Here is a 57671-nt window from a genome sequence, read left to right as displayed (position 1 = left end):
GGTCGGGAGCGAGGGGGGAAGTATGCCGACGAGGCGGGCGGGAGAGGGCCGGTGCGGCCCGCCCGCATCACCTGTTCGGCGCTTACCAGACAGCCGGGGGTGCCAGGACCGCATTCGGGCAAGACCTGCAGAGCGCTGCCCGCGGCGGCCGTCGTCGGCCTACTGTTGAACGAGCACCTGCCGTGCCCGGCCGCGTGGTGGGATTCGGTTCGTGGTGGCATGGGGGCGGGGCCACCGCGGGACATCGGCACCGCCGGCTGTGAGAGGGACGGAATGAAACCGACCGAGAGCGCCGCACCGGTGTCGCGGCTGCAAGGTTTCGCGGGCCTCACGTCCGGAGTGGGCGCCGTCGTCGTGGCGGTCGCCGCGCTGCAGCTCGCGACCGGGTTCTACCGGACGGTCGACGACGGACACGCGCTCTTCCCGTCCGGCCCCGCGGGCTGGTCGCTCGCCGTTCTCACCGGGATCATCGTGGGTCATCTGGTCGCCCTCGGCCGCGACCGCTGGTGGGGCGGCACCGGTTCCGGCGCGGCCCTCACCCTCGCCGTCCTGCTGCTCTACGGCTGGGTGGCCGCCGGACTGGTCAGCCTCGTCGTCGTGGTGCTCGTCGGTGCGGCCAGACGGCACCGGTGGTGGCAGGGGTTGTTGCACGGCGCCGTGGACATCCTCGGCATCGGGGCGGCCGCGCTCGTCCTGGCCGCCTTCGGTGAGGTGCCGAGCGTCGAGACGCCCCGGCAGCCACTCCACTGGGGCATCGAGGCCGTACCGGAAGTGCTCCTCGCCGCCGGCACGTACCTGCTCGTCACCCGTGTCCTGCTCTGGTACGCCAGGGCCTCGCAGACCGGCGGGCTGCCGGCCGTCGCCCGTACGGCACTGCTGCGCCAGGGACTCGTCGCGGTCGCCCTGATCGGCATCGCTCCGCTGATCTGCGTGGTGGCATCGGCCACGCCGGTGCTGCTACCGCTCTTCGCCGTCCCGCTGATCGCCCTGGACTCCACGCTCTGGATAGCCCGCGCGCGGGCCGAGGAGCAGCTGAGGGACCCGCTCACCGGCCTGCCCAACCGTCAGTGGCTCCTGGAGAGGACGTGGACGGCGCTGGAGGAGGCGGACGGCACCGGCGTGCGGTCCGCCCTCGTCCTCATCGACCTCGACCGGTTCCGGGCCGTGAACGACACCCTCGGCCACCTCGCCGGCGACCGGCTCCTGCTCCAGATCGCGGAGCGCCTGCGGCTCGCGCTGCCGCGCGGAGCGGAGGCCGCGCGGCTCGGTGGCGACGAGTTCGCCGTGCTGCTGCCGACGGCCGACTCGATCACCAGCGCCCAGCGCATCGCGCGCCATCTGGTCGCCGAGCTCTCCTCGCCCCTCGACCTCGACGGACTCACCCTGGTGCTGGAGGCCAGCGCGGGGGTCGCCGTCCATCCCGACCACGCGCTGGACGCCGAAGGCTTGCTCAGGCGGGCGGACGTGGCCATGTACCAGGCCAAGCGGGACCGCACGGGTGTGGAGGTCTACGAGTCCAAGCGCGACAGCAACACCCCGGACCGGCTCGGCCTGCTGGGCGACCTGCGCCGTGCCCTGGACGCCCGCGAGGTGGAACTCCACTACCAGCCCAAGGTCCGCTTCGACGGGCAGGTCGCCGGGCTCGAAGCGCTGGTGCGCTGGGTGCACCCGGAACGCGGACGGGTCCCCCCGGACGAGTTCATCGCGATCGCGGAGTCCTCCGGGCTGATGCCCCACCTCACCGAATACGTGCTGGAGACCGCGCTCGCCCAGGTGGCACGGTGGCGGGCGCAGGGTCTGCTCGTCCCCGTCGCCGTCAACGTCTCGCCGCGCGACGTCCACACCCCGGGCTTCGCGGGCAGCGTCGCCGCGCGGCTCGCCCGGCACGGTGTCCCGGCCGGCGCGCTGCAACTGGAGATCACCGAGCACGTCCTGCTGGAGGACCCCCAGCGGGCCGCCGACACCCTGGCGGGACTCACCGGGCACGGGGTGAAGATGTCCCTCGACGACTTCGGCACCGGCTACTCCTCCCTCGTACACCTGCGCAGACTGCCGGTCAGCGAGCTCAAGATCGACCGGTCGTTCGTGGCGCGGCTGGCCGTGGACAACGAGGACGCCGAGATCGTCCGCTGCACCATCGACCTGGCCCACTCGCTGGGGCTGATCGTCGTCGCCGAGGGTGTCGAGGACGACGAGACCTGGGAGCGGCTGCGGGACCTGCGCTGCGACGCGGTGCAGGGGTGGCTCGTCGCGGCGGCCATGCCGCCGCAGGAGGCGACGGCCTGGCTGCGTGCCCGGGGCGAGCACGGATGGCGGAGGCCGTCGGAGCTGGAGGCCGCGGCCGCGCAGGCGGCGGCACCCGAGCCGGCGCCCAGTTCGACGCACGCGTTCAATCCCGGACCGGCCACGGCCTGAGGCCCTCGGCGGTCCGGACGGCACGGCTCCCAGGTCACGGCCGGTGACAGTCCTGCCCTATTTGTCCTCAATCAGCAGCCGGGCTCGATCCGTCCGCCGCAGAGGTGTCCGGAGACCCCATAGGATTGGGCCAAAACCACACACCAACCCCTGAGGATCGCTGCATGCCTGGCATCACGCGCGAGGAGGTCGCCCACCTCGCCCGGCTGGCGCGTCTGGAGCTGAAGGGCGAAGAGCTCGAGCACTTCGCCGGTCAGCTCGACGACATCATCGGCGCGGTCGCCCGCGTCTCCGAGGTCGCCGACCAAGACGTACCGCCGACCTCCCACCCGCTGCCGCTGACCAACGTCATGCGGGCGGACGAGGTCCGTCCGTCGCTCACCCCCGAGCAGGCGCTCTCCGGCGCCCCGGCCCAGGAGCAGCAGCGTTTCAAGGTGCCGCAGATCCTGGGGGAGGACTAACAGCCATGACGGACATCAGCACCATCATCAAGCTCACCGCGGCTGAGATCGCCGCGAAGATCGCCTCCGGCGAGCTGACGGCCGTCGAGGTCACCGAGGCCCACCTGGCCCGGATCGAGGCCATCGACGAGAAGGTCCACGCCTTCCTGCACATCGACCGCGAGGGCGCGCTCGCGCAGGCCCGTGCCGTCGACGCCAAGCGTGAGGCGGGCGAGAAGCTCGGCCCGCTGGCCGGCGTCCCGCTCGCGCTCAAGGACATCTTCACCACGCAGGACATGCCGACCACCGTCGGCTCGAAGATCCTCGAGGGCTGGGTCCCGCCGTACGACGCGACCCTCACGAAGAAGCTGAAGGCGGCCGACGTCGTCATCCTCGGCAAGACCAACATGGACGAGTTCGCCATGGGGTCCTCCACCGAGAACAGCGCGTACGGCCCGACCGGGAACCCCTGGGACCTCACCCGCATCCCGGGCGGCTCCGGCGGCGGTTCCTCCGCCGCGCTGGCCTCCTTCGAGGCGCCGCTCGCCATCGGCACGGACACCGGCGGCTCCATCCGCCAGCCCGCCGCCGTCACCGGCACCGTCGGCGTCAAGCCCACCTACGGCGGGGTCTCCCGCTACGGCATGGTCGCCTTCTCTTCCTCCCTCGACCAGGGCGGCCCCTGTGCCCGCACGGTCCTGGACGCGGCCCTGCTGCACGAGGTCATCGGCGGCCACGACCCGCTCGACTCGACGTCCATCGACGCACCGGTCCCGCCGGTCGTCGAGGCCGCGCGCAACGGCTCCGTCCAGGGCATGCGCGTCGGTGTGGTCAAGCAGTTCGCGGGCGAGGGCTACCAGGCCGGTGTCGTCCAGCGCTTCAACGAGTCCGTGGAACTGCTGAAGTCCCTCGGCGCCACGGTCGTCGAGCTGGACTGCCCGTCCTTCGACCTCGCTCTTTCGGCGTACTACCTGATCGCGCCGTCCGAGTGCTCCTCGAACCTGGCGCGCTTCGACGCCATGCGCTACGGCCTGCGGGTCGGCGACGACGGCACGCGCTCCGCCGAGGACGTCACGGCGCTCACCCGCGAGGCGGGCTTCGGCGACGAGGTCAAGCGCCGCATCATCCTCGGTACGTACGCGCTGAGCTCCGGCTACTACGACGCGTACTACGGCTCGGCGCAGAAGGTCCGCACCCTCATCACCCAGGACTTCGAGAAGGCGTTCGAGCAGGTGGACGTCATCGTCTCGCCGACCACGCCCACCACCGCCTTCCCGATCGGCGAGCGCGCCGACGACCCGATGGCGATGTACCTCGCGGACCTGTGCACCATTCCGACCAACCTGGCCGGCAACTCCGCCATGTCGCTGCCCTGCGGCCTGGCACCGGAGGACGGCCTGCCGGTCGGACTGCAGATCATCGCCCCCGCCATGAAGGACGACCGGCTGTACAAGGTCGGAGCCGCCGTCGAGGCCGCTTTCGTGGAAAAGTGGGGGCACCCGCTGCTTGAGGAGGCTCCGTCACTGTGAGTGCAATGGCAAAGAAGGCCAAGAACTTCAAGAAGTCCAAGTCCGGCGTGTACGTGTCCCTGGGCAGCACCGCCTTCGGTGCGCTCAGCGTCGTCAAGCAGGCGAGGATGGCCCGCCAGGACAAGGACACGCTGCGGCTCATCGACGCCGCCGTATCCGCCGCCGCGATCGTGACCGGACTCGCGATCCTCTACCGCGAGCTCAAGCGTCTCGGCGACGACGACGTCCTGCTGGGCTGAGAGGGAAAGTTTCATCGTGACTGTCATCGACCTGGAGTCGTACGAGGATGCCCTCGCGACGTACGACCCCGTCATGGGCCTCGAGGTCCATGTGGAGCTCGGCACCAGGACCAAGATGTTCTGCGGCTGCTCCACCGAGCTCAAGCAGGACGCGAACTCGCAGACCTGCCCGGTCTGCCTCGGGCTTCCGGGCGCGCTTCCGGTCGTCAACGAGATCGGCGTCGAGTCCGCCATCAAGATCGGGCTCGCGCTGAACTGCGAGATCGCCGAGTGGTGCCGCTTCGCCCGGAAGAACTACTTCTATCCGGACATGCCGAAGAACTTCCAGACCTCCCAGTACGACGAGCCGATCGCCTTCGACGGTTATCTGGACGTCCAGCTGGAGGACGGTGAGATCTTCCGCGTGCAGATCGAGCGCGCCCACATGGAGGAGGACACCGGCAAGTCGACGCACGTCGGCGGTGCCACCGGCCGTATCCACGGCGCCTCCCACTCGCTGCTCGACTACAACCGCGCGGGTATCCCGCTCATCGAGATCGTCACCAAGCCGATCGAGGGAGCCGGAGCACGCGCCCCCGAGGTCGCCAAGGCGTACGTCGCCGAACTCCGTGAGCTCATCAAGGCCCTCGGCGTCTCGGAGGCCCGGATGGAGATGGGCCAGATGCGCTGCGACGTGAACCTGTCGCTGCGTCCGCACGGCCGCGAGACGTTCGGCACGCGCTCCGAGACGAAGAACGTCAACTCGCTGCGCTCCGTCGAGCGTGCCGCCCGCTTCGAGATCCAGCGCCACGCCGCGGTGCTGAACTCCGGCGGGACGATCGTGCAGGAGACCCGGCACTTCCACGAGGAGGACGGCTCCACCACGGCCGGCCGCATCAAGGACAACGCCGAGGACTACCGCTACTTCCCCGAGCCGGACCTGGTTCCGGTCGCCCCTTCCCGCGACTGGGTCGAGGAGCTCCGCAAGGAACTGCCCGAGCTGCCCCGGCTGCGTCGCAAGCGGCTGAAGGAGGAGTGGGGTGTCAACGAGCACGACATGCAGTCCATCCTCAACGCCGGCGCGGTCGACCTGATCGTCGCCACGACGGACGCGGGCGCGCCCTCCGACCAGGCCCGCAAGTGGTGGATGGGTGAGCTCGCCCGTAACGCCAACGAGACCGGCCGCAGCCTGGACGAGCTGCCGGTCACCCCGGCGCAGGTCGCCCGGGTGGCCCAGCTCGTGGCCTCCGGGGACCTCAACGACAAGCTGGCGCGCCAGGTCCTCGAGGGTGTCCTCGCGGGCGAGGGCGACCCGGACACCGTCGTCGAGAAGCGCGGTCTGAAGGTCGTCTCCGACGAGGGCGCCCTGGGCACCGCCGTCGACGAGGCGATCGCGGCCAACGCGGCGATCGCCGACAAGATCCGCGGCGGCAAGGTCGCGGCGGCCGGCGCGCTCGTGGGCGCGGTCATGAAGGCCACCCGCGGCCAGGCGGACGCGGCGCGTGTGCGTGAGCTGATCCTGGAGAAGCTCGGCGTCGAGGGCTGATTGCCGGCACGCCCTGGGGGCGGTGCACCCGTTGACCGGGGGCACCGCCCCTTCGCGTTGCCCGGTGGGCCCTCCCCGTGCCCGCTCCGGAAGCCGCCGCCGTCGTCGTCGCCGCGAATCCCCGGAGGATCCGCTCGACGGCTCGCGCAGACGTTCACCGCCAGGCCCTGCGGCGGTCTTCCCGTCGCCACCCGGCGTGACTAGCTTCCCAGGCGTAGACACGGAACCGGGAGGCTCACTTGACGACGGACATGTCACGGCGGCGGCTCTTCGCGCTCGGGGGCGGCGCGCTCGGCGCCGCGGCGGCGGGATCGTTCCTGCCACCGTCGCTCCAGGCGGCGATCGCCGCGGGGCCCGCGGCCGGGCGGCCCGGCCGCGCGGGGCTGGACGCCATCGAGCACGTGGTGATCCTGATGCAGGAGAACCGTTCCTTCGACCATTACTTCGGGACGCTGCGCGGGGTGCGCGGCTTCGGAGACCGGAACGCGATCGAACTCCCGTCCGGCAGAACGGTCTTCGAGCAGCCGGGGCCGTCGGGCACCACCGTCCTGCCGTTCCCCGTGCGCGGGGCGGCGCAGGCGCAGAAGGAGGACCTGCAGTACATCGGCGCCCTCGACCACTCGTGGAGCGGCGGCGCCAAGGCGTGGTCCGAAGGCTGGATGGACGGCTGGGTCACCGCGAAGACCGCCGCGACCATGGCGTACTACGACCGCGGCGACATCCCGCTGCACCACGAACTCGCCGACACCTTCACGGTCTGCGACGCCTACCACTCCTCGATCCACAGCTCCACCAGCCCGAACCGCAACCACCTGTGGAGCGGCAGGACGGGTGACGAGGCCGACGGCAGGCGTGCCGTGGGCAACGACGCGTACGACGAGGGCACCCACCCCGGATACGACTGGGGCACGTACGCCGAGCGGCTCGAGAAGGCCGGGCGGAGCTGGAAGACCTACACGGAGTGGGAGAACTTCACCGACAACCAGATCGAGTTCTTCGCCACCTTCAAGGCCGTCGCCCGCAAGGCGCTGGCCAGGACCGGCGGGCACACGTACATGGAGTCCTTCTACGCCACCGTGCGGGACGCGGACGGTGAGGGCGAGCGCGAGCGGCTGCTCGGTCTGCTCGACGAGGGCGTCGCCGCACTGACCCCCGCCGAGCGCAGCTTGTTCGAGCGCGGGCTGCGCCGGGTCCCCACGGGCACGCTCGCCGACGAGTTCGCCCGGGACGTGGCGGCGGGGACGCTGCCCGAGGTCTCCTACCTGGTCCCCTCCGCGGTGGACTCCGAGCACCCGAGCGTCTCCTCGCCGGTGCACAGCGCGACCATCGTCTACAAGGTCCTGGACGCGCTCGGCAGGCACCCCGACGTATGGCGCCGGACCGTCGTCCTCATCAACTACGACGAGAACGACGGCTTCTTCGACCACGTGCCGCCGCCGGTCGCCCCTCCCGAGGTGACCGAGGAGCACTGGGAGGGCCGCCCCACAGGGCTGGGCGTGCGGGTGCCGCTGCTGGTCGTCTCCCCCTGGTCGGTCGGCGGGTACGTCTGCTCCGAGGTCTTCGACCACACCTCCGTGATCCGTCTCCTGGAGCGGTGGACGGGGGTGGAGGAACCCAACATCGGGACCTGGCGGCGCCAGGTCACCGGCGACCTCACCTCGGCCTTCGACTTCACCCGTGCGCGGAGGCAGCCTGAGACCGGACTCCCCGCCGCGATACCCACGTTCGGCGGACGCTGGCAGCCGAAGCCGCCGGCTGTCCAGCACATGCCCGTCCAGGAGCCGGGCACCCGCCCGGCCCGGCCCCTGCCGTACCAGCCCGACGCCAGGGCGACGCACGTGGACGGAGGACTGCGGGTCGACCTCAGCAACACCGGCCGGTCCTCGGCGCACTTCGCCCTCTACCCCTACGCCGATGAGTTCCCCGCTCCGCGGCATCTGGACGTCAGGCGCACGGGACGGTGGACGGTGCCGCTGAGCGGTGAGGGGTACCGCTTCACGGTCACCGGGCCGAACGGCTTCCGGCGGGAGTTCGAAGGTGCGGCCGACGGCGGCGCCGAGGTCTCCTCCCGCATCGACGCCCATGAGCGCGACCTGCACCTCACCCTGCGCAACAACGGCAGGCGGACGCTGACCTTCACCGTGCGGCCCCTCGGATACGTCGACGAGGACGACCTGCGGGACTGGAGCCGGACCGTCAAGGTCAAGCCGGGCCGCAGCCGCACGGTCGCGCACTCGGCGGCCGACGCCCACGGCTGGTACGACCTCGTGGTGACGGCGGACGAGGCGGGCTCCTTCCGGCGCCGGCTGACGGGCCACATCGAGAACGGCAGGACGAGCGTCTCCGGCTGACGCGGGGACGGGGGTGGGGGAGCAGCGAGGCCGGGTGGGCGGTGAGGCCGGATCCGCGGACGGGGCGGAAGTCAAGCCATGTGACCATGCACACGAAAGCGGCAAAAGCTCACGAACGGCTGACAGAGTGAGGCTCTCAGGTCATGCGACTTCGCGGGATGTCCACGCATATCCCCCTACGGTCCACGAACCCCAGGAGCACGTCCGTTGGCCGCCATCGCCCGCTGGTGCCTCACGCACCGCCTCGCCGCCGTCCTCATCTGGCTGGTCGCCCTCGGGGGCGTGGCCACAGCCGCGGGGTTCGCGGGGCCCGCGTACTCCGACGACTACGAGGTGCCGGGCACCGAGTCGGGCCGCGCCGGCGAGCTCCTGCAGGCCGGGTTCAAGGACCTCGGCGGTGACACCGCCACCGTCGTCTGGCACACCGCCGACTCCACCGTCCGCGACGGGGACGTCGAGCGGACGATGACCAGGACCCTGCAGGCGATCGGCACGCTGCCCGGAGTCGGCGACGTCACCGGTCCCTACGGAGAGACGCCGTCAGGGCAGATCAGCGGCGACGGACGCACCGCCTACGCGACGGTCACCTTCGACCACAGAGCGGGAGAGATACCGCCGGGGCAGGCCCAGGCCGTCGCCGACACCGCTCAGGAAGCCGCCGGGGAGGGGCTCCAGGTCGAGCTCGGCGGCACCGCCGTCGCCGCGACCGAGGCGCCCGCCCTGCACCTGAGCGAGGCCGTCGGGGTAGCCGTCGCCGCGGTCGTCCTCTTCCTCGCCTTCGGGTCGCTCGCGGCCAGCCTGCTGCCCATCGCCACCGCCCTCGTCTCCGTCGGCACGGCCTACGCGGGCATCGTGCTGCTCGGCCACGTCATGACCGTCGCCGACTTCGCGCCGATGCTCGGCATGCTCATCGGGCTCGGCGTCGGGATCGACTACGCCCTCTTCATCGTCACCCGGCACCGGCGGGGGCTGCGGCGGGGTCTGCCCGTGCACGAAGCGGCGCGGAACGCCGTCGCGACCACGGGCCGCGCAGTCGTGTTCGCCGGAGCCACCGTCTGCGTCGCGCTGCTGGGCATGCTGGTCCTGCGCCTGGGCTTCCTGAACGGGGTCGCGATCGCCGCCTCCCTCACGGTGGTGCTCACCGTCGCGGCCTCCGTGACGCTGCTGCCCGCACTGCTCTCCCTCATAGGCATGCGCGCCCTGAGCCGGCGTGAGCGAGCGCGGCTCGCCGAACACGGCCCGCTGAGCGAACGGGCCACCGGCTTCGCCGCCCGGTGGTCGGCCTTCGTCGAGCGGCGGCCCCGGCTGCTGGGAGCGGCCGCCGCCGCCGTCATGGCGGTCCTCGCGGTGCCCACCCTCTTCCTGCACCTGGGCACCTCCGACCAGGGCAACAACCCGGCCACGGCCACCACCCGCCAGGCGTACGACCTGCTGGCCGACGGGTTCGGCCCCGGCGTCAACGGGCCGCTGACCGTAGCTGCGCACCTCGACGGAGCGGACGACAGGCTCGCCCTCGACGGCCTGCCGGCGGTGCTGAGGGGCACCGACGGAGTCGCCTCGGTGAGTCCGCTCACGTTCAACGGCAGCGGCGACACCGCGTTCCTCACCGTCGTACCCGAGACCGCGCCTCAGTCCCAGCGGACCAGCGAACTCGTCGACCGGCTGCGTGACGACGTCCTGCCGCCCGTCGGCGACACGACCTCGCTCCGGACGCACGTGGGCGGGGTGACCGCCGGCTACGACGACTTCGCGGAGATCATCATCGGCAAGCTGCCGCTCTTCGTCGGGGTGGTCGTCGGGCTGGGCTGTCTGCTCCTGCTGCTGGCGTTCCGGTCGCTCGCCGTGCCCCTCAAGGCCGCCGTGATGAACGTGGCGGCCGTGGCCGCCTCCTTCGGCGTCGTCGTCGCCGTCTTCCAGTGGGGGTGGGGGAGCGAACTGCTCGGGCTCGGCAGCGCGGGCCCCATCGAGCCCTTCCTCCCCGTGATCATGGTCTCGGTGCTCTTCGGGCTGTCGATGGACTACCAGGTCTTCCTCGTCGGCCGCATGTACGAGGAGTGGCTCGAGACCGGGGACAACCGCAGGTCGGTGCGGGTCGGACTGGCCGAGACCGGGCGCGTCATCAACTCCGCCGCGGTGATCATGATCTCGGTCTTCCTCGCCTTCGTCCTCAGCGGCGACCGCGTCATCGCCATGTTCGGCATCGCGCTGGCCGCCGCCGTCGCACTCGACGCCTTCGTCCTGCGCACCCTGCTGGTACCCGCGCTGATGCACCTGCTCGGAGGCGCGAACTGGTGGCTGCCCGCCCGGCTCGACCGGCTCCTTCCGCGCATCAGCATCGAGCCGCCGGACCGCACGGTGCCGCGTGCGACAATCCCGGCAGGGCGCACCGACGAGGCCGGCCGACCCGTCCAGCGCGTTCACTGAGCCGCGCGAGAACGAGGAGTACCACGGTGTTCACAGTGTCACTGGGGGACGACGGGGCGGAACTCCGTCCGCTCGAGCCCTGGCAGGCGGAGGAGTTCCTGGCCCACATGGACCGGGCGCGGGCGCTGGTCGACCCCTGGATCCCGTTCGCCTCGGCCGCCACGGACCACACCTCCGCGAGGGCGCTGCTCCAGCGGTACGCGGACAAGCAGGCGGCAGACACCGGACGGCTCTACGGCATCTGGCTCGACGGCACCCTGGTCGGCGGCGTCCTCTTCCGCATGTTCGAGGCGGAGAACGGCAACTGTGAGATCGGATGCTGGCTGGAGGCCGCCGCGGAGGGCCGGGGCCTCGTCACCCGTGCGTCCAGGGCGCTGATCGACTGGGCCGTCGACGTGCGGGGCATGCACCGGGTGGAGTGGGTCGCCTCCTCCGCCAACAGGCGCAGCGTCGCGGTGGCCGAGCGGCTCGGTATGACCCGTGAAGGTGTGCTCCGTGAGGCGTATCCGTACCGCGGTAAGCGTCACGACGAGGAGATCTGGGCCGTTCTCGCACCCGAATGGCGTAAGGGACGGGGCTGAGGGGCCCAGTGTTAAGGAGGTTCTCATGGAGGACCCCTAGCGTGCGGCGCATGAACACCTCCCCCTCCACTTCGACCACCGACGACACCGAGGAGAAGAAGGCGGCGAACGGGACCGCCACCGCACCGGACGCGCCCACCGCACCGAGCGTGACGAAGCAGGCCGGCTCCCCGGAGGACGCTGTTCCGGACGGCGTCGCACCGGGCGTGACCGCATCCGACGTGACCGCCATGGACGTGGACGCGACGGACGCGGCCGCGGAGGACGGCCTGGAGGTCGATCTGACGCCCGACCCGCACGCCGACGCCGAAGCCGCCGCGGCCACCGGAGTCGGAACCGGCGCGGCGGCCGTGGTGGCCGCCGGACTCGGCATCGTCTCGCTGTCGGGCGCGTGGACCGGCCGCGTGGCGGCCGAGCGCGAGACCCTGATGGGCCAGATCAAGACCTCCGGCGGTGGCAGCGCCGCCCAACAGATCTCCGAGATCTACGGCGACGCCTGGCACAGCACCGCTCTCGTCAACGGGATCTTCGCGCTGCTCGCGCTGCTCGTCGGCGTCTTCGTCCTGGTCCGGCCCGCCTTCGGCACTCCGTCCCTCCTCCCGCAGGCCGGCTGGGTACGCTCCGTCGCCGTGGCCGGCATCTCGCTCGGGGCGCTCGGACTGCTGATCTCCGTAGGCATGTTCTTCGACCTCTTCGTCGCCCTGCCGTCCGCCGCCGGGGGCTGAGGCCCCCGACGCGACCGGACTAAGGCATCCGTCGCACGGGACTAAGGCACACCGCCCGCGGAGATGCGGCACTCGCCCGATGCGACGGCATCCCTCGGCGTACGAGAGTGGGGGCACGGCACGAAGCCGTGCCCCCACTCTCGTCACGCACCAGGGAGACGACCATGTACGAGTACGAACTGCACCAGCTCAACGTCGCCGAGCTGATCCGCAGGGCCGAGCAGCAGCGCACCGCCCGCCGCGCGGCGCTCGCCCTCCGCGCCGCCCGACGCGCAGAACGCCACGACGGTGAAGGGCGGGTGGGCAAGAACCGGAGTCGGTTCGTCCGTGCCGCGTGACGACGGACGGCGGCGTAAATCGGTAGCCGGGGTGTCGCACGCCTATGCGATGCTCGGCGACGTGGAGACCAACACCGTCAGTCCCGTCTTCGTCGGCCGGGCCGGAGAGTTCGCCGCGCTCACCGATTCGCTCGCCCGCGCCGCCGCCGGAGAGCCACAGGCCCTGCTCCTCGGCGGTGAAGCGGGCGTCGGCAAGACGCGCCTGGTCGAGGAGTTCCTCGCGGCGGCGTGCCGCCGCGAGGCCGTCGTGGCCGTCGGCGGATGCGTGGAGATCGGGGCTGACGGTCTGCCCTACGCCCCGTTCGCCACGGCGCTGCGGTCCCTGCGCCGAGCGCTGCCCGACGAACTGACCGAGGCGCTGGCCGGACAGGAGGGCGAACTCGCCCGGCTGCTGCCCGAACTGGGCGAGGCCGACCGCTCGCCGAACGACGAGCACGGCACCGCCCGGCTCTTCGAACTCGCCGCCCGCCTGCTGGAACGCATCTCCACGGACCGCACGGTCGTTCTCGTGCTCGAGGACCTGCACTGGGCGGACACCTCCACACGCCATCTGCTCGCCTATCTCTTCCGCACCCTGCGCAACGGCCGCCTCGTCGTCGTCGCCACGTACCGTGCCGACGACGTCCACCGCCGCCACCCCCTGCGGCCGCTCATCGCGGAACTCGACCGGCTCCGTACGGTCCGCCGCATCGAACTCGACCGCTTCAGCCGCGCGGAGGTCGGCCGGCAGCTCACCGGCATCCTCGCGATGGTCCCCGACGCGGCACTGGTCGACGACATCTTCGACCGCTCCGACGGCAACGCCTTCTTCGTGGAGGAACTCGCCCGCAGCGTGGAGTGCTGCGGTGACAGCTCCGGGCTCTCCGACTCCCTGCGCGACCTGCTCCTGGTCCGCGTCGAGGCACTGCCCGAGAACGCGCAGCGGATCGCCCGGATCGTCGCCGAGGGCGGCTCCACGGTCGAGCACCCGCTCCTCGCCGCCGTCGCCGGCCTCACCGAGGACGACCTCGACGAAGCACTGCGCGCGGCGGTCGGCGCCAACCTCCTGCTGCCGTCCCCCGACACCGACGGCTACCGCTTCCGGCACTCCCTGGTCCGCGAGGCCGTCAGCGACGACCTGCTGCCCGGCGAACGCACCCGTCTCAACCGCCGTTACGCGGAAGCGCTGGAGGGGGACCCGTCGCTCGTGCGCACCGACGAGCGCGCCGCACGCCTCGCCAGCTACTGGTACGCGGCCCACGACGCGGTCAAGGCGCTGCCCGCCGTGCTCCAGGCAGCGGTGGAGGCCAGGAGCCGCTACGCGTACAGCGAGCAACTCCGCCTGCTGGAGCGCGCCATGGAGCTCTGGGACGACGTCCCCGACGCGGTACGCGCGACCCTGCGACCCCTGGACCACGCCGAGGCGTACCCCGGGTGCGGATGCGAGCCGTCCGAGGACCCGCTCCGCTATCTCGACCTGATGGCGGAGGCGACCGTGGCCGCGCGCTTCGGCGGAGACCGTGAACGGGCCCTGACCCTGGCGAAGAAGGCCCTGCGGCTCCTGGACGGCGGCGGGGACCCGCTGCGCGCCGCGTGGTTCTGGGTGCAGCGTTCCCTGATGATGCAGAGCCTCTCCCGCGGCGACGGCCGGCAGGAACTGGCCACCGCCGAGGACCTGGTACGAGGGCTGCGGCCGTCCGCCGTGCACGCCGACGTCCTGGCGAACGTCGCGAGCTGGGGCGCCCTCCACCGGCCCGGGGCCGAGACCCTGGTCGCGGCCGACCGGGCGGTGGAGTACGCCCGGCTCGTCGGTCAGGAGTCCATCGAGCTGCACGCCCGGCTCACCCGCGGCTGGCTCACGATCGACGCCGGCGACGTCGAGGAGGGCCTGGCCGAGATGTACGCCGTCCGGGAGCGCGCCGAGGAACTGAACCTGGTGAGCGTCACGAGCCGAGCCGCCATCAACCTGCCGTCGTCACTCGAGTCCACCGGCCGCTCCCTGGAGGCGGTGGCGGCCGCCGACCACGGCATCGAGATCTGCCACCGCCACGGACTCCCCGAGTCCGAGGCCTGGGTACGGGCCAACCAGGCGCAGTCGCTCTTCTCCCTGGGGCACTGGGACGAGAGCCTGGCGGCGGCCGAGGCCGCGGCGCCGCTCGCCCGGTCCCGCAAGTCGAACGGGCTCGTAGCGGCCCGGCGTGCCGATCTGGCCCTCGCGCGCGGCGACTTCGACGTGGCCGCGGAGCAACTGGCTCTGAACCGGCGTCACCTCGGTCTCCACGATCCTCAGCCGCAGCACCTGATCTGCCCGGTCCGGCACGCCATGACCCTCGCTGCCCACCAGGGAAGGCTCCTCGAGGCAAGGGCCGCGTTCGAGGCGCAGTCCGACACCCGCCTGCCACCGGGCACCCAGCGGTACGCCCTGCCGCTGCTCCGCGCCGCCGCCGCGATCGAGTCCGACGCACGCGGGCTGCCCGCCACGGACCCCGGACGGCCCGCGATCCTCGAGCGGATCCGGGGCCACCTCGGACGGCTGCCGATGCTGGTGCCCGTCTGGGCCGCCTACGGTGTGCTGATCGAGGCCGAACTGGCCCGCGCTGAAGGGACGGACACACCCGGCCACTGGCACAGGGCCGCCAGGGCCTTCGCCACGCTCCAGCGCCCCTACGAGCTGGCGCAGGTCCGCTACCGCTGGGCGGAGGCGGAACTGGCCGCCACCGGCGACCGGACGCCCGCGGCGGCCCTCCTGCGCGAAGCGCACGCGGTGGCGCTGCGGCTCGGCGCACGACCGCTCGTGGAGAACATCGAGCTGCTGGCCGGCCGGGGCCGCATCGCGCTCGCCGGGCGGGACGGCACCGTCGTGGACGAGGCCGCTCAGCCCGCCGAGCCCGGCCCCGCGGTGGACGTCGTCGAATCCTTCGGGCTGACCTCGCGGGAGCAGGAGGTGCACCGGCTGGTCGCGGCGGGATACACCAACCGCCGGATCGCGGAGGAGCTGTACATCTCACCCAAGACGGCCAGCGTGCACGTCTCCAACATCCTGGCCAAGCTGAGCGTCTCCAGCCGTGGGGAAGCGGCCGCACTGGCGCACCGGTTCCGGCTGTACACGGTGGGGTGAGGCCGGGACAGGGACACTGACCCGTCGGACCCGTCGGACCCGTCGGACCCGTCGGACCCGTCGGACCCGTCGGACCCGTCGGACCCGTCGGACCCGTCGGACCCGTCGGACCCGTCGGACCCGTCGGACCCGTCGGACCCGGCCGCCGACCGCAGGCCGACCCGGACCCGGCCGTGCCCGACAGCGCTCGGACCGCCCCCGCTACGTCACCTTCAGCAGCAGGATCCGGTCGTCGCCCGGCTTCACGGTGCCACGGCCGTCCGTGTTGCTCGTGACCAGCCAGAGCTTGTCGCCGCCCGCGGCGAGCACCGTGCGGAGCCGGCCGTACTTCCCCTCCAGGAAGGCCTGGGGATCGGCGAGGGGTTCGCCGCCGGCCTTCCCCGACAGCGGGATCCGCCAGAGCCGCTCGCCCCGCAGTCCCGCCATCCAGATCGATCCCTCGGCGTACGCGATGCCGCTCGGCGAGGCCTCCGAGGTCTTCCACTGGGCCACCGGATCGACGAACCCGGGCGTGCCTTCCTTCCCCTCGGCGTCGGGCCAGCCGTAGTTCTTGCCCGGCTCGATCAGATTCAGCTCGTCCCAGGTGTTCTGGCCGAATTCGGAGGCCCAGAGCCGCTTCCCGCTGTCCCAGGCCAGCCCCTGAACATTGCGGTGTCCGTAGGAATAGACCACCGAGTCGCCCTCGGGATTGCCGTGCACTGGCTCGCCGTCGGGCGTCATACGCAGGATCTTGCCCGAGGGGGACGACTTGTCCTGGGCGAGACCCGTGTCCCCCGTCTCGCCCGTGCCCGCGTACAGCATGCGGTCGGGTCCGAACGCGATCCGCCCGCCGTTGTGGATGGAGCCCTTCGGGATGCCACGCAGGATGGTGTCCGGGGCACCCAGTTGCTGGCCGGGAGGCTTCTTCTCGTCGTACTGGAGGCGGGCGATCCGGTTGTCCGACTCAGTGGTGAAGTACGCGTAGACGAGATGGTCCGCGCCGAAGGTAGGGGCGACCGCGAGACCGAGCAGTCCGCCCTCGCCCGCCGGTGCGACCCCCGGGACCGAGCCCAGCAGGGTCTTCTCGCCGCTCTCCGCGTCGATGCGGGTGATCGTCGCCTCGTCCCGCGAGCCGACCAGCAGGTCGCCCCCGGGCAGCGCGGCGACGCCCCACGGGGACGCGAGGCCGTCCGTGAGGGTCTTCACCACCTCGACCGAGCCCTTGGCCGGAGGGAGGTCCGCCGACTGGCTCGCGGAGGCCGGGGCGGACGTGGTGCCCGCCCGGGGCGAGGACGCGTCCTCACCGGCCGCCGGCCCGTCGGCGGACGAGCAGGCGGACAGCAGGAGGGAGGCCGAGGCGAGCAGGGCCACCGCCCCCTTGCGCAGCACGGGAGTTTGCACAGCACCGATCCTTTCGACGGTCGCACGACTACTGTTCTTACACCGCGGCTCCGTCACGGGTTCCCGATCTCCGGCGATTCTCCCGGCACTCCCTCACCGCGAGGCCGGTCCCACGGTCCCGGGAGCACCGACCGCCGTCCCGGCAGTCGCCCCGGGCAGCCGCACCACGGGGGTCAGTCCCACGACCCGCGGGCCCGCGGCAGCCCGGCCATCTCGGCCAGGTCCCGGTCCGTGAGCACCAGCCCCGCCGCCCCCGCGTTCTCCACGGCCCACCGCTCCCTCTTCGCGCCGGGCACGGGCACCACGTACCTGCCCTGCCTCAGGACCCAGGCCAGAGCCACCTGCGCCGGAGTGGCGCCGTGCCGCTCCGCGATCCTGCGCAGCCCCGCCACCACGGGCTGGTTGGCCGCCATCATCTCCGCGGTGAAGCGGGGGTGCCTGGCCCGCGGGTCGTCCGGCTCGAAGCCCTGGCCGGGTTTGAGCGTGCCCGTGAGGTAGCCGCTGCCCAGCGGCATCGCCGCCAGTACACCCACCCCCCGGGCCGCGCACCACGGCAGCAGGTCCTCCAGCGCCTGTGGCGACCACACGGAGAGCTCGGCCTGGACCGCGCTGACGGGAAAGACCTGTTGGATCCGCTCCAGCTGCCGGATGGTCCCGTCGTGCATCCGCGCCCCCGGCCGGCGGCCGGCCCTCGCACCCACCGCGCACAGCCCCAGCGCCCGCACCTTGCCGGCGGTCACCAGGTCCGCCATGGCCCCCCAGGTCTCCTCGACCGGTACCTCGGGGTCGGCCCGGTGCAGCTGGTAGAGATCGATCACATCGGTCTGGAGCCGTCGCAGCGAGGCGTCACACGCCCGGCGCACATAGCCGGGACGGCCGTTGGCCACGATGTGCTGATCGCCCACGAGCAGACCGCACTTCGTGGAGAGGAAGGCCTCGGACCGGCGTCCCCTGAGTGCCCGGCCGATGAGCAGCTCGTTGGTGAAGGGCCCGTACATGTCGGCGGTGTCGAGCAGTTGGACACCCGCGTCCAGTGCGGCGTGCACCGTCCGCACCGAGCGGTCGCCACGCTGCTGCGACGTGTCGTAGGCCCAGCTCATCGGCATGCAGCCCAGCCCGACCGCACCCACGGCGAGCGCCGTCGCACCGATAGTCCTGCGCTCCAACTCCCCGAACCCTCCCTCGGTCCCGTGATCACGGGGCCCACCAGCACCCCAAAGTAACCTCTGCGGCTCCGCGGCCTTCGCATAGCCTCGTGACCATGACTGCTGCAACCGCCACCGACGTATGGCTGCCCTTCGCCGCCGAGGAGATCGACGGCCTCCCCGAGGGTCTCAACTACCGTTTCTGGGACGGCGGCCGGGACTACCCTGCGGATCCCGCCGACTGCGCGTTCTACGTCGTCCCGTACATGAAGGGCTCCGAGGTCGCGGTCCGCCCCCTCGGGGAGATGAAGGCGGTCCAGGTCGTACAGACGCTCTCCGCGGGCATGGACCACGTGGAGCCGGGGCTCGGCCTGCTGCCTGCCGGAGTCCGGCTGTGCAACGCCAAGGGTGTGCACGAGGCATCGACGGCCGAGCTCGCACTCGCGCTGGTCCTCGCCTCGCTCCGCGGGTTCCCGGGCTTCGTGCACGGCCAGGACGAGGAGGAGTGGAGGTCCGGTTTCTACCCGGCCCTCGCCGACAAGTCCGTGCTCGTGGTGGGGTACGGATCGATCGGCGCGGCCATCGAGGACCGGCTCGAACCCTTCGAGTGCGCGCGGGTGGTGCGCGTCGCGCGCTCCGCACGGACGACCGCACGCGGCCCCGTACACGCGATCGAAGACCTTCCGGCGCTGCTCCCCGAAGCCGACGTCGTCATCCTGTCCACGCCGCTGAACCCTTCCACACAAGGGCTGGTGGGGCCCCGCTTCCTCGCAGCGATGCGGGACGGCGCACTGCTCGTGAACGTCGCACGCGGCGCCGTCGTCGACACCGACGCCCTGCTGGCCGAACTCGAGTCCGGCCGGCTGCGTGCCGCCCTCGACGTGACCGACCCCGAACCCCTGCCCGCGGGGCACCCTCTCTGGCATGCTCCCCACACACTGATCACCCCTCATGTGGGCGGCAGCACCTCGGCGTTCCTTCCCCGGGCCAAGCGTCTGCTGGCCGGACAGCTGACCCGGTTCGCGGCGGGGGAGCCGGTCGGCAACCTCGTCCTGACGACCGGCTGACCACGCTCCGCAGTGGCCCGACCGCTCCGCGTCCCGTCAACACCCCATGTCGTTACGGAGAGTAGGGCGACTATGTCCCTGAGTGACGACTCTGGTGTATCGTCCGCAAGAGGGCAGCGCCGTGGAAGGGGCGGCGCCGGGGAGGAAGCGGATCGCGAGGGGGCGATGAGCGATGTTCGGCCAGTGGAGATACGAACCGACGCGGCGGGACGAGCGGGAGAAGCCGACGGCGGCGAGGGCGCCGGGGCAGGCCCGAGGGGCTCTCCGGTGAGCGCCCTCGGGGCCCTGCTCTCCAGGCAGCCGGCAGCCGGACGGTCCTCCGGGCTGCGCGCCCAGCTCGTTCTCGCCGTCGTCTGCGGCGGATACGCCCTGGGTGCCGCGTTCGGCTGGGGGTCGCCCGAAGTCGCTCTCCTCATGGGTGACTTCGGTCTCAGCGTCGCCGCCCTGATCGCCGCTGTCTCCTGCTTCCTCTACGCCCGCGTCGGCGGCGGCCGTTTCCGGCCCGCCTGGCTCCTCTTCGCACTGTCCTCGGCCATGGCCGCCGGAGGCAACGCGATCTGGGGGTGGTACGAGGTGGTGCTGGGGCGTGAAGTGCCTTCTCCGTCCCTCGCGGACCTCTTCTTCCTCTGCTTCGCCCCGCCGGCCGTCGTCGGGCTGCTGGTCCTGGCCAAACGGCCCGTCACGCGGGCGGGCTGGGTCTGCCTGGTGCTGGACGCCTGGCTGATCGGCGGATCCCTGCTGACGCTCTCCTGGAGCCTCGCCCTGGCCCACACCGCCCAGGTCGCGAACGCCGAGGGGGAGAGCGTGGCCAGGGCGGCCCTCTCGCTCGCCTACCCCCTGCTCGACATCGTGCTGGTCTCCATGGTCCTCGCACTGCACTTCCGGCGGGTCAACATGAACAGGCCGGCAGTGAACACGGCCATCGCCGGCCTCGCCCTGACCGTGCTGTGCGACGCCCTGTTCACCGCTCCGCTGATGCGCTCGTCCTACCACTCGGGCCAGTTGCTGGACGCGGGCTGGTTCGCCGGTTCCATGCTTCTCGCCTACGCGCCCTGGGGTGCCCATCGCGGCAAGGACAACGCTGTCGAGGCCCCCTCACCCGAGCCGCGTGCCGCGAGCCGCCCGATCGCCGGGTCCCTCGCCGCGCTCACGCCCTATCTGGCCGCGGCGGTCTGCACCCTCGGCATCCTGTACAACGTCGTGGAGGGCCGGAGGGTCGACAGGGTGGTGGTGCTCACCGGCTGCACGGTCGTGCTCGCCCTCGTCCTGCGCCAGGCGATCATGCTCCTCGACAACATCGCGCTCAACCAGGAACTGGCCCAGAAGGAGAACCACTTCCGCTCCCTGGTCCAGGGCTCCAGCGACGTCATCATGATCGCCGAGCCGAGCGGGGTGCTCCGCTACGTGAGTCCCGCGGCTGCCGGGGTCTACCGGCGTGACGCCGAGGACCTCGTCGGTGCGGAGCTGTCGTCGATCATCCACCCCGACGACCTCGGGGGAGTGGTCCACGAGCTGCGGCGCTTCCTCGCCGCGCCGGCCCGCGAGGAGCCCACCACCCGCATCGAGTGCCGCTTCGGATCGGGCACCGGCGACTGGCTCCACGTCGAGTCCACCGTCAACCGCCACCAGGGCGGTCTGCTGCTCAACAGCCGCGACGTGACCGAGCGGGTCCGACTGCAGGCGCAGCTCCAGCACAACGCCGAACACGACCCGCTCACCGACCTGCCCAACCGCTCCCTCTTCACCACCCGGGTCGGCCAGGCGCTCGGGGGCCGCCGGGCCGGGGATCCCGGTACCGCCGTGCTCTTCATCGACCTCGACGGCTTCAAGGCGGTCAACGACTCCATAGGCCACCAGGCGGGCGACGAACTCCTCGTCCAGGCCGCGCGCCGCCTCCAGGAGTCGGTGCGCGCCTCGGACACCGCGGCACGCCTCGGGGGCGACGAGTTCGCCGCGCTGATCGTCGGCGACGGAACCCGTGACCAGGCGGCCAGGGAGTACCAGGTCCACGAGATCGCCGACCGGCTGCGGCTCAGGCTGTCCCAGCCGTACCGGATCGGCACCGGCGAGGTGCGGGTGGCCGCCTCCATCGGGGTCGCCTTCGCGGAGCCCTCCATCACGCCCAAGGACCTCATGCGCAACGCCGACCTCGCCATGTACCGCGCCAAGGCGAACGGCAAGGGCAGGGTCGAGCTGTACGCCCCCCAGATGCAGGCCGACGTCGTGCGCCGGTCCGAGCTGGCCGCGCGGCTGCGCACGGCCCTGCGCGAGGGTGAATTCGCCCTGCTGCACCAGCCCGTCGTCCACCTGGCCAGCGGCACGGTCGCGGCCGTCGCCGCCCAGGCACGCTGGCGCTCCGCGCAGGGCATCCTGTTCACCCCCGCAGAGTTCCTCCGCGTGTCCGAAGGCAGCGAACGCGCGGCCGAGCTCGGCAGCTGGCTGCTGGAGGAGGCGGTCGAGCAGGCCGCCGACCGCTTCCGGGCCGGGCATTCCGTCTCCCTCTCCGTGCGCGTCTCGGCCGCCCGGCTCCTGGACAGTGCCCTGCCGCCGGGCTCCGTCGAGGCGCTCCTGACGCGGCACGGGCTGCCCTCCGGAGCCCTCATGATCGAAGTGGGGGACAACGACCCCCGGATCTCCTTCGACGAGCTGGAACAGCGCCTGGTCGCGCTGCGCCGCCTCGGGGTCCGGATCGCACTCGACGGCTTCGGCAGCGGGTACGCCGCGGTCAACGCCCTGCGCCGGCTCCCCATCGACGTCCTGAAGCTGGACCGGTGCCTGGTGGAGGGCGTCGTCGAATCGGCGAGGCTGCACAAGATCACCAGCGGGCTGCTGCGCATCGCGGGAGACCTCGGCATGCAGTCCGTGGCCGAAGGCGTGGACGTGCCCGAACAGGTGCGCACCCTGCGCGCCATGGGGTGCACCCACGGCCAGGGGATGGCCTTCGCCGGCCCGCTGGACGAGTACCGGCTGCGGCGCACCCTGATCCGGGGGAAGTACCCCGTCCCGGGCGTCGTCGCCGCCGCTCAGCCGGTGCTCGCGGGTGGCGTCATCCCGCTCCAGGGTCGCTCACATGATGAGACGCCCGTCCCACCCACTTGACACCGTGTGCGTGCCGGAGAGAGGGTCAATGCCATGCGCACCCGAATTCTCGTACTTGGAAAGCGCGTCGGCTGAAGCAGGGTCACTCATGGACACCCTGCAGACCGCACCGGCGCGCTCCCCTCGCTTGCCTCACGGCGCGAGGGGTTTTTTGTTGCACCGGGACCTTGCAAAACACCACAAAAACACCGCATAAACCCTCAGCTTCGAGAAGAGAAGGCCGATGACCGAGCAGGCAACCGGGGCCCAGCACCCGCAGCCGCGGGCCCGTAACGGCGGACCGTCCTCCGCCTCCGTCGAGCACCTCACGGGCGCGCAGTCCCTCATCCGTTCTCTCGAGGAAGTCGGCGCCGACACCGTATTCGGGCTCCCCGGCGGTTGCATCCTTCCCGCGTACGACCCGCTGATGGACTCCACCCGGGTCCGTCACGTCCTGGTCCGCCACGAACAGGGTGCCGGTCACGCGGCCACCGGTTACGCGCAGGCCACGGGCAAGGTCGGTGTCTGCATGGTCACCTCGGGGCCCGGTGCCACCAACCTGGTCACGCCGATCGCCGACGCCGCCATGGACTCCGTGCCGCTGGTCGCGATCACCGGCCAGGTCGCCTCCGCCGCCATCGGCACGGACGCCTTCCAGGAAGCCGACATCTGCGGCATCACCATGCCGATCACCAAGCACAACTTTCTGGTCACCCGCGCCGAGGACATCGCGCACACGATCGCCGAGGCCTTCCACATCGCCTCCACCGGCCGCCCGGGGCCGGTGCTCGTCGACATCGCCAAGGACGCGCTGCAGGCGAAGACCAACTTCAGCTGGCCGCCGACGATGGACCTGCCCGGCTACCGTCCGGTCACCAAGCCGCACGCCAAGCAGATCCGCGAGGCCGCCAAGCTCATCGCCCAGTCGAAGCGCCCCGTGTTCTACGTCGGCGGCGGCGTCATGAAGGCCGGCGCCACCGCCGAGCTGAAGGTCCTGGCAGAGCTCACCGGAGCGCCCGTCACCACCACCCTGATGGCGCTCGGCTCCTTCCCCGACAGCCACCCGCTGCACGTGGGAATGCCCGGCATGCACGGTTCGGTCACCGCCGTCACCGCGCTGCAGAAGGCCGACCTGATCGTCGCGCTCGGGGCCAGGTTCGACGACCGCGTCACCGGCAAGCTGGACAGCTTCGCCCCGTACGCCAAGATCGTCCACGCGGACATCGACCCGGCCGAGATCGGCAAGAACCGTGCCGCCGACGTCCCGATCGTCGGTGACGCCCGCGAGGTCATCGCCGACCTCGTCCAGGCGGTCCAGGCCGAGCACACCGAGGGCAACACCGGCGACTACGAAGCCTGGTGGAAGGACCTCAACCGCTGGCGCGAGACCTACCCGGTCGGTTACGACCTGCCGGAGGACGGCAGCCTCTCGCCGCAGCAGGTCATCCAGCGCATCGGCGAACTCGCCCCCGAGGGCACGATCTTCGCGGCGGGTGTCGGCCAGCACCAGATGTGGGCCTCGCACTTCATCCAGTACGAGCGGCCCGCCACCTGGCTCAACTCCGGCGGCGCCGGGACGATGGGCTACGCGGTCCCGGCCGCCATGGGCGCCAAGGCGGGCATGCCCGACCGCGCGGTCTGGGCGATCGACGGCGACGGCTGCTTCCAGATGACCAACCAGGAACTCACCACCTGCGCGCTCAACAACATCCCGATCAAGGTCGCGATCATCAACAACGGCGCCCTCGGGATGGTCCGCCAGTGGCAGACCCTGTTCTACAACCAGCGCTACTCCAACACCGTGCTGCACTCCGGCGCGGACAGCGACGGCGTCCCCGCCAAGGGCACGCGCGTCCCGGACTTCGTCAAGCTGTCCGAGGCCATGGGCTGCTACGCGATCCGCTGCGAGGACCCGGCCGACCTGGACAAGGTCATCGCCGAGGCCAACGCGATCAACGACCGCCCGGTCGTCATCGACTTCATCGTCCACGAGGACGCCATGGTGTGGCCGATGGTCGCCGCCGGCACCTCCAACGACGAGGTCATGGCAGCGCGCGGAGTCCGCCCCGACTTCGGCGACAACGAAGACGACTGAGAGACAGAGAGAGACACGACTCCATGTCCAGCAAGCACACGCTCTCCGTCCTGGTCGAGAACAAGCCCGGTGTCCTCGCCCGGATCACGGCTCTGTTCTCCCGGCGCGGCTTCAACATCGACTCGCTCGCGGTCGGGACCACCGAACATCCCGACATCTCACGCATCACCATTGTCGTGAACGTCGAGGGCCTGCCCCTGGAGCAGGTGACCAAGCAGCTCAACAAGCTGGTCAACGTCCTGAAGATCGTCGAACTCGAGCCCACCGCAGCGATCCAGCGGGAGCTCGTCCTGGTGAAGGTCCGCGCCGACAACGAGACCCGCTCCCAGATCGTCGAGATCGTCCAGCTGTTCCGCGCCAAGACCGTGGACGTCTCCCCGGAGGCCGTCACGATCGAGGCGACCGGGGGCGCCGACAAGCTGGAGGCCATGCTCAAGATGCTCGAGCAGTTCGGCATCAAGGAGCTCGTCCAGTCCGGCACCATCGCCATAGGGCGTGGCGCGCGCTCGATCACCGACCGTTCCCTGCGCGCACTCGACCGTACGGCGTAAGACCTCACGGGCCACCTCGCCGCTCGCATGGCGAGACCCGGCAACGTATCCGACGCACCCCGCCGTACGGTGGGACGCAACACCTGCACACCAAGGAGAAGACCCAGTGGCCGAGCTGTTCTACGACGACGATGCCGACCTGTCCATCATCCAGGGCCGCAAGGTCGCGGTCCTCGGCTACGGCAGCCAGGGCCACGCCCACGCGCTGTCGCTGCGTGACTCGGGTGTCGACGTCCGTGTCGGTCTGCACGAGGGCTCGAAGTCCAAGGCCAAGGCCGAGGAGCAGGGCCTCCGCGTGGTGACGCCCTCCGAGGCCGCGGCCGAGGCCGACGTCATCATGATCCTCGTCCCGGACCCGATCCAGGCCCAGGTCTACGAGGAGTCCGTCAAGGACAACCTCAAGGACGGCGACGCGCTGTTCTTCGGCCACGGCCTGAACATCCGCTTCGACTTCATCAAGCCGCCGGCCAACGTCGACGTCTGCATGGTCGCCCCGAAGGGCCCGGGTCACCTGGTCCGCCGCCAGTACGAGGAGGGCCGCGGCGTCCCGTGCATCGTGGCCGTCGAGCAGGACCCCTCGGGCAAGGGCCTGGAGCTCGCCCTCAGCTACGCGAAGGGCATCGGCGGCACGCGCGCCGGCGTCATCAAGACGACCTTCACCGAGGAGACCGAGACCGACCTGTTCGGTGAGCAGGCCGTCCTCTGCGGTGGCACCGCCGCACTGGTCAAGGCAGGTTTCGAGACCCTGACCGAGGCCGGCTACCAGCCGGAGATCGCGTACTTCGAGTGCCTCCACGAGCTGAAGCTCATCGTGGACCTCATGTACGAGGGCGGCCTGGAGAAGATGCGCTGGTCCATCTCGGAGACCGCCGAGTGGGGCGACTACGTCACCGGCCCGCGCATCATCACGGACGCCACCAAGGCCGAGATGAAGAAGGTCCTCGCCGAGATCCAGGACGGCACCTTCGCCAAGAACTGGATGGCCGAGTACCACAACGGTCTGCCCAAGTACAACGAGTACAAGAAGGCCGACAGCGAGTCCCTGCTGGAGACCACCGGCAAGGAGCTCCGCAAGCTCATGAGCTGGGTCGACGACGAGGAAGCCTGAGTTCTCGCCGGGGGCAGGTCCGACGGGCCTGCCCCCGGCACACGGCCGGCCTCACACCCCGTGTCACTGCGGGGAGAGGCGGGTGGCAGGGAGGCGGTTCCGTACGTCTGTACAGACCGTTCACCCCGTGCGGGTGATCCTTCCACCGGGGCGCGGTCCGCGCCCGGCCGCATGACTACACTGCTCAACACATACACGCGTCAGGGCCCACAGTGTCGTGCGTCTTCCACGCGGCTAGCCCCTCCACCGCCTGCGGCCGTCGGGACGGCCGTCCGCACTGGACTTGTGAGGACTCACGTGAGCTCGAAACCTGTCGTACTCATCGCCGAAGAGCTGTCGCCCGCCACGGTTGACGCCCTGGGTCCGGACTTCGAGATCCGGCACTGCAACGGCGCGGACCGCGCCGCGCTCCTCCCCGCGATCGCCGACGTCGACGCGATCCTGGTGCGCTCCGCCACCAAGGTCGACGCCGAGGCCATCGCCGCCGCGAAGCAGCTCAAGGTCGTCGCCCGTGCCGGCGTCGGTCTGGACAACGTCGACGTCTCCTCGGCCACCAAGGCCGGTGTGATGGTGGTCAACGCGCCGACGTCCAACATCGTCACCGCCGCCGAGCTGGCCTGCGGTCTGCTCGTCGCCACCGCGCGCAACATCCCGCAGGCCAACACCGCCCTGAAGAACGGCGAGTGGAAGCGCTCCAAGTACACGGGTGTCGAGCTCAGCGAGAAGACCCTCGGTGTCGTCGGCCTCGGCCGCATCGGCGTGCTGGTCGCGCAGCGCATGTCCGCCTTCGGCATGAAGATCGTCGCGTACGACCCCTACGTGCAGCCCGCGCGTGCCGCGCAGATGGGCGTCAAGCTCCTCACGCTGGACGAACTGCTCGAGGTCTCCGACTTCATCACGGTGCACCTGCCCAAGACCCCCGAGACGCTCGGCCTGATCGGCGACGAGGCGCTGCACAAGGTCAAGCCCTCGGTGCGCATCGTCAACGCCGCGCGTGGTGGCATCGTCGACGAGGAGGCGCTCGCCTCCGCCCTCAAGGAGGGCCGGGTCGCCGGCGCGGGCCTGGACGTGTACACCAAGGAGCCCTGCACGGACTCCCCGCTGTTCCAGTTCGACCAGGTCGTCTGCACCCCGCACCTCGGTGCCTCGACCGACGAGGCCCAGGAGAAGGCGGGCATCGCCGTCGCCAGGTCCGTCCGGCTCGCCCTCGCCGGTGAGCTCGTGCCCGACGCGGTCAACGTCCAGGGCGGCGTCATCGCCGAGGACGTGCGTCCCGGGCTGCCGCTCGCCGAGAAGCTCGGCCGGATCTTCACCGCGCTCGCGGGTGAGGTCGCGGCCCGCCTCGACGTCGAGGTCTACGGCGAGATCACGCAGCACGACGTGAAGGTGCTCGAACTCTCCGCGCTCAAGGGTGTCTTCGAGGACGTCGTCGACGAGACGGTGTCCTACGTCAACGCCCCGCTCTTCGCGCAGGAGCGCGGTGTCGAGGTCCGCCTCACGACCAGCTCCGAGTCGCCGGACCACCGCAACGTGGTGACCGTCCGCGGCACGCTGTCGAGCGGCGAGGAGGTCGCGGTCTCCGGCACGCTGGCAGGCCCCAAGCACCTCCAGAAGATCGTCGCGATCGGCGAGCACGACGTCGACCTGGCGCTCGCCGACCACATGGTCGTCCTGCGCTACGAGGACCGTCCGGGCGTCGTCGGCGCCGTCGGCAAGATCCTCGGCGAGGCCGGTCTGAACATCGCGGGCATGCAGGTCTCGCGGAAGGACGCGGGTGGCGAGGCGCTGGTCGTCCTCACCGTCGACGACACCATCCCGCAGTCGGTGCTCACCGAGATCGCCGACGAGATCGGTGCCGCCTCGGCCCGTTCGGTGAACCTCACCGACTGATCCACGGCGTACCACGGCCGCGCCCGGCCGACGGATCCTGATCCGTCGGCCGGGCGCGGCCGTTCGCGACCCACGGTGCGCGGCGTCCGTGCGTCAGCCGTCGATGTGTCCCGTGAAGAGCATGACGAGGAACAGGGTCCAGCCCGTGGTGGAGATCAGCACGGGGAACCATGCGGCGATCACACAGCCCGACAGGACGAGACCGTTGCGCCGGCGCCGTCGCGCGGGAGTCCTGGCGAGGAACCAGCTGGGCAGGACCAGCGCGTAGGCGAGCAGTAGACCGCCGGTCAGCAGGAACGTCCTGTCGGCGAAGGTGTTCTCCACCGAAGACACGGCGACGGCCAGCACCGGCGCCAGCACGGTGCCGGTCAACGGGGCCGCCCACCAACGCGGTTCGGGCTCGGTGGGGGCGGTGAGGGGGGTGGACGTCCTGACGTCGTTGCTCATGGACCCAGTTCACCGCGCGTGACGTTCCGCTCACTCCGTCGGTGTACTCAGTCCGCGGCCGTGCCGTACTCATCCCGGGCGTGGTTCACAGCCGTGCCGCCTTCAGCGCCATGTGCAGGAGCAGCCGGTCCTCGCCGTCGTTCAGGTCGAGGCCGGTCAGCTGCTGGACCCGGGCGAGGCGGTAGTAGAGCGTCTGGCGGTGGATGCCCAGCGCGGAGGCCGTGCGGCTCGCCTGGCCCGCGCGGTCGAGGAACACCTCTGCGGTACGGGCGAGTTCCGCGTGGGCGGGGGTCAGCAGCGTGCGGACCGTCCGGTCCGGTGCGGTGCCCGGTGTGCGGGGCAGGGCGGCGAGGAGGCGGTACGGGCCGATGGCCGACCAGTCGGCGACCGGGCCGAAGCGGGGTTCCGCCGAGGCCGCGCGGGCGGCGGACAGCGCCTCCTGCCAGGCGTCGGTCAGCTCCGCCAGGCCCCGGCGGGCCGCAGCGAGGCCGGCGGTCGCGGCGGGCCCGGCCGCCGAACGCAGCCGTTCCGCGGCCGTCGTCGCCGGGTCGAGCGTCTCGGGGGAGCGCAGCCGGACCAGGGCGGCCAGGACCCGGGCACCCGGGCCGGCCACTGCGGCGAGGGCTGCCGCAGAGGGGACCGTACGAGCGGAAGGCGCCTCCCCGTCCCACGGGATGACGCACACCACCGCGTGCAGGCCGTCCGCGTCGGCGCCGAGGGCCTCGCGCAGCGCGGACACCGCCATCTCGCGCTGCCAGCCGCTCACCGCGACGAGCACCGCGCCGAACTCCCGCGAGAGGTCGGTGCCGGCCCGCTCCTCGTCGGCGAGCAGGGCACCGATCCGGGCCGCGACGTCCATCGCCGCCGCCAGCTGCCCGTCGGTCGGCCCCGGGTCGGCGTCCAGCAGCCACACGTAACCGAGGACGACACCCCGATGGCGTACCGGGAGGCAGACGCGGTCCCGGAAGACCCCGGCCTCCGGGGCGGCGGGGATGCGGACCGGGCCCGTCGCCCGGGTGATGCCGAAGCCCTCGAACCAGGCACGGACCGCGGGGGTGGAGCTCCGGGTGAGGATCGAGCGCGTACGGACGGGGTCCATCGCCGTGTCGTCGTCACTGTCGTGGGCCCCGAAGGCGACCAGGCCGAAATCTCGGTTCTCCAGGGTCGCGGGGGCGTTGAGCAGCGCGGAGATCTCGTCGACCAGCTCCTGGTAATCGCCCTTCACCCGGCCATTCTCGCACCCCTTCAGACATATGTCTGAGATCCAGTGCACGGATGCGTGACAGCTGTCGATGGCACGCGATGGCGGGGGTACCTAGATTTCACAGTGGTTCTCCGTGCCGTCCCGGTCCGTTCACTTCCGTACCGGTACGGCCTCGTTCGTACTCCGTGGAGGTGCCCCGTGCTGGGTCCCGTGATTCTCGCCGCGTCACGCAGCGACACAATGCGTCGTTTCATCTCGGCAGCGCCGGGCACCAAGCAGGTCGTCGACCGGTTCATCGCCGGTGAGAGCGTCGACCAGGTCGTCCCTGTCGTCCGGGACGCGGCCGACAAGGGCCTCGAGGTCACCCTGGACGTCGTCGGTGAGGACATCACCACCCCGGAGCAGGCCGCCGCCGCGCGGGACGCCTACCTCGAGCTGATCGGCCGTCTGGAGGAGCTCGGGCTCGGCACCCGTGCCGAGATGTCCGTCAAGCTGTCGATGTTCGGCCAGGCCCTCGAGAACGGCCACGACCTGGCCCTCGCCAACGTCCGCCCGGTCGTCGAGGCCGCCGCCGCGATCGGCACCACGGTCACGCTGGACGCCGAGGACCACACCACCCTCGACTCGATGTTCGCCATCCACGAGGAGCTGCGGAAGGACTTCCCGCAGACCGGCTGCGTGATCCAGTCCTACCTGTTCCGCACCGAGGCCGACGCCCGCCGTCTCGCCGCCGCGGGCAGCCGGGTCCGCCTGGTCAAGGGCGCCTACAAGGAGCCCGCCTCCGTGGCGTACCAGAGCAAGCCGGAGATCGACAAGGCGTACGTCCGCATCCTGAAGACACTGATGCAGGGCGAGGGCTACCCGATGATCGGCTCGCACGATCCCCGTCTCATCGCCATCGGCCAGGAGCTCGCACGCCAGGCCGGGCGCAAACTGGACGAGTACGAGTTCCAGATGCTGTACGGCATCCGCAGCGAGGAGCACGTCCGGCTCGCGGCCGAGGGCCACCGGATGCGCGTCTACACGGCGTACGGCACCGACTGGTACGGCTATTTCATGCGCCGCCTCGCGGAGAAGCCGGCCAACCTGCTGTTCTTCGGCCGCTCCGTCCTCACCAAGGGCTGAACAGGCAGCGAACCGAGGGTTCGGACCACAGGGCCGTACCCAGACTGAACCAGGGCAGACCCGCCCGGCCGACCACCCACCTCAACCAAGGAGACAAGGCACTCATGGACGCCGTCACCCAGGTCCCCGCGCCGGTCAACGAGCCGGTCCACTCCTACGCCCCCGGCACCGCGGAGCGCGCCCGCCTGGAGGCGAAGCTCAAGGAGCTCAGCCAGAACCCGATCGACCTGCCGATGACCATCGGCGGCGAGAAGCGCATGGGCGGCGGCGAGCGTGTCGACGTCGTGCAGCCGCACAACCACAAGGCCGTCATCGGCACCTTCGCCGGTGCCACCGAGCAGGACGCCCAGGACGCCGTCGACGCGGCCCTCGCCGCCGCTCCGGCCTGGCGCGCCATGTCCTTCGACGACCGCGCGGCCATCATCCTGCGCGCCGCCGAGCTGCTGGCCGGTCCCTGGCGTGAGACGCTGGCCGCCTCCACGATGCTCGGCCAGGGCAAGACCGCGCAGCAGGCCGAGATCGACTGCCCCTGCGAGCTCGTCGACTTCTGGCGCTTCAACGTGCACTACGCGCGCCAGATCCTCGCCGAGCAGCCCCCGGCGAACTCCCCGGGCGTCTGGAACCGCATGGACCACCGCCCGCTCGAGGGCTTCGTCTACGCGATCACGCCGTTCAACTTCTCCGCCATCGCTGCCAACCTGCCCACCGCGCCCGCCCTCATGGGCAACGTCGTGGTGTGGAAGCCGTCCCCGACGCAGACCCACGCAGCCGTGCTGCTGATGCAGCTGCTGGAGGAGGCCGGGCTGCCCAAGGGCGTCATCAACCTGGTCACCGGTGACGGCATCGCCGTCTCCGAGGTCGCGCTGAACCACCGCGACCTGGCCGGTGTCCACTTCACCGGCTCGACCCCCACCTTCCAGCACCTGTGGAAGACGGTCGGCAACAACATCGCCAACTACCGCACCTACCCGCGGCTCGTCGGTGAGACCGGTGGCAAGGACTTCGTCGTCGCGCACCCGAGCGCCGACCGCGCCGTGCTGAAGACCGCGCTGACCCGCGGCTCCTTCGAGTACCAGGGCCAGAAGTGCTCCGCGTCCTCCCGCGCCTACGTCCCGGCCTCCATCTGGAACTCCGGTTTCAAGGAGGAGTTCGCGGCCGAGGTCGACGGCATCACCATGGGTGACGTCACCGACCTGTCGCACTTCATGGGCGCCGTCATCGACGCGCGTTCCTTCGCGAAGAACAAGGCCGCGATCGACCGCGCCGCCGCCGACCCGACCTGCACGATCGTCGCCGGCGGTACGTACGACGACTCCGTCGGCTACTTCGTCCGCCCGACCGTCATCGTGTGCGACGACCCGGCCAACGAGGTCTTCACCACCGAGTACTTCGGCCCGATCCTCGCCGTGCACGTCTACGAGGACGAGAAGTACGACGCCATGCTGGAGCAGATGGAGTCGGTCTCCGACTACGCGCTCACCGGCGCCGTCATCTCCAACGACCGTGCGGCGGCCGCGTACACGATGGACAAGCTCCGCTACGCCGCGGGCAACTTCTACATCAACGACAAGTCGACCGGTGCCGTCGTCGGCCAGCAGCCCTTCGGCGGCGGCCGTGGCTCCGGCACCAACGACAAGGCGGGCGCCCCGCAGAACCTGCAGCGCTGGACGCTGACCCGCGCCATCAAGGAGACGCTGGTCCCGCCGACCGAGTACACCTACCCGCACCAGGGCTGACGCCCCCGGGGCGCCCGCACCGGGCGCCCCGCCCCGCACTCCGCCCCCCGACCGGCTCCCCCGCCGGCCGGGGGGCGGTTTCCATGGTCCGGCCGGCGGTCTCAGCCCTTGACGGTGAAACCCGCCCGCAGGAGGGTGTGGTCGTCCGAGGACGGGCCGACCAGCAGCTCGAAGGCGCCGGGCTCGACGATCCGCCGGCCCGCCGCGTCCACGAGGGTGCACTCCGAGACGGGCAGCTCCAGCAGCACCTCGCGCGCCTCGCCCGGGGCGAGCGTCACCTGGCGGTAGGCCTTGAGTTCCTTCTCGGCCCAGGTCACGGACGTCACGGTGTCGCTGACGTACACCTGCACGGTCTCCAGGGCCGGCCGGTCGCCCGTGTTGCGGACGGTGACGCGCGCCCGCAGCGTGTCGCTCTCACCGACGTCCGCCGTGAGCACCTCGAGACCGGAGTACGCGACGGTCGTGTAGCTCAGGCCCTCGCCGAACACGAAGGCCGGACGCTGGGTGAGGTCGGCGTACCGGGAGCCGTGCTGACCGCGGATCTGGTTGTAGTACGTCGGCTGCTGACCCGCGTGCCGGGCGAAGGAGACGGGCAGCCGGCCCGACGGCTCCACGAGACCCAGCAGGACCTCGGCCACCGCCCGGCCGCCCTGCATGCCCGGGTTGAAGGCGTGCACGACCGCGGCCGCGCCGAGGGCGGACGGCGGGAGCACCAGGGGCTTCGAGCTGATGACCACGACGACCAGCGGCTTGCCGGTCGCGGCGAGCGCGTCGAGCAGCGCGATCTGGTCGCCGACGAGCTCCAGGGTGGCGGTGGACTTCCCCTCGCCGATCAGTTCGATGCGGTCGCCGACCACGGCGACGACGTGATCGGCGGCCTCGGCCGCTGCGACGGCCTCGGCGATCAGGGTCTCGGAGGGCTCCGCGGGGACGACGACGTCCGGACGGGGCTGTCCGTCCGGGAAGAACGCCCCCTCGGGGTCGGGCCCCACGGAGAGGATCTCGGCCCCACGGGCGTAGGTGACGTCCCACCCGTCCGGGACGTGCTCGCGGAAGCCGTCGAGCACGGTACGGATCATGGCGCGGGGGTGACCGTCCGGCAGCCAGTCGGCCTGGCCGGAGGAACCCGCCCAGTCGCCCAGCTGGGTCTGCGCGTCGTCGGCGTTGGGTCCGACGACGGCGACCGTGCGCGGGGCCGTCCCCGGACCGGCGACGGCGCGTCCGTCCTGGCCGGCCACGAATCCGCCGGCCAGCGGAAGCGTGCCGTCGTTGGTCAGCAGGACCAGGGAGCGGCGGGCGGCCTCCAGGTTCAGCACGGTGTGTTCCGCGCTGCCGATGACCGCCGCCTGCCGGTCGGTGTCGGGGTGGCGGGGGTCCTCGAACAGTCCGAGCTCGAACTTGAGGGTCAGGACGCGCCGTACGGCCGCGTCGATCTCCGTCTCGTCCAGCGTGCCCTCGGCGACGGCGTTCTGCGCGCCCTCGAAGAACTGGGGGGTCGTCATCACCATGTCGTTGCCCGCCCGGACCGCCGCCGCGGCGGCCTGGGTGTGGTCGGCGTGGATCCGCTGTTCCCACACCATGCGGCCGACGTTGTCCCAGTCGGTGACCAGCGTGCCGGTGTAGCCCCACTCGCCGCGCAGCACCTCGTTGAGCAGCCAGTCGTTGACGGTGATCGGCACCCCATCCATCGACTGGTAGCCGAGCATGAACGTGCGGCAGCCCTCGCGGGCGACCCGTTCGAACGGGGGCAGGAACCAGGACCGCAGCTTGCGCCGGGAGATGTCGGCCTCGCTCGCGTCACGGCCGCCCTGCGTCTCGGAGTAGCCCGCGAAGTGCTTGGCGCACGCCAGCACCGCCGTCGGGTCGCCCAGACCGTCGCCCTGGTAGCCGCGGACCATCGCCGAGGCCAGTTCGCCGATCAGGAAGGGGTCCTCGCCGAACGTCTCGCTGACCCGGCCCCAGCGCAGGTCCCGGGTGATGCAGAGCACCGGCGAGAACGTCCAGTGGACGCCCGTCGCGGCGACCTCGACGGCGGTGGCCCTGGCGACGCGCTCCACGAGCTCCGGGTCCCAGGTCGCGGCCAGGCCGAGCTGCGTGGGGTAGATCGTGGCCCCCTCCCAGAAGGAGTGGCCGTGGATGCAGTCCTCCGCGACGAGCAGAGGGATGCGCAGCCGGGTCCGCTCCGTCAGCGCCGCCGCCTCCAGGACCCGCTCGGGGGAGGCGTGGAGGATCGAACCCGCGTGCAGGTCCTCGATGGCGTGGCGTACCCCGTCCTTCGCGTTCAGCTGGAGCATCTGACCGGTCTTCTCGGCCAGGGTCATGCGGCCGAGGAGGTCGCCGACCCGCTCGGGAACGGGGAGCGTGGGGTCGAGATAGGGCAGGGAGGGGGACACGGGAGGTCCTTTCGCGACACGGTTCGCCTTCACCATAGAGTCAATACCGACCACCTGGTAAGTATCTTCGGGAATTCGGAACGCCCGTGGAAAGGATCCCGGGGCGGAGCGGTCCGGTCCCCGTGGAACCGGTCCTCCGGCGGGCGGAGCCGCCGAGGGCGCCGTCCGTGGGGTCGCATGGGAACCTGACGCACCGAAGTGCCGGCCGGACCACGCCGGCGGACCGGGAGAGTGGCGAGTGACGGCCGAAGTGCCCCGTGGCTACGCGAAGGGCCGCGCCAAGCGGCGGGAGATCCTCGACCAGGCCATGGCCCTGTTCGGTGAGGCGGGCTACCGGGGCGCCTCGCTCAGGGTGATCGCGACCCGGTGCGGCATCTCCCACACCGGCCTGCTGCACCACTTCCCGACCAAGGAGGCGCTCCTGCTCGCGGTGCTCGAACACCGCGACGACGTGGACGACGAGTGGCTCTCCCTCGGCGGCACCACGGGCGTCGGACGGCTGAGACGGTTCGCCGAGCTGGCCGCGCTGAACTCCGCGCGGCGGGGGATCGTCGAACTTTTCTCGGTGGTCTCCGCCGAGGCGACGGCCGCCGACCACCCCGCCCACAAATACTTCGTGCGCCGCTACGAGAACTCGGTGGCGGGCGCCCGGCTCGCCTACGAACAGGCGCGCCTGGAGGGCGCGCTGCGGGCCGGCGTCGTTCCCGACGCCGCCGGCCCGCAGCTGATCGCCCTCATGGACGGGCTCCAGGTGCAGTGGCTGCTCAGCGACTGCACCACGGACATGGCCGGAGTCCTGCGCGCGCACATCGAGGCCCAGCTCACGGTCGGTCTCTGAGGCCCGATACCGGTTCCGCGGCACGGACCGTCCGCTCCGGCCGTCTCAGATAGTAGGAAGTCCGAGTATCTGTAGAGACAGACGGGCCGAGCTGTCCTAGCTTTGTAGGAGCCGAACGAATCGCTGATCCAGCGACCGGCGTGCGTGAGTGTGCCCGATGCAGGCAACCCCTGCGGCATTCGCTCCCCGCCCCTTCGGGCGCTTCGAAATCCCGATCCCGACGTCCACCGTGCGACGTCCTGATCCCGGAATCCACGCGATCTCAAGGAGTTGACCCCCCATGGCCCAGACCACTGTCCGCCGCGTCCGCCACACCCCCCGCTCCGCCGAGTCGGAGCGCAAGAACGCCGCCGCTGCCCTGCAGCGGGCTCTCGACCGCAGGGACAACGGCGGTTCCACGGGCCACTGAGGGTGCGGTCCCGCCTCATGGCGCCCGCCTCGTGCGGGGAGGCGTCCCGTCCGCATCGTGGACGCGGAATGTCATGGGGTGGGACGGAAGGCTAGGGTCCTGGTCATGTCTCGCAGCATCGATCTCGCAGTGATCCCCGGCGACGGTATCGGCCAGGAGGTCGTCACCCAGGGCCTCAAGGTTCTCAACGCTGTTCTCCCGCAGGATGTGAAGCTGGAGACCAAGGAGTACGACCTCGGAGCCCAGCGATGGCACCGCACCGGTGAAACCCTTCCCGACGCGGAGCTCGAGGCCCTCAAGGGGCACGACGCCATCCTGCTCGGCGCCATCGGCGACCCGTCCGTGCCGTCGGGCGTGCTGGAGCGGGGACTCCTGCTGAAGCTGCGTTTCGCCTTCGACCACTTCATCAACCTGCGGCCGTCGAAGCTCTTCCCGAACACCGCGACCCCGCTGGCCGGCCGCCCCGAGATCGACTTCGTCGTCGTCCGGGAGGGTACCGAGGGCCCGTACACGGGCAACGGCGGTTCCCTGCGCACGGGCACCGAGCACGAGGTCGCCACCGAGGTCAGCGTCAACACCGCCTACGGCGTCGAGCGTGTCGTGCGCGACGCCTTCGCGCGTGCCGCCGCCCGCCCGCGCAAGAAGCTGACGCTGGTCCACAAGAACAACGTCCTCGTGTACGCGGGCCACCTGTGGAAGAACACCTTCGACAAGGTCGCGGCCGAGTACCCCGAGGTCACCACCGACTACCTGCACGTCGACGCCGCGACGATCTTCTTCGTCACGCAGCCGGAGCGATTCGACGTCATCGTCACCGACAACCTCTTCGGCGACATCCTCACCGACCTCGCCGCGGCCGTGACCGGCGGCATCGGCCTGGCCGCGTCCGGCAACATCAACCCGACGGGTGCCTTCCCCTCCATGTTCGAGCCGGTGCACGGCACCGCGCCCGACATCGCGGGCCAGGGCAAGGCGGACCCGACCGCCACGATCCTGTCCGTCGCCCTCCTGCTGCGCCACCTCGGCTACGAGGCCGAGGCCGTGCGCATCGAGGAGGCGGTCTCCGCCGACCTCGCGGAGCGTGACGGCAAGCAGGCGCGCACCACCGACGAGATCGGCGACGCGCTCGCGGTACGCGTAGCGAGCTGACCCGACGTCTCCACTTCGAAGCCGCCGGGTCGCAACCGCACCCGGCGGCTTCTTCCTGCGGTCCCCGGGTGCCACCATCGACCTCTGGACCGCGTTCTCGCATCGCGCGAACGTCATCGTGTACGTCGCCGCAAACACGTCATTTCGTGCAGGGCCGCCCCCGGGAGATAATCGAACGCGGGACCGCGGCTCGCGGCGGAGCTCGGACGTCCTACTACCTGCCCGGTGAAGGCCGGGCGGGAGCGGGCGTGAGCGCGGTCCATCACACACAAGACCGGTGAAGGACACGCACTCATGACGACGCCCACGATCGAGCTCAAGCCCTCCTCCAGCCCGCTGTCCGACGCGGAGCGCGAGGCGATCCTGACCAGCCCCGGCTTCGGCCGCCACTTCACCGACCACATGGTGACCATCCGCTGGACCGAGGGCCGCGGCTGGCACGACGCCCAGCTCGTGCCCTACGGGCCGCTGTCGATGGACCCCGCGAACATGACGCTGCACTACGCGCAGGAGATCTTCGAGGGGCTCAAGGCGTACCGGCAGCCCGACGGCACGGTGGCCACCTTCCGTCCCGAGGTCAACGCCGTCCGCTTCCAGCGGTCCGCCGCCCGGCTCGCGATGCCGGCGCTGCCCGTCGAGACCTTCATCGAGGCGTGCGACGTCCTGGTCCAGCAGGACCAGGCCTGGGTCCCGGCCCACGGCGGCGAGGAGTCCCTCTACCTGCGTCCGTTCATGATCGCCGCCGAGGTGGGTCTCGGCGTCCGCCCGGCCAACGAGTACCTGTTCCTCGTCATCGCCTCCCCGGCCGGCGCCTACTTCCCCGGTGGGGTGAAGCCCGTCTCGATCTGGCTCTCCCAGGACCGGGTCCGCGCCGTCCCCGGCGGCATGGGCGACGCCAAGACCGGCGGCAACTACGCGGCCTCCCTCCTGGCCCAGGCCGAGGCCGCCTCACAGGGCTGCGACCAGGTCGCCTACCTCGACGCCGTCGAGCACAAGTGGGTCGAGGAGCTGGGCGGCATGAACCTGTACTTCGTGTACGGGCAGGAGGACGGCGGCAAGCGCATCGTCACGCCCTCCCTCACCGGCTCGCTGCTCGCCGGCGTCACCCGTGACTCCCTCCTCACCGTCGCACGCGACCTCGGTTACACCTCCGAGGAGGGCCGCGTCTCCATCGACCAGTGGCGCGCCGACACCGAGAACGGCACCCTCACCGAGGTCTTCGCCTGCGGCACCGCCGCCGTCATCACGCCCGTCGGCACCGTGAAGTCCGCGGACGGCGAGTGGACCCAGGGCGACGGCACGCCCGGCGAGGTCACGCTCAAGCTGCGTGAGCGCCTGCTGGACATCCAGCGCGGCATCGCCGAGGACACCCACGGCTGGATGCACCGGCTCGGCTAGTCCCGGCCCCCGGCAGTGAAGGCCGCGCCCCTGGACACCGTCGCCGGGGCGCGGTCCTCGTCGTCCCCGGCTCCGGTCCGAGTCCTGAGCACCTCTGCGGCGGTGGGGTGATCCTCTGCGCCTTCGACGACCCGAGGGCCGCGGGGAGCCGGCAGTCGTGTTCGACGACCTGTTCCCGGCCGCACGGTGACACCCGTCGACGCCCGTACGATCTTGCCGGCGGTGGAGGCATCCACTGCATCACGCAGCGACAGCCCAGGATCCGAGACCGTGCCCCGTACACCGCGCCGCCGCAACATCGCCCCGCCGCGGGAGGACGTCCTCGCCGCCGTCATGGCCACCGTCGCCGAGCGCGGACTCGACGGGCTCACGATGGCGGGGCTCGGCCGCGAGGTCGGGATGAGCAGCGGGCACCTCCTCTACTACTTCCGTACCAAGGACGAGCTGCTGCTGCAGACCTGGGAGTGGAGCGAGGCGCGGCTCGGCACCGAGCGCCGGGCCCTGCTCGCCGGGCCCGGCACCGCACGCGAGCGGCTCGACGCCTACATCGCGCTGTACGTCCCCGACGGTCACCACGACCCGCACTGGACGCTCTGGCTCGAGGTCTGGAACCGCTCGCAAGGGGCCGACGACGACGCCCGTGCCCGGCAGGCCGCCATCGAGGACGCCTGGCACCGCGATCTCACGGAGCTGCTGGCCGACGGCATCGCCCGCGGGGAGTTCCGGGCCGTCGAGGCGGGCCGGACCGCGACCCGGCTGCGGGCCCTGATGGACGGGTTCAGCGTGCACGTCACCGTCGGCATCCCCGGCACCGGGCGGGAGCAGGTGCTGGAGCAGCTGCGTACGTACGCGGACGAGACGCTCACGCCTCCCGGGGCCGGCACCCGTGCGACGCACGTCATGCCCGGATTCTGAGACGGGCCGGGACCCGGTGGCGCCGTTGTGCCAGACTGCTCGCGTGTCCTCGTCCGCCATGATTATCGGCAGCAGGCGCGCCGGTCCGCAGTGACCGTCCCGTATCACCACGTACGGAACGGACATCGTGCCCCAGACCCGCGCGCAGACCTCTCGCACCCGCGAGGGGTTTTTTCGTTTTCCGGCCCACACCACGGCCGGAGCGAGGCACGCGAGAGGATGGGGGCAAGTGGAGCCGATTCGTCCGGATCCGCTCACCCGACAGGAGTCAGATCAGCATGACCACCAAGGCCACGGCCCCCGACGACACCTTCCATGTGTTCGACACCACCCTGCGCGACGGTGCGCAGCGTGAAGGCATCAACCTGACGGTCGCGGACAAGCTGACCATTGCCCGGCATCTGGACGACTTCGGCGTGGGCTTCATCGAGGGCGGCTGGCCCGGCGCCAACCCCCGTGACACCGAGTTCTTCGCCCGTGCCCAGCAGGAGATCGACTTCGAGCACGCCCAGCTCGTCGCCTTCGGCGCCACCCGCAGGGCCGGCGGCAAGGCTTCCGAGGACCCGCAGGTCCAGGCGCTCCTGGACTCCGGGGCCCCGGTGATCACCCTGGTCGCCAAGTCGCACGACCGCCACGTCGAACTGGCCCTGCGCACCACCCTGGACGAGAACCTCGAGATGGTCCGCGACACCGTCGCCCACCTCCGGGAGCAGGGCCGCCGGGTCTTCGTCGACTGCGAGCACTTCTTCGACGGCTACCGCGCGAATCCGGAGTACGCCAAGGCGGTCGTGCGCACCGCCCACGAGGCCGGCGCCGACGTGGTCATCCTCTGCGACACCAACGGCGGGATGCTCCCCGCACAGGTGCAGGCCGTCGTCTCCACCGTCCTCGCCGACACCGGCGCCCGGATCGGCATCCACGCCCAGGACGACACGGGCTGCGCCGTCGCCAACACGCTTGCCGCCGTGGACGCGGGCGCCACCCATGTGCAGTGCACCGCCAACGGCTACGGCGAACGGGTCGGGAACGCGAACCTCTTCCCCGTCGTCGCCGCGCTGGAACTCAAGTACGGCAAGACGGTCCTGCACGAGGGCGCGCTCGCCGAGATGACCCGTGTCTCCCACGCCATCGCCGAGGTCGTCAACCTGACGCCGTCCACCCACCAGCCGTACGTCGGCGTCTCCGCCTTCGCCCACAAGGCCGGACTGCACGCCTCCGCGATCAAGGTCGACCCGGACCTCTACCAGCACATCGACCCGGAACGCGTGGGCAACACCATGCGGATGCTGGTGTCCGACATGGCCGGCCGCGCCTCCATCGAGCTCAAGGGCAAGGAGCTCGGCATCGACCTGGGTGACGACCGCGCGCTCGTCGGCCGGGTCGTCGCGCGGGTCAAGGAGCGCGAACTGAAGGGCTACACCTACGAGGCGGCCGACGCCTCCTTCGAACTGCTGCTGCGCGCCGAGGTCGAGGGCAGGCCCCGCCGCTACTTCCGCGTCGAGTCCTGGCGGGCCATCGTCGAGAACCGCCCCGACGGCACCCACGCCAACGAGGCGACCGTGAAGCTCTGGGCCAAGGGCGAGCGGATCGTCGCCACCGCCGAGGGCAACGGACCGGTCAACGCCCTGGACCGGGCCCTGCGCGTCGGTCTGGAGCGGATCTACCCGCAGCTCGCGAAGCTGGAGCTGGTCGACTACAAGGTCCGCATCCTGGAAGGCCGCACCGGTACCGAATCCACCACCCGGGTGCTGATCACCACGGGCGACGGATCCGGTGACTGGGCGACGGTCGGTGTGGCCGAGAACGTCATCGCCGCGTCCTGGCAGGCACTGGAGGACGCGTACACCTACGGCCTGCTGCGGGCCGGAGTCGAGCCCACCGACTGACGCGTGTCCGGCCGCCCACGCGTCCCGGGCCCTGCCGGACGCTTGGGCGGTGGTCCCCTCCCCGGCCGTCCCGAACGAGCCGGACAGGGAACCGTGCCGGCGGCCCGCGTCGAGCGCGGCCGGAGTTCACTCCGAAGCGATCGGTTATCGGTTACCGCAGCTGCCACTTCTGGTTGGCGGCACCGGTGCAGGTCCAGATCTGGACGCGGGCCCCGTCGGCCGTCGACCGGTCGGTCACGTCCAGGCACTTGTCCGCGGCCGTGTTCACGACGTCCCCCGTCGAAGAGTCGTACGTCCAGCGTTGTGCGCCCGAGCCGTTGCAGGTGTACAGCTGGACCTTTGCTCCGTCCGCCGTCGAACCCGATGTCACGTCCAGGCAGGCACCGAGCACCTTGACGGAGCCGTCGCCGGAGACCGTCCACCTCTGGTTGGCCGCGCCGGTGCAGTCCCAGATCTGTACCGGGGTGCCGTCGGAGCCGCTGCCGCCCGTGGCGTCGAGGCACTTGCCGCCGGATCCCACGAGGGCGCCGGTACTGCCCGAGGAGCCGGACTGGGTGCCCGACCAGGTGAACGTCGCCGAGGTGCGGCCCGGCAGCGAGTAGGTGAACCTCTGCCCGCCCCAGTTGACGGTGACCTGCTGGGACGAGGCCGCCCCGTTGTAGGCGATGAGGGCCTTCGAACCGTCGGGGTTGCGCCAGGCCACGTTGGGCACGGTGGAGCTCGCGGTGGAGGCGACGCGGGTGGCGCCCGGCCTGACGTACTTCGTCAGGTGACCCATCGTGTAGTACTCGATCGTGTAGTCGACCTGGCCGTGCCTGCTGTCCCCGTCGTGCACGGTGACCAGCCCGTCGCAGGTGCCGCAACCGCCGTTGTGGGGACCGCGGTTCTGGTCGACGGCGAGCGACCACTTGGTCACCGACTTCGCCCAGTTGCGGGTGTAGTCGATGATGTTCAGCATGTCCTCGCGCTGCTGGTCGGCGATCCACGTGCCGCCCGAGTGCTCGGTCTGGAAGGCGTCCAGCTGCGGGTACCGGTCGTGGACCGCCGTCTGCTTCGCGACGTCGCCGCCGTAGCCGTGCCAGGCGACCCCGCCGAAGTTCGGGTGGTCGCGTACGGCCGCGTCGTCGACGGTGGGGGCGGCGTAGGCGTCGTAGCTGTCCCAGTTCCAGTCGTGCGCCAGCACCTTGGTGGCCAGGCCCGCCGACCGGAGCTTCGGCAGCAGTTCGCTCTTGGTGAAGTAGGCGAGGCCGGAGCCGTTCCAGCTCATCGACGGGTAGCCGGAGCAGCAGGTGGGTTCGTTCTGCGCGGTGACGTAGTCGACCGGGACGCCCTGGTCCTTCCACGCCTGGAGGTACTTCACGAAGTAGTTCGCGTAGGCGCCGTAGTTCTCGGCCTTCAGCCAGCCGCCGTTCAGCTGCCCGCTGTCCTTCATCCAGGCCGGCGCCGTCCACGGGGAGGCGACCGTCGTCAGGGCCGGATTGAGCTGTCGGGCCTGCTTCGTGAGCGGCAGGACGTCCTGCAGATCGTGTGCGATCGAGAAGTTGGCGAGATCCGGATCCGTCTGCCCGGCCGGCATGTCGTCGTAGGTGTAACCGAAGCGCGCGAGGTCCGACCCGCCCATCGGATTGCGTACGAAGGACAGCCCGATGCCCTCCGTCGGCGAGAAGAGCTTCTTCATCGTCGCGTCGCGGGTCGCCTGGCTCAGCGCTCCGCTGCCCTTCATCAGCCAGGCCGCGGTGTCCGTGAACGAGGCGCCGCCGCCGGTGAAGGTCTGGTAGCGGGTGTTCTCGTCGACGGTGATGTTCGTGCCGGAACCGCCGTTGCCGGCCCCGAAGGCGATCGGTGTCTGGGCCTGGAGGCCACGGGTGACATGACGGCCGCCGGAGTCGTCCGTGGTGGTCAGCACGATGTTCACGGGCTCACCGGCGGCTTGCGCGGTGCCGGAGGAGAGCCCGGCCAGTCCCGCGGTCGCGAGCGCCGTCGCGACGAGGACTCTCGCCGTTCTGCTTGTCCGAATCATGGGCTGCTGCCTTTCTCGGCAGGGGCGTGGGGGAAGTGCCGTCGAACGACCCGTGAGTGAACTGCTCTTACGTGCCCACGTCAAGACTTCTGTTCGTTCAAGAGATGTACGAAAGGGCTTCCAGTCGTGCTTCGGTGATGGGTACGGACCAATCTCCGTGTGAAGTATTGACGCCTCTGTTCGGGCGCGGTTAACTCCAGCCGCAACGCCGGTACCGGTTCCGGTACCGGTTGCGGAACCGGTACCGAAGGCCGCCCCCGTCACCCTGTCCCGCCTTGTCCCTGGAGGCCCCGTTGCGTGTCACCATCGCCGATGTCGCCCGTGAGGCCGGCGTCAGCAAGACGACCGTGTCGCGGGTCATCAACTTCAAGGGCGAAGTGGACGGTCTCACGGCCGCCCGCGTTCGTGAAGTGATCGCACACCTCGGTTATGTGCCCAGCTCGGGCGCCGTCGGGCTGGCCCGCGGCAGCAGCCGCACGGTCGGGATGCTGGTGCCCTCGCTGACCTGGCCGTGGATGGGGGAGGTGCTCCAGGGGGTCGTCGACACCGTCGAGGCCGCGGACCACGGCCTGCTGCTCTTCACCTGCAACCGGGGTGCGGAGTCCGTCGAGCGCTTCACCACCCAGGTGTCGGCGCGCGCCTTCGACGGGCTCGTCGTCGTCGAACCGGAGAACACGCTCGACCACCTCACCGCGCTGCACCGGTCCGGTCTGCCGATCGTCCTGATCGACGACCGGGGCCACCACCCGGAGTTCCCCTCCGTCGTGACCACCAACCACGAGGGAGGCGCGTCCGCCGCCCGCCATCTGCGGGCCGCCGGGCGCACCAGACCCCTGGTCGTCACCGGCCCCGAGCACTTCGGCTGCGTGCGCGACCGGCTCGCGGGCTTCCGTTCGGTCCTGCCCACCGAACTGGTCGTGGACGGGGACTTCACCGAACGCGGGGGCCGTCTCGCCGTCGAGCGACTCCTCGCACAGGGGGTGGAGTTCGACTCCGTGTTCGCCCACAACGACATCAGCGCGGCCGGAGTGCTGCGCGCCCTGAGGGCCGCCGGCCGCCGCGTGCCCGACGACGTCGCCGTGGTCGGCTTCGACGACATCCCGATGGCCGAACACACCGAGCCGCCGCTGACCACCGTGCACCAGCCCACGCGCCAGATGGGCGAGGCGGCCGCCCGCCTGCTGCTCTCCCGTCTCGGCGGAACCGCCGTGCCGGACGGACCCCTCGTGCTGCCCACCGAACTGGTCGTGCGCCACTCGGCGCCCTAAGGGACCCGGCCCCGCCGGTCACCCGTCCGCATCCCCGAACCGCCGCACCCGCACCACCCGTACCGCCCGCACCCGGCGCGTCGAGCGCTGCCACCACCGGATCCCCAGACCCGCAGTCCTCCTGGAGTCGCCATGTCCGTACGTCGCCGTCACACTCTGAGAGCGCTCTCAGTCGCCACTGCCGTGGTCGCGCTCGCCGCCGGCTGCTCGTCCGCCAACTCGGGCGCCAACAAGGGGGGAGGCGCGGGCGCCGCAGGCGTGCTGACCCTCGGCAAGCCGGACGGGCCGCAGACGAACAACAGCAACCCGTTCCTCGCGACCTCGGCGGGCGCCACGCTCGGCTACCGCTTCATGATCTACGAGCCGCTGGCGATGACGAACCAGATCCGCCCCACCGACAAGGCGGACCCGTGGCTGGCCACCGCCTGGGACTGGGAGTCCAACTTCACCAAGCTCACCTTCACGCTCGACAAGCGGGCCAAGTGGGCCGACGGCAAGCCGCTGACCGCGGCGGACGTCGCCTTCACCTTCGAACTGCTCAAGAAGCACCCGGCGCTCAACGGCAACGGCATCCCGTACGACGGCATCACGGTCGAGGGCGAGAAGGTCGTCCTGACCTTCAAGGAGTCGCAGTTCGTCAACCAGAACAAGATCATCACGACCTACGTCGTGCCCAAGCACATCTGGGAGAAGGTCGAGAACCCGGAGACCTGGCCCAACCGCACCCCGGTCGGCTCCGGTCCGTACAAGCTGAAGACCTTCACCCCGCAGACGACCACCCTGACCGCCACGCCCACCTACTGGAAGGGCGAGACCAAGGTCAAGGAGCTGCGCTACACCGCGTACAACGACAACAGCGCGGCGACCACGGCCCTGGCGAGCGGGAAGCTCGAGTGGTCGTTCGTCTTCATGCCGAACTACAAGCAGCTGTACATCGCCAAGGACGCCAAGAACCACAAGCTGTGGTTCCCCTCCGGCCTCGGCATCCACGGCCTCTGGTTCAACACCGCCCGCAAGCCGTTCGACAACCCGGCCCTGCGCAAGGCGATGGCCATGGTCGTCGACCGCAAGGCGATCCACGTGCAGGCCCAGGCCACGCTCTACCCGGAGATCAGCAACCCGACCGGCATCCCGCTGCCCGCCGGTGCGCCCTTCCTCGCGCCGGAGTACAAGAACGCCACCACGAAGCCCGATGTGGACGGCGCCAAGGCCCTCCTCATGGACGCCGGGTTCAAGCTCAGCGGCGGCGTCCTCAAGGACCCCAGCGGCAAGCCGGTCGAGCTGACCTTCACCGACCCGGCCGGCTGGAACGACTACATCACCGGACTGTCCATCATCAAGGACAACATCAAGCAGATCGGCATCGCGGCCAAGGTCAAGACGCAGACCGCCGAGGCCTGGGGCACCGACGTGGCCACCGGCAACTTCGACGCCACCCTGCACTGGACCAACAGCGGCGCCACGCCCTACGACATGTACCAGAACATCATGGACGGGGCGATCCTCCAGCCGGTCGGCAAGACCTCCCAGCTCGGCAACTTCGGCCGCTTCAAGAGCCCCGAGGCCACCGCCGCGCTCAAGGAGTACGCCAACGCCACCGACGACGCCGCACGCACCAAGGCGATGAACACGCTTCAGAAGATCATGGTCGAGCAGGCGCCGGTCATCCCGACGGCCGCGGCCCCGATCGGTGCCGAGTACTCCACGAAGAACTGGGTGGGCTGGCCCACCGAGCAGGACCCGTACGCAGCCCCGCAGCACACCCAGCCCGACGCGCTGGAAGTCGTGCTGAACCTCGAGCCCGCCAAGTAAGTACGGGGAAGAACCGGCCATGACCACCGAACCGTCCGCAGACGAGCGCACCGGAACCGATGTGGTGCTCGAAGCACGCGGAGTCACCAAGCACTTCCCCGTGCGGCGCACCGCCGGCGACCTCGTCGCCCGCAGACACCGCACCGTCCACGCCGTCGACGACGTCTCGCTGGAGCTCCGGCGCGGCACCGTCACGGCCCTGGTGGGGGAGTCGGGCTCCGGGAAGTCCACCGTCGCACGGCTGCTCGCCCAGCTGTACCCGCTCACCGCGGGCGAGGTCCGCCTGGGCGGCACGGCGGTGAAGGCCGGACGTGGCCGGTCCTTCCGTACCTACGTCAAGCAGGTCCAGCTGATCTTCCAGGACCCGTTCGCCTCGCTCAACCCGGTGCACACCGTGCGCTACCACCTGACCCGCGCCCTCAAGATCCACGGCCGGGCGGGGAGCGGGGACGCGGAACTGGAGACGAACCTGGCCGCCCTGCTGGAACGCGTCCAGCTGACTCCTCCTCATCAGTTCCTGGACAAGTTCCCGCACGAGCTGTCGGGAGGGCAGCGCCAGCGCGTCGCGATAGCGCGCGCGCTCGGCGCCGACCCCCAGGTCCTGCTGGCCGACGAGCCGGTCTCGATGCTCGACGTGTCGATCCGGCTCGGCGTCCTCAACCTGCTCCGCGACCTCAAGGAGCGGCTGCGCCTCGCGATCCTCTACATCACCCACGACATCGCGTCCGCACGCTACTTCGCCGACACCACCCTGGTGATGTACGCCGGCCGCATCGTCGAGGGCGGGGACAGCGAGACGGTCACGCAGAGCCCCGCGCACCCCTACACCCAGCTGCTCATCGCCTCCGCACCCGACCCGGACCGGGTCGCGGACGAGGCCGACCAGGAGGAGACCGGGAGCGGCGAGCCGCCTTCCCTGATCAGCCCGCCGGCCGGGTGCCGCTTCCACCCCCGCTGTCCCAAGGCCATGGAGCGCTGCCGTACCGAACTCCCGCCGCGCTTCGACCTGGCCGACGGCCAGTGGGCGGCCTGCTGGCTGTACGACGGTGCGACCGCCCCGGCCGCCGCGCCGGCGAAGGAGGCGGCGAAGTGAAGTACGTCCTCCAGCGCCTCGCCTTCTACGCGGTCACCGCGTGGGCCGCGATCACCATCAACTTCCTGATCCCCCGCCTGATGCCGGGCGATCCCGTCGAGGCCCTGATGAGCCGTTACCAGGGCCAGCTCGACACCTCCGCGATCGCCTCCCTGAAGGCGCTGTTCGGGCTCGACGAGAAGCAGTCGCTCTGGTCGCAGTACACCGACTACTGGGGGCACCTGCTCGACGGCGACCTCGGGCTCTCGTTCACCTTCTTCCCGACCCCGGTCGGCGAGGTCATCTCCCAGGCACTGCCCTGGACGCTGGCCCTCGTCGGCATCACCACGCTCATCAGCTTCCTGCTCGGCACCGGCATCGGCGTCTACAGCGGCTGGCGGCGCGGCTCCTGGCTGGACGGGCTGCTGCCCGTCACCACCTTCATCTCGTCCGTCCCCTACTTCTGGCTCGGCCTCATCGCCATCGCCGTGTTCGCGGTGAAGTGGCCGCTGTTCCCCTTCGAGGGCGGCTACGACAACTCCCTCGTCCCGGCCTTCGACTGGCCGTTCATCTCCAGCGCCCTCTACCACGGGGTGCTGCCCGGGGTGACGATCGTGCTCAGCGCCGTCGCCGGCTGGATCCTCGGCATGCGCAACATGATGGTGACCGTCTCCTCCGAGGACTACGTCATGGTGGCGCAGGCCAAGGGGCTCTCCGAGCGGAGGGTGATGTTCGCGTACGCCGCCCGCAACGCGGTCCTGCCCAACATCTCGGCCTTCGCGCTCTCCCTGGGCTTCATCGTGAGCGGCACCCTGCTCGTCGAGATGGTCTTCAACTACCCCGGGATCGGCTTCCAGCTCCTGCAGGCCGTCGGGGCGAAGGACTACCCCCTGATGCAGGGCGTCTTCCTGATCATCACGCTCTCGGTGCTCGCCGCGAACCTGCTGGCCGACATGGCCTACGCCCTCCTCGACCCCCGCACCCGTAAGGAGGCATGACGAGCATGGCCGTCACTGCCACCGACGTAGCCGTACTGGACGACGTCCCCGCCCCCGCCGCGGCCGGCCGGGCCAGGTTCCGCTTCCTGCGCGGCGGGAAGACCCGCGCCGGGCTGCTGATCCTCGCGTTCTTCGCCCTCATCGCCGTCATCGGGCCCTGGATCGCCCCGTACGACCCCGACGCGATGAGCGACCAGCTGCTCCAGCCGCCCTCCGCCGCCCACTGGTTCGGCACCACCCACACCGGGCAGGACGTGCTCTCCCAGATCCTGGTCGGCACCCGGGGCGTGCTCCTGGTCGGCTTCATCGCCGGGTTCCTGGCGACGGTGCTGTCCGTGCTCATCGGGGTCAGCGCCGGATTCCTCGGCGGAGCAGCCGACGAGATCCTGTCGATGTTCTCGAACGTCTTCCTGGTCATCCCCGGGCTGCCGCTGATCATCATCATCGCCAGCTTCGTCGAGAACACCACGGACCTGGTGATCGCCTCCGTCATCGCCCTCACCTCCTGGGCCTGGGGCTCACGCGTCCTGCGCGCCCAGACCCTGTCGCTCAGGCGCCGCGACTACGTGGAGGCCGCCCGTGCCACCGGTGAGTCGACCTGGCGGATCATCCTCTTCGAGGTGATGCCCAACCTCACCGCCGTCATCGCGTCCGGCTTCGTCGGCACCGTCATCTTCGCGATCCTCTCGGAGATCACCCTCGCCTTCATCGGCGTCGCCGACATCTCGCACTGGAACTGGGGCACCGTCCTCTTCTGGGCCCAGTCCAACCAGGCACTGGCCCAGGGCGCCTGGTGGTGGTTCGTCCCCGCCGGCCTGTGCATCGCGCTCCTGGGAACCGCCCTGGCGCTCATCAACTTCGGCATCGACGAGTTCGTCAACCCGAGGCTGCGCACCGCGACCGGCTCCTCGCGGAAGGTCCGGATGCGGGTCGGCTTCACCCCCGTGGCCCGTACGGGCACGCCCACGTCGCCCGCAGACCCCGGCACGCGCAGCAAGGAGCAGTCCGCATGACCGCCGAGCCGATCCTCACCATCAGCGGCCTGAACGTCGACTACGGCACCGGCACGAGCGGCGTCCGCGCGCTGCGGGACGTCGACCTCACCCTGCACCGGGGTGAGGTCCTCGGCCTGGCGGGCGAGTCGGGATCGGGTAAATCCACGCTGGCCTACGCCGTCACCCGGCTGCTCTCCCCGCCCGGGGTGATCACCGGCGGTGACGTCCACTACCACCGGCCGGGTGCCGGGCCCGTCGACATCCTCTCCCTCACCCCGGACGAACTGCGCGCCTTCCGCTGGCAGGAGCTTTCCATCGTGTTCCAGGGGGCCATGAACTCCCTCAACCCGGTGCACACCGTCCACAGCCAGCTCACCGACGTGCTCAGGGCGCACCGCCCCGACATGCGCAAGGCCGCGCGGACGGCCCGTGCCGAGGAACTGCTCGGCCTGGTCGGCATCTCCGCCGACCGGCTCGCCTCCTACCCGCACCAGCTCTCCGGCGGGATGCGCCAGCGGGTGATGATCGCCATGGCGCTCGCGCTGGAGCCCGAGATCGTCATCATGGACGAACCCACCACAGCGCTCGACGTGGTGATGCAACGTCAGATTCTGCGCAAGCTCGTCGAGCTCAGGGAACGGCTCTCCTTCTCGGTCGTGTTCATCACCCACGACATCTCCCTGCTGATCGAGTTCTCCGACCGCATCGCGATCATGTACGGCGGCCGGATCGTGGAGCAGGCGGGCGCGGCCGAGATCTACGACGACCCGCGGCACCCCTACAGCGCCGGGCTGCTGCACTCGTTCCCCGCGCTGCACGGCCCCCGGCGCGAACTCACCGGCATCCCCGGATCACCCCCGCACCTGTCCGCGATGCCCGCCGGCTGCGCCTTCCATCCCCGCTGCGGCAAGGCCTTCGAGCCCTGCTCCGAGCGGATCCCGGTCCTCGCCGCACCGGACGCGGGCCAGGGCCGCGAGGTCGCCTGCTGGCTGCACCACTGACCGGCCGCCGGCCGCCCGTCACACCCCACAGCACACAGGAGTTACGGAGACCCATGAACCTCGTCACGCCCCGCAGCAGCCTGCAGCCCGCCGCCGTCCAGGGACTCCCTGCCGACTTCCGCTGGGGCGTCGCGACCTCCTCCTACCAGATCGAGGGCGCCGCCTCGGAGGACGGCCGTACCCCGTCGATCTGGGACACCTTCTGCCGTGTGCCCGGCGCCGTGCACCACGCCGAGCACGGCGACGTCGCGTGCGACCACTACCACCGGATGCCCGAGGACGTGGAGCTGATCGCGGGCCTCGGAGTGGACACCTACCGCTTCTCGCTCGCCTGGCCGCGCATCCAGCCGGGCGGCCGGGGCCCCGCCAACGCCAAGGGCCTCGACTTCTACAAGCGGCTGGTCGACGAGCTCCAGGGGCGGGGCGTCACTCCCTGGATCACCCTCTACCACTGGGACCTGCCGCAGGAGCTGGAGGACGCGGGCGGCTGGCCGGCCCGGGACACCGCCCTGCGGTTCGCGGAGTACGCCATGCTCGCCTACGAGGCGCTCGGCGACCGCGTCGAGCACTGGACGACCCTCAACGAGCCGTGGTGCTCGGCGATGCTCGGCTACGCCTACGGCGCGCACGCCCCCGGCCGCACCGACATGGGCGACGCGATGGGCGCCGTCCACCACCTGCTCCTGGGCCACGGACTGGCCGCCAGGCGGATGCGCGGGGCGGCGGGGAGCAACCCGCTGGAACTCGGCATCACCCTCAACCTCGGCACCGCCACCCCGGAGACCGGCAGCGAGGCCGACCGGGAGGCCTGCCGACGCGCCGACGGCATGGGCACCCGCCTCTACCTCGACCCGCTCGTCCACGGCCGCTACCCCGAGGACGTCGTCGAGGACCTCGCGGCCCAGGGCATCGAACTGCCCGTCCGGGACGGCGATCTGGAGGCCGTCTCGGCGCCCCTCGACGTCCTCGGCGTCAACTTCTACCGCGGCGCCCTGTTCTCGGGAGTCACCGAGGACGGATCGCCGACCGACGCCGACGGCCTCCCCGTCGTACGCGGCGTGGAGCGCGATCTTCCCCGGACCGCCATGGACTGGGAGATCACCCCCACCGAGCTCACCGACCTGCTGCTTCGGCTCCAGCGCGACTACGCGCTGCCGACCGTGATCACGGAGAACGGGGCCGCCTTCGACGACACCGTCGCCGCCGACGGGTCCGTCCCCGACACCGACCGGACCGCCTATCTCGCCGACCACATCGAGGCCGTGGCCGAGGCCCGCCGGCAGGGAGCCGACGTCCGGGGCTACTTCGCCTGGTCGCTCATGGACAACTTCGAGTGGGCCTACGGCTACGACAAGAGGTTCGGCATCGTCCGCGTCGACTACGACACCCAGCTGCGGACGCTCAAGGACAGCGCCAAGTGGTTCCGCGACACGATCCAGCTCACCCGGAACGCCCGTACCGACTGACGCCCCGCGTCGATCCGTCACCGGAGCAGAGAAGAGCCGCAGATGACCCGTACACCGCACCACCGCTCACGTCACCGCGCGAGACCGGCCACGGCCGCGCTCGCCGCCGCCACCGTCCTCGCGTCGCTGCTCGCCGGGGCCGTCCCCAGCGCTGCGGCCGGCGCGGAGGACCCCGCACCGGTCCTCGTCGACCGCTTCGAGGGCGAGGTCCCCTTCGGCAACCCGCCCGCCGACTCCCTGTTCACCTGGGGCGGTGACGCGGACGACCACCCCGCCCTGACGTTCGAGGAGCGCGCCGACGCCCCCGAGGGCGACAAGGTGCTCCAGGGCACCTACGACATCAGCGCCTGGGGCGGGCTCAGCCATGAGTTCGCCGTCGACCAGCCCCCGAAGGACTGGACCGCCCACAAGGGCATCCGCTTCTGGTGGTACGGGCAGAACACCGCTCCCCTGCCGCCCGGTTCGGGCAAGCGGATCAACTTCGAGATCAAGGACGGCGGAGCCAACGGCGGCGCCTCCGAGCTGTGGACCACCTCCTTCACCGACGACTGGGAGGGCTGGCACCAGATCGAGATCCCCTTCGCGGACTTCGTCTACCGGGCCGACTACCAGCCCGTCGGCGGCATCGACCAGGTCCTCGGCCTGAACGAGATGTGGGGCTACGCCCTCACCCTCCCGACCGGCGCCCCCGGCTCCTTCGCCATGGACGCGGTCGAGCTGTACGGGAAGGCCGACCCGGCCCTGAAGTCGAGCGTCGTCGTCGACTCCGCCGTGCACCCGGTCGAGGAGGGCGGCACGGCGGACATCAGGATCTCCGTCGCCACCACCGGCTCCGTCCCCACCGAGGAGTCCGTCACGGTCGCCTACACGACCAAGGGCGGCACCGCCGCGGCCGGCGAGGACTACACCCCGGTCACCGGCACCCACACCTTCCCCGCGGGCACCGCCTCCGGCACCACGCACACCGTCACCGTGGCCACCACGAAGGACAAGGGCGCCGAGAGCGCGGAGACGATCCCGCTGGAGCTCACCGTCACCGGCGCCAAGGCGCCCAAGGAGAACCCGCAGGTCGTCATCGACGCCCACGGGCTGCCCTACCAGAACGCGAAGCTCCCGGTGAAGAAGCGCGTCGCCGACCTGTTGTCGCGGATGTCCCCGGCCGAGAAGGCCGGCCAGATGACCCAGGCCGAGCGCAACGCGCTGAAGGCACAGGGCGACATCGCCGCCTACGACCTCGGCTCGCTGCTCTCGGGCGGCGGCTCCGTGCCCACCCCGAACACGGCGGCGGCCTGGGCGAAGATGGTCGACGCCTACCAGCTGCGCGCGCAGGCCACCCGCTTCCAGATCCCGCTGATCTACGGCGTGGACGCGGTGCACGGCCACAACAACGTCATCGGCTCGACGATCATGCCGCACAACATCGGCATCGGCGCGGGCCGCGACCCGAAGCTCGCGGAGAGGACCGGCGCCGTCACCGCGAACGAGGTGCGCGCCACCGGCATCCCGTGGGACTTCGCCCCCTGCGTGTGCGTCACCCGCGACGAGCGCTGGGGCCGGTCCTACGAGGCCTACGGCGAGGACCCCGCCCTGGTCGAGGCCATGGAGACGGTCATCACCGGCATGCAGGGCAGCCCGTCGGGCAAGGACCTCGCCCGCAACGACAAGGTGCTGGCCAGCGCCAAGCACTTCGTCGGTGACGGCGGCACGGAGTTCGGCTCCTCCACCACCGGCTCGTACACCATCGACCAGGGCGTCACGAAGGTCACCCGGCAGGAGCTGGAAGCCGTCCACCTCTCGCCGTTCGCCGAGTCGGTGAAGCGGGGCGTCGGCACGGTCATGCCGTCCTACTCCTCGCTGGACATCATCGGCGACGACGCCGGGCCGGTGAAGATGCACGCCAACGCCGAGATGATCAACGGCGTGCTCAAGGACCGGATGGGCTTCGAGGGCTTCGTCATCAGCGACTGGCAGGCCATCGACCAGATCCCCGGTGACTACGCGAGCGACGTCCGCACCTCGGTCAACGCCGGACTGGACATGATCATGGTCCCGACCGCGTACCAGGACTTCACGAGGACGCTCCAGGACGAGGTCGCCGCCGGCCGGATCAGCCAGGCCCGCATCGACGACGCCGTCGCGCGGATCCTCACCCAGAAGTTCCGCCTCGGGCTCTTCGAGAAGCCGTACGCCGACACCTCGAACCTGGACGAGGTCGGCTCGGCGCAGCACCGCGCGGTCGCCCGTGAGGCGGCCGCCAAGTCCCAGGTCCTCCTGAAGAACGACGGCTCGGTGCTCCCGCTGAAGCCGTCGCAGAAGGTCTACGTCGCCGGTTCCAACGCCGACGACCTCGGCAACCAGGCCGGTGGCTGGACCATCAGCTGGCAGGGCGCCTCCGGTGCCACCACCACCGGCACGACGATCCTGAAGGGCATCGAGAAGAACACCTCGTCCGCCACCTTCTCCAAGGACGCCTCCGCCCCGACCGCGGGCTACGACGTCGGAGTCGTGGTCGTCGGTGAGAAGCCGTACGCCGAGGGCATCGGAGACGTCGGCAACGGGCACGACCTGGAGCTCACCGATGCCGACAAGGCGGCCGTCGACACGGTCTGCGCCGCGATGAGGTGCGCGGTCCTCGTCGTCTCCGGCCGTCCCCAGCTCGTCGGGGACCGCCTCGGCGACATCGACGCCCTGGTCGCCTCCTGGCTGCCGGGCACCGAGGGCGACGGCGTCGCCGACGTCCTCTACGGCAAGCGGGCCTTCACCGGGCAGCTCCCGGTGACCTGGCCGAAGTCCGAGTCGCAGCTGCCGGTCAACGTCGGCGACGCGACGTACGACCCGCAGTTCCCCTACGGCTGGGGACTGACCACCCTGCGCAAGGCCCCCACGGGCGGCGAGGCCACGCTCACCGCTCTCGCCGTCGCCGCGCAGCTCGCCGAGCGGGCGGGCCTCGGGAGGACCGCGGCGGGCAAGGAGATCGTGGACCGGGCCAGGCTCCTGGTCCAGCAGCGGACCGGTGGAAAGCTGACCGCGGCGGTGTCCAAGCCGTTCGCCGAGGCCGACCATCTGCTGCTCACCGGTGATCTGACCGGTGCGGTGGCGAAGCTGCGCACGGCGTACCGCGCCGTGTAAATGCGGAAACCGAACCCGGGCGGGCGACGCACTTGTCGCCCGCCCGGGTTACTTTCGGAGTATGCGCAAGAGGCTGTTCGCACCCCTGTGGGCCTGCCTGCTGCTGATACTTTCGGCGGCCGTGCTGGCGATGACCCCCGCTGCCCAGGCCGCCCCCTCGACGATCGGCGACGCGGCGAGCGCCCTGCGACAGGGCCCCGTGTACGTCGACCCGGCGGCGGCCGGCCAGCTCTCGGCGTCCCAGGAGGCCGCCCTGGAGAAGAAGATCAAGGACGCCGACAAACCGGTCTTCGTGGCCGTGCTCCCCGCGACGTCCCAGTACCCGCCGGAGAACCTCCTGCAGAACCTCCGCACCGACACCGGTGTCACCGGCGTCTACGCGGTGCGGCTCGGCGACGGCTTCGACGCGGGCGCCGACCCGCAGGTGATGCCGGTACGGGCCGTCGACAACCTCGTCACCGCCGTGAAGGCGCCCGGCACGGACACGAACGCCGCGACCCAGCTCAACGCCTTCGTCGACCGGGCCGTCGAGCAGGCCAAGGGAAGCGCTCCGGCCTCCTGGTCCGGCGACAGCGGCGGTGCCGGCTCCGCGGGCGGAGCCCCGGTCACCGGTCTGGTCGTCCTCGGAGGCCTGGTCCTGCTGGGCGGAGGCACCGCGTTCGCGGTCGCCCGCCGCAACAGGAGGCGCACGGAGGAGGAGGAACAGGCCGCCCTGGAGAAGCTCCGGGTCGTCGTGGACGAGGACATCACCGCCTACGGCGAGACCCTGGACCGACTGGACTTCCATCCGGGCGAGAAGGGCGCCGACGACGCGATGCGCATCGACTACGAGCGCGCGCTCGACTCCTACGAGGACGCCAAATCGCGCATGGGGAACGCCCATCACCCCTCCGACGTACGCGGGGTCACCCAGGCCCTGGAGGACGGCCGGTTCTCCCTCGCCGTCCTGGAGGCCCGCCGCAGGGGCCGCGCGCTCCCGGCGCGCCGCCCGCCCTGCTTCTTCGACCCTCGCCACGGCCCCTCGGTGGCGGACGTCCGGTGGACGCCGTCCGGCGGGGCGGCCCGTGAGGTCCCCGTCTGCGGCGCCGACGAGGTCCGGCTGCGCGAGGGCGAGGACCCCATGAGCCGCACGGTCGACGTCGGCGACGGGCGACGGCGGCCCTACTGGGAGGCGGGCCCGGCGTACGGCCCCTGGGCCGGCGGTTACTTCGGCGGCGGCCTGCTCCCGGGCCTGCTGGTCGGCACCATGCTCGGCTCGATGCTCTCCACCCCGGCGTACGCCGCGGAGTACGGCGGCGGTGACTTCGGCGGGGGCGGAGGCGGCGACTGGGGCGGCGGTGACGTCTCGGGCTCCGACTTCGACTCCTCCGGCTTCGGCGGAGGCGGGTTCGGCGACGGCGGAGGGTTCGGCGGCGGTGGCTTCGGGGGCGGCGGAGACTTCGGCGGAGGCGGGTTCTAGCCGGTCAGGCCGTCCCCTCCGCGCCCTCCCACCTCTCCGGCGCCCACATCCCCGAGCGCTTGAGCGACGCCGGGCAGTGCAGGTAGATCTCGTCGATGTCCACGACCAGCGCGAGGTCGGGGCGCCGGCCCTTCACCGTCATCTCGTCGAAGACGGGGGCGTCCGTGAGGACACGGGCCCGCCCGTTGATCCGCAGGACGGTCATCGCGCCGGGTATCAGGTACAGCAGGCCGACGTGCGGGTTGGCCAGGATGTTGTGGAAGCTGTCGCCGCGCCGGTTGCCCGGCAGGTCGGGCATCACGAGGGTCCGGGAGTCCAGTACCCGGGTGAAGCCCGGCTCGCCGCCGCGCGGGGAGGTGTCGCAGTTGCCGTCGGCGTCGGACGTGGAGACGGCGCAGAACGGCGCCCGGGCCAGCAGGTCCAGGTCGTCCTCGGTGAGTTCGTCGTGGACCTTGTCGATGACGAGAGGCCACGGCGTTCCGAGGATCTCGCGCAGCTGCTCCGCGTCCCGCAGGGGCACGGCCCCGGCCAGGGGGTCGCCGGCGGGGGAGGGCGCGGCGGCGGGGACTGCCACGGGCGCGGCGTTCGACAAGGGGTTCTCCGTACCTCACGGGGCACTGCAGCGGATCGCTGACCTGGCACTGTTAGGCCAACCTTACTTATCCTCGCCGGTGCGCCCCGTCCCCGGGGGCGACAAGCAGGGGTGGGGAACGGTGCACGGCTCTTCGCGGAGAAGACGGAGAAGGCGGAGTAGGCCGCGCCGCCACCTCATCGAACCCGTGCTCCCGGTTTGCACGGGCCCGATGAGGTGACAGGCTTTGTATGGTGAACCGTGACCGGGTGGAGAAGGAACTCCTGCACGGCCTGACCGTCGACACCAGCAGGCCGGAGCAGCCGATCCTGCTGGACGAAGAAGGCAGGCCGATCAAGACCTGGCGTGAGAACTACCCGTACGACCGCAAGATCCGCCGCA

Annotated in this window: 42 protein-coding genes (1 of these 42 only partly in view); 35 read left to right on the top strand and 7 right to left on the bottom strand. The window is 71.0% G+C overall.

What is annotated here, in order from left to right:
• The first annotated feature begins 273 nt into the window (after positions 1-273).
• The 11 genes from LWJ43_RS09315 (at position 274) to LWJ43_RS09265 (ending at position 15664) form a co-directional block, all read left to right on the top strand.
• Positions 274-2415, top strand: coding sequence for a putative bifunctional diguanylate cyclase/phosphodiesterase (locus LWJ43_RS09315; RefSeq protein ID WP_277331817.1), 2142 nt, complete (start codon positions 274-276; stop codon positions 2413-2415).
• A gap of 164 nt (positions 2416-2579) precedes the next feature.
• Positions 2580-2876, top strand: coding sequence for an Asp-tRNA(Asn)/Glu-tRNA(Gln) amidotransferase subunit GatC (gene gatC / locus LWJ43_RS09310; RefSeq protein WP_014153935.1), 297 nt, complete (start codon positions 2580-2582; stop codon positions 2874-2876).
• A gap of 5 nt (positions 2877-2881) precedes the next feature.
• The gene (gene gatA, locus LWJ43_RS09305; protein ID WP_277331816.1) at positions 2882-4384 is read left to right on the top strand and encodes an Asp-tRNA(Asn)/Glu-tRNA(Gln) amidotransferase subunit GatA; all 1503 of its coding nucleotides are present in this window, start codon (positions 2882-2884) and stop codon (positions 4382-4384) included.
• Positions 4385-4389: 5 nt separating this feature from the next.
• A complete protein-coding gene (locus LWJ43_RS09300) occupies positions 4390-4623 on the top strand; it encodes a hypothetical protein (RefSeq protein WP_053929772.1) in 234 nt (77 codons plus the stop codon).
• A gap of 16 nt (positions 4624-4639) precedes the next feature.
• A complete protein-coding gene (gene gatB, locus LWJ43_RS09295) occupies positions 4640-6148 on the top strand; it encodes an Asp-tRNA(Asn)/Glu-tRNA(Gln) amidotransferase subunit GatB (protein WP_277331815.1) in 1509 nt (502 codons plus the stop codon).
• A 239-nt stretch (positions 6149-6387) separates the two neighbouring features.
• Positions 6388-8499, top strand: coding sequence for a phosphocholine-specific phospholipase C (locus LWJ43_RS09290; protein WP_277331814.1), 2112 nt, complete (start codon positions 6388-6390; stop codon positions 8497-8499).
• A gap of 207 nt (positions 8500-8706) precedes the next feature.
• Entirely contained in the window at positions 8707-10923 is a 2217-nt protein-coding gene (locus LWJ43_RS09285; RefSeq protein WP_277331813.1) for an MMPL family transporter, read from the top strand.
• A 26-nt stretch (positions 10924-10949) separates the two neighbouring features.
• Positions 10950-11504, top strand: a complete 555-nt coding sequence (locus LWJ43_RS09280; RefSeq protein ID WP_277331812.1) for a GNAT family N-acetyltransferase — start codon at positions 10950-10952, stop codon at positions 11502-11504.
• Between the two features lie 50 nt (positions 11505-11554).
• On the top strand, positions 11555-12229 hold the full coding sequence (locus tag LWJ43_RS09275; protein ID WP_385450332.1) for a hypothetical protein: 675 nt from the start codon (positions 11555-11557) through the stop codon (positions 12227-12229).
• Between the two features lie 164 nt (positions 12230-12393).
• Complete coding sequence (locus tag LWJ43_RS09270; protein WP_277331810.1) at positions 12394-12567, top strand: hypothetical protein; 174 nt, start codon at positions 12394-12396, stop codon at positions 12565-12567.
• A 49-nt stretch (positions 12568-12616) separates the two neighbouring features.
• On the top strand, positions 12617-15664 hold the full coding sequence (locus LWJ43_RS09265; RefSeq protein ID WP_277335846.1) for a helix-turn-helix transcriptional regulator: 3048 nt from the start codon (positions 12617-12619) through the stop codon (positions 15662-15664).
• Between the two features lie 201 nt (positions 15665-15865).
• Here the strand turns inward: LWJ43_RS09265 and LWJ43_RS09260 are convergent, their stop codons facing one another.
• Both LWJ43_RS09260 and LWJ43_RS09255 read right to left on the bottom strand, forming a co-directional pair.
• A complete protein-coding gene (locus tag LWJ43_RS09260) occupies positions 15866-17044 on the bottom strand; it encodes a PQQ-dependent sugar dehydrogenase (RefSeq protein ID WP_277331809.1) in 1179 nt (392 codons plus the stop codon).
• Between the two features lie 173 nt (positions 17045-17217).
• Complete coding sequence (locus LWJ43_RS09255) at positions 17218-18174, bottom strand: aldo/keto reductase (protein ID WP_277335845.1); 957 nt, start codon at positions 18172-18174, stop codon at positions 17218-17220.
• Positions 18175-18305: 131 nt separating this feature from the next.
• Here LWJ43_RS09255 and LWJ43_RS09250 point away from each other — a divergent pair, with 131 nt between their 5' ends.
• From LWJ43_RS09250 to serA, 6 genes are all read left to right on the top strand, one after another.
• A complete protein-coding gene (locus LWJ43_RS09250) occupies positions 18306-19256 on the top strand; it encodes a 2-hydroxyacid dehydrogenase (protein ID WP_277331808.1) in 951 nt (316 codons plus the stop codon).
• A 267-nt stretch (positions 19257-19523) separates the two neighbouring features.
• Positions 19524-22355, top strand: coding sequence for a putative bifunctional diguanylate cyclase/phosphodiesterase (locus LWJ43_RS09245; RefSeq protein ID WP_277331807.1), 2832 nt, complete (start codon positions 19524-19526; stop codon positions 22353-22355).
• Positions 22356-22578: 223 nt separating this feature from the next.
• On the top strand, positions 22579-24429 hold the full coding sequence (locus tag LWJ43_RS09240) for an acetolactate synthase large subunit (RefSeq protein ID WP_277331806.1): 1851 nt from the start codon (positions 22579-22581) through the stop codon (positions 24427-24429).
• 23 nt (positions 24430-24452) lie between these two features.
• Complete coding sequence (gene ilvN, locus LWJ43_RS09235; protein ID WP_103760243.1) at positions 24453-24980, top strand: acetolactate synthase small subunit; 528 nt, start codon at positions 24453-24455, stop codon at positions 24978-24980.
• A gap of 106 nt (positions 24981-25086) precedes the next feature.
• Positions 25087-26088 (top strand): ketol-acid reductoisomerase, encoded by a 1002-nt coding sequence (gene ilvC, locus LWJ43_RS09230; protein WP_277331805.1) that lies wholly within the window; start codon positions 25087-25089, stop codon positions 26086-26088.
• A 297-nt stretch (positions 26089-26385) separates the two neighbouring features.
• Positions 26386-27978 carry a phosphoglycerate dehydrogenase gene (serA, locus tag LWJ43_RS09225; protein WP_277331804.1) on the top strand — a complete coding sequence of 531 codons (1593 nt, stop codon included), beginning with the start codon at positions 26386-26388 and terminating at the stop codon, positions 27976-27978.
• A 93-nt stretch (positions 27979-28071) separates the two neighbouring features.
• Here the strand turns inward: serA and LWJ43_RS09220 are convergent, their stop codons facing one another.
• Positions 28072-28425 carry a hypothetical protein gene (locus tag LWJ43_RS09220; protein ID WP_277331803.1) on the bottom strand — a complete coding sequence of 118 codons (354 nt, stop codon included), beginning with the start codon at positions 28423-28425 and terminating at the stop codon, positions 28072-28074.
• An 85-nt stretch (positions 28426-28510) separates the two neighbouring features.
• Positions 28511-29650 carry a PucR family transcriptional regulator gene (locus LWJ43_RS09215; RefSeq protein ID WP_277331802.1) on the bottom strand — a complete coding sequence of 380 codons (1140 nt, stop codon included), beginning with the start codon at positions 29648-29650 and terminating at the stop codon, positions 28511-28513.
• Positions 29651-29827: 177 nt separating this feature from the next.
• On the opposite strand from LWJ43_RS09215, the gene LWJ43_RS09210 reads away from it, so the two are divergent.
• Both LWJ43_RS09210 and pruA read left to right on the top strand, forming a co-directional pair.
• The gene (locus LWJ43_RS09210) at positions 29828-30754 is read left to right on the top strand and encodes a proline dehydrogenase family protein (RefSeq protein WP_277331801.1); all 927 of its coding nucleotides are present in this window, start codon (positions 29828-29830) and stop codon (positions 30752-30754) included.
• 104 nt (positions 30755-30858) lie between these two features.
• Entirely contained in the window at positions 30859-32490 is a 1632-nt protein-coding gene (gene pruA / locus LWJ43_RS09205; RefSeq protein ID WP_277331800.1) for an L-glutamate gamma-semialdehyde dehydrogenase, read from the top strand.
• A gap of 101 nt (positions 32491-32591) precedes the next feature.
• Here pruA and LWJ43_RS09200 read toward each other — a convergent pair whose 3' ends face one another.
• The gene (locus LWJ43_RS09200; RefSeq protein ID WP_277331799.1) at positions 32592-34883 is read right to left on the bottom strand and encodes an exo-beta-d-1,3/1,6-glucosidase; all 2292 of its coding nucleotides are present in this window, start codon (positions 34881-34883) and stop codon (positions 32592-32594) included.
• A 238-nt stretch (positions 34884-35121) separates the two neighbouring features.
• On the opposite strand from LWJ43_RS09200, the gene LWJ43_RS09195 reads away from it, so the two are divergent.
• The 6 genes from LWJ43_RS09195 to cimA all read left to right on the top strand — a co-directional run bounded on the left by LWJ43_RS09195 (position 35122) and on the right by cimA (position 41478).
• Positions 35122-35721, top strand: coding sequence for a TetR/AcrR family transcriptional regulator (locus LWJ43_RS09195; RefSeq protein WP_277331798.1), 600 nt, complete (start codon positions 35122-35124; stop codon positions 35719-35721).
• Positions 35722-36001: 280 nt separating this feature from the next.
• Complete coding sequence (locus LWJ43_RS09190; protein WP_277331797.1) at positions 36002-36130, top strand: hypothetical protein; 129 nt, start codon at positions 36002-36004, stop codon at positions 36128-36130.
• Positions 36131-36235: 105 nt separating this feature from the next.
• Positions 36236-37279, top strand: a complete 1044-nt coding sequence (locus LWJ43_RS09185) for a 3-isopropylmalate dehydrogenase (RefSeq protein WP_277331796.1) — start codon at positions 36236-36238, stop codon at positions 37277-37279.
• Between the two features lie 294 nt (positions 37280-37573).
• The gene (locus tag LWJ43_RS09180) at positions 37574-38677 is read left to right on the top strand and encodes a branched-chain amino acid aminotransferase (RefSeq protein ID WP_277331795.1); all 1104 of its coding nucleotides are present in this window, start codon (positions 37574-37576) and stop codon (positions 38675-38677) included.
• A gap of 270 nt (positions 38678-38947) precedes the next feature.
• The gene (locus LWJ43_RS09175; RefSeq protein WP_277331794.1) at positions 38948-39592 is read left to right on the top strand and encodes a TetR/AcrR family transcriptional regulator; all 645 of its coding nucleotides are present in this window, start codon (positions 38948-38950) and stop codon (positions 39590-39592) included.
• Between the two features lie 278 nt (positions 39593-39870).
• Complete coding sequence (gene cimA, locus LWJ43_RS09170; RefSeq protein WP_277331793.1) at positions 39871-41478, top strand: citramalate synthase; 1608 nt, start codon at positions 39871-39873, stop codon at positions 41476-41478.
• A gap of 151 nt (positions 41479-41629) precedes the next feature.
• On the opposite strand, the gene LWJ43_RS09165 is transcribed toward cimA, so the two are convergent.
• Complete coding sequence (locus LWJ43_RS09165) at positions 41630-43498, bottom strand: lectin (RefSeq protein WP_277331792.1); 1869 nt, start codon at positions 43496-43498, stop codon at positions 41630-41632.
• A gap of 293 nt (positions 43499-43791) precedes the next feature.
• On the opposite strand from LWJ43_RS09165, the gene LWJ43_RS09160 reads away from it, so the two are divergent.
• The 9 genes from LWJ43_RS09160 to LWJ43_RS09120 all read left to right on the top strand — a co-directional run bounded on the left by LWJ43_RS09160 (position 43792) and on the right by LWJ43_RS09120 (position 56698).
• Positions 43792-44766 (top strand): LacI family DNA-binding transcriptional regulator, encoded by a 975-nt coding sequence (locus LWJ43_RS09160; protein WP_277335844.1) that lies wholly within the window; start codon positions 43792-43794, stop codon positions 44764-44766.
• 132 nt (positions 44767-44898) lie between these two features.
• The gene (locus LWJ43_RS09155) at positions 44899-46578 is read left to right on the top strand and encodes an ABC transporter substrate-binding protein (protein ID WP_277331791.1); all 1680 of its coding nucleotides are present in this window, start codon (positions 44899-44901) and stop codon (positions 46576-46578) included.
• Between the two features lie 19 nt (positions 46579-46597).
• Complete coding sequence (locus LWJ43_RS09150) at positions 46598-47671, top strand: ABC transporter ATP-binding protein (protein ID WP_277331790.1); 1074 nt, start codon at positions 46598-46600, stop codon at positions 47669-47671.
• On the top strand, positions 47668-48648 hold the full coding sequence (locus LWJ43_RS09145; protein WP_277331789.1) for an ABC transporter permease: 981 nt from the start codon (positions 47668-47670) through the stop codon (positions 48646-48648). The genes LWJ43_RS09150 and LWJ43_RS09145 overlap by 4 nt, the downstream gene beginning before the upstream one ends.
• Positions 48649-48653: 5 nt before the next feature.
• A complete protein-coding gene (locus tag LWJ43_RS09140) occupies positions 48654-49661 on the top strand; it encodes an ABC transporter permease (RefSeq protein ID WP_277331788.1) in 1008 nt (335 codons plus the stop codon).
• Complete coding sequence (locus LWJ43_RS09135; RefSeq protein WP_277331787.1) at positions 49658-50644, top strand: ABC transporter ATP-binding protein; 987 nt, start codon at positions 49658-49660, stop codon at positions 50642-50644. Before LWJ43_RS09140 ends, LWJ43_RS09135 begins: the two co-directional genes overlap by 4 nt.
• Positions 50645-50697: 53 nt before the next feature.
• Positions 50698-52110, top strand: a complete 1413-nt coding sequence (locus LWJ43_RS09130) for a GH1 family beta-glucosidase (RefSeq protein WP_277331786.1) — start codon at positions 50698-50700, stop codon at positions 52108-52110.
• Positions 52111-52152: 42 nt separating this feature from the next.
• Positions 52153-55239 (top strand): glycoside hydrolase family 3 N-terminal domain-containing protein, encoded by a 3087-nt coding sequence (locus LWJ43_RS09125; protein ID WP_277331785.1) that lies wholly within the window; start codon positions 52153-52155, stop codon positions 55237-55239.
• Between the two features lie 61 nt (positions 55240-55300).
• Positions 55301-56698 carry a hypothetical protein gene (locus tag LWJ43_RS09120; RefSeq protein ID WP_277331784.1) on the top strand — a complete coding sequence of 466 codons (1398 nt, stop codon included), beginning with the start codon at positions 55301-55303 and terminating at the stop codon, positions 56696-56698.
• A 4-nt stretch (positions 56699-56702) separates the two neighbouring features.
• Here the strand turns inward: LWJ43_RS09120 and LWJ43_RS09115 are convergent, their stop codons facing one another.
• On the bottom strand, positions 56703-57290 hold the full coding sequence (locus LWJ43_RS09115) for an MSMEG_1061 family FMN-dependent PPOX-type flavoprotein (protein ID WP_277331783.1): 588 nt from the start codon (positions 57288-57290) through the stop codon (positions 56703-56705).
• 230 nt (positions 57291-57520) lie between these two features.
• Here LWJ43_RS09115 and ppk2 point away from each other — a divergent pair, with 230 nt between their 5' ends.
• Positions 57521-57671, top strand: the beginning of a protein-coding gene (ppk2, locus tag LWJ43_RS09110; RefSeq protein WP_277331782.1) for a polyphosphate kinase 2. Its footprint extends 803 nt past the window's final position; only the first 151 of its 954 coding nucleotides appear in the window; the start codon lies at positions 57521-57523; the stop codon falls past the right edge of the window.

The organism is Streptomyces sp. JH34 (genome assembly GCF_029428875.1).
Lineage (GTDB): Bacteria > Actinomycetota > Actinomycetes > Streptomycetales > Streptomycetaceae > Streptomyces.
The sequence above is the reverse complement of the archived record's forward strand: the minus strand, read 5'-3'. Positions and strand labels throughout refer to the sequence as shown.

What these genes read in the sequence shown, in the direction of transcription:
- gatC (WP_014153935.1), top strand. Translation starts at nt 2,580, where the DNA reads ATGCCTGGCATCACGCGCGAGGAGGTCGCCCACCTCGCCCGGCTGGCG.
- LWJ43_RS09140 (WP_277331788.1), top strand. Translation starts at nt 48,654, where the DNA reads ATGGCCGTCACTGCCACCGACGTAGCCGTACTGGACGACGTCCCCGCC.
- cimA (WP_277331793.1), top strand. Translation starts at nt 39,871, where the DNA reads ATGACCACCAAGGCCACGGCCCCCGACGACACCTTCCATGTGTTCGAC.
- LWJ43_RS09185 (WP_277331796.1), top strand. Translation starts at nt 36,236, where the DNA reads ATGTCTCGCAGCATCGATCTCGCAGTGATCCCCGGCGACGGTATCGGC.
- LWJ43_RS09220 (WP_277331803.1), bottom strand. Translation starts at nt 28,425, where the DNA reads ATGAGCAACGACGTCAGGACGTCCACCCCCCTCACCGCCCCCACCGAG.
- LWJ43_RS09150 (WP_277331790.1), top strand. Translation starts at nt 46,598, where the DNA reads ATGACCACCGAACCGTCCGCAGACGAGCGCACCGGAACCGATGTGGTG.
- LWJ43_RS09125 (WP_277331785.1), top strand. Translation starts at nt 52,153, where the DNA reads ATGACCCGTACACCGCACCACCGCTCACGTCACCGCGCGAGACCGGCC.
- LWJ43_RS09165 (WP_277331792.1), bottom strand. Translation starts at nt 43,498, where the DNA reads ATGATTCGGACAAGCAGAACGGCGAGAGTCCTCGTCGCGACGGCGCTC.
- LWJ43_RS09190 (WP_277331797.1), top strand. Translation starts at nt 36,002, where the DNA reads ATGGCCCAGACCACTGTCCGCCGCGTCCGCCACACCCCCCGCTCCGCC.
- ilvN (WP_103760243.1), top strand. Translation starts at nt 24,453, where the DNA reads ATGTCCAGCAAGCACACGCTCTCCGTCCTGGTCGAGAACAAGCCCGGT.
- LWJ43_RS09300 (WP_053929772.1), top strand. Translation starts at nt 4,390, where the DNA reads ATGGCAAAGAAGGCCAAGAACTTCAAGAAGTCCAAGTCCGGCGTGTAC.
- LWJ43_RS09250 (WP_277331808.1), top strand. Translation starts at nt 18,306, where the DNA reads ATGACTGCTGCAACCGCCACCGACGTATGGCTGCCCTTCGCCGCCGAG.
- gatA (WP_277331816.1), top strand. Translation starts at nt 2,882, where the DNA reads ATGACGGACATCAGCACCATCATCAAGCTCACCGCGGCTGAGATCGCC.
- LWJ43_RS09135 (WP_277331787.1), top strand. Translation starts at nt 49,658, where the DNA reads ATGACCGCCGAGCCGATCCTCACCATCAGCGGCCTGAACGTCGACTAC.
- LWJ43_RS09240 (WP_277331806.1), top strand. Translation starts at nt 22,579, where the DNA reads ATGACCGAGCAGGCAACCGGGGCCCAGCACCCGCAGCCGCGGGCCCGT.
- LWJ43_RS09275 (WP_385450332.1), top strand. Translation starts at nt 11,555, where the DNA reads ATGAACACCTCCCCCTCCACTTCGACCACCGACGACACCGAGGAGAAG.
- LWJ43_RS09180 (WP_277331795.1), top strand. Translation starts at nt 37,574, where the DNA reads ATGACGACGCCCACGATCGAGCTCAAGCCCTCCTCCAGCCCGCTGTCC.
- LWJ43_RS09315 (WP_277331817.1), top strand. Translation starts at nt 274, where the DNA reads ATGAAACCGACCGAGAGCGCCGCACCGGTGTCGCGGCTGCAAGGTTTC.
- LWJ43_RS09155 (WP_277331791.1), top strand. Translation starts at nt 44,899, where the DNA reads ATGTCCGTACGTCGCCGTCACACTCTGAGAGCGCTCTCAGTCGCCACT.
- LWJ43_RS09130 (WP_277331786.1), top strand. Translation starts at nt 50,698, where the DNA reads ATGAACCTCGTCACGCCCCGCAGCAGCCTGCAGCCCGCCGCCGTCCAG.
- LWJ43_RS09265 (WP_277335846.1), top strand. Translation starts at nt 12,617, where the DNA reads ATGCTCGGCGACGTGGAGACCAACACCGTCAGTCCCGTCTTCGTCGGC.
- LWJ43_RS09270 (WP_277331810.1), top strand. Translation starts at nt 12,394, where the DNA reads ATGTACGAGTACGAACTGCACCAGCTCAACGTCGCCGAGCTGATCCGC.
- pruA (WP_277331800.1), top strand. Translation starts at nt 30,859, where the DNA reads ATGGACGCCGTCACCCAGGTCCCCGCGCCGGTCAACGAGCCGGTCCAC.
- LWJ43_RS09120 (WP_277331784.1), top strand. Translation starts at nt 55,301, where the DNA reads ATGCGCAAGAGGCTGTTCGCACCCCTGTGGGCCTGCCTGCTGCTGATA.